Below are 57,387 nucleotides of genomic sequence, written 5' to 3'. Positions count from 1 at the left end.
CTGGTCACCCACGACCTGACGCTGGCCGGGTCCTGCGCGACCCGCACCGTGGAACTCGTCGACGGGCGCATCGCCCGGGACGTGCCGGCGGTGACCCGGTGAGCGGGCCGGAACCGCGCCCGTACGGCGCGCTGGGGCGGGTGGTGCGGGCCGGCGTCGGACGGCGGCGCGTCCAGACCGCGGTGATCGTCCTGACGGTGCTGTTCTCGGTGGCCTCCTCGGTGCTGGCCCTCGGCCTGCTGGTGGTCTCCGCCGCGCCCTTCGACCGGGCCTTCGCCCGGCAGAACGGCGCGCACCTGACCGTACGGTTCGACGGCACGGCGACCACGGCGGCCCAGCTGGAGGCCACATCCCGGCTGCCCGGAGTCCAGGCCGCGTCGGGACCGTTCCCCGTGGTCTCGGCACGCTTCACCACTTCACTCACGACACCGCCCGGCTTCGAACCGCCCCCGCTGACGGTGGCCGGGCGTACCGCGGCCGAAGGCCCGGTGGACCGGGTCGGCCTGGTGGATGGGCGTTGGGCCGTCGCCCCCGGCGAAATCGTCGTGGAGGCGGCCTCCCGGCAGCCCGGGACCGGGCCCGGTACCCGCCTGACCACCGGCGGCACCACCCTCACGGTGGTCGGCATCGCCGGCTCGGTGGGACGCAGTGCCGACGCCTGGGTCGTCCCCGGCCAGCTGACCGCCCTGGCCGGCGGACACCCCGACCGGCAGATGCTCTACCGGCTCACCGAGGCCACGACCGCGGCACAGGTGACCGCCGCCCGCGACCGCATCGCCGCCGCCCTGCCGGAACGGGCGGTCGACGGCATCCAGTCCCACCTCGACGTCCGGCAGGCCGCCCAGGAGGACACCGCGGCCTTCATCCCCTTCGTCACCGCCTTCGCCCTGCTGGGCCTGGCCATGTCCGTCCTCGTGACCGGCCTCGTGGTCAGCGGCGCCGTGGGCGCCGCGACCCGCAGGATCGGCATCCTCAAGTCCCTCGGCTTCACCCCGGCACAGGTGGGCCGCGCGTACGTCGCCCAGGCACTGGTGCCGGCTTCGGCGGGCGCCGTACTCGGCGCGCTCCTGGGCAACCTGTTCGCCGTGCCCCTGATGGCCGAGGTCGCCGAGGCGTACGGGACGGCCGCGGTGCTGATCCCCGTCTGGGTGGACCTGGCGGTGCCCGCGGGCGCCTTGGCGCTGGTGGCCGCCACGGCCTTCGGACCGGCGCTCCGGGCCGCCCGGATGCCCACCGCGCAGGTGATCGGCATGGCCGGCCGGGCCGCCGGGAGCGCACGCGGACACCGGATACGGGTCCTGCTGGGCCGACTGCCCGTGCCGCGTCCGGTCAGCCTCGGCCTGGCCGACCCGTTCGCCCGTCCGGCCCGTTCGGCGACCACGGCGGCGGCGGTCGCTTTCGGAGCGCTGGCGGTGACCTTCGCGGTGGGCCTGGGCAGCACGCTGGTTGCCGTCAGGACCGACGGCGACCCGGACCGCGGCGGGCACGTCACCGTACGCACCCTGCCCCGGCCGGGGCAGGGTCCGGACGGGGCAGGCCTCCGCCGCGAGCCCGCCGACCCGGCGGCGGTGGCCGCGGCGATCGCGGCCCGCCCGGACACGGCTTCCTCCTACCGGACCGCCACCACCCGGGTGGCGGTGGCGGGCCTCACGGGCAGCGCTCACCTGGTCGTCTACGAGGGGGACGCCTCGGGCGCCCCGCACACCATGGTCTCCGGCCGCTGGTTCGGCGAACGCGGCGAGGCGGTGGCCCCCACCCGTTTCCTGCGGGCCGCCGGTGTCCGGGTGGGCGACACGGTCACCCTGTCCGAACAGGGGCGCACCGTCCGGCTGACGATCGTCGGCGAGATCTTCGACCTCGGTGACAAGGGCATGACCCTGCGGACCGGCCTGTCCTCCGTGGCCGCGCTGAACGCCCGCTTCCTGCCGAGTGACTTCAGCGTGCGGCTCACCTCCGGCACGGACCCGGCCGGTTACGCCGCCGCACTGAATCCGGCCCTGGAGCCGCTCGGCGCCCACGCGGCGGCCACCGAGGGCGGCAAGTCCAGCGTGATCCGGGCGATGCAGGCGCTCACCGGCATGCTCACCCTGATGCTGGTCACGGTGGCCGGCCTGGGCGTGCTCAACACGGTGGTGCTGGACACTCGTGACCGAGTCCGCGACATCGGGGTGTTCAAGGCCCTGGGCATGACACCACGGCAGACCGTCACCCAGGTCCTCACCGCCGTGACCGTCACCGGGCTGGCCGCGGGCGCGATCGGCGTACCGCTGGGGGTGGCCCTGCACGGCCGGGTGATGCCCGCCATGGGCCGCGCGGTCGGCACCACGATCCCGCCCGCGGACATCGACGTGTACGCCCCCGCCCTGCTCGCCCTGCTGGCCCCGGCGGGCGTTCTGATCGCCCTGGCGGGCGCCCTTCTCCCGGCGACCTGGGCCGCCCGAACTCCCTCCGCCCGAGCCCTGCGCGCGGAGTGACCCGGACGCCGAGCCGGCCCCTGCCGCCGTGTGGGCGGTCGTGCCGCACGGCGACGGCGGTCCTCCCCTGGCTCCGCCGGGGGGTCCCCCGGCGGAGCCAGGGCGGCCTAGAGCGGAGGCTGCTCCGGGCGGTCGCGGTCCGCCGGCCCCCGCCCCGACAGGACCTCGCCGTACGCCTGCATCAGGTCCGGCAGCCGCAGCGTCGCCAGGTCCTCCCGGGACGGCGTCCCGGGACAGCCGGCCAGCCGCAGGTCCCGGTACGCGCAGCTCTTCTCGTACAGCGTGCGCAGGAACCGGCCGTTGCCCAGCTCGTCGATCCAGCCCTGTTCCACCACGTGGGCGCTGATGCTCCGGAGTTCCTCCAGCGCCTCCTCGTCCCAGCCGTCGCCGTTCGCCCCGGCCAGCACCCCGCCGATCGAGGTCAGCTCCGCCGGACGGTAGCTGGGGAAGTCCACCCGGGTGGTGAAGCGCGAGGACAGCCCGGGGTTGGCCGCGAGCAGCCGGTCCATCCCCGCCGGGTACCCCGCCAGGATCACCACCAGGTGGTCCCGGTTGTCCTCCGCCCGCTTCAGCAGGACCTGCAGCGCCTCGTCCCCGTACGCGTCGCCCTTGCTGTAGCCCGAGTTCGACAGGCTGTACGCCTCGTCCACGAACAGCACCCCGCCGATCGCCGAGTCGATCAGCTCGTTCGCCTTGACCGCCGTCTGCCCCAGGAACTCGCCCACGAGGTCCGCCCGCTGGGCCTCCACCAGATGGTCCCCGCCCAGCAGCCCCAGCGCGTAGAACACCCGGCCCAGGATCCGCGCCACGGTGGTCTTGCCCGTCCCCGAAGGCCCGGAGAACACGAAATGCCGCTTCGGGGGCTGCACGGGTAACCCCTGCCCGGCCCGCAGCCGGGCCATGTGCAGCTGCGCCGACAGCGCCTTCACCTGCCGCTTCACCGGCTCCAGGCCCACCATCCGCTCCAGCTCGCCCAGTGCCTGCGCCAGCAGCTCCGGATCCGGCGGACCGGCCGGCAGCCCCGCCGGCACGGGCTGCGGCGGCACCGGAGCCTTCCGCCGTACGCCGTCCGGCCGGCCCGGGGCCGGCGGCGGCACGACCGCACCGCCGGATCCGGCCGGGCCCGCGCCCGGGTACCGGGGTTCGAGCGGCTCCCCGCCCAGCAGGGCGTCGGGATCGGCCGAGGGGCCGTCCAGGGCAGCCCCGCCGCCCAGCGACACCGCCGCGAAGTCACCCCCGACCGGGGACAGGTCGTACCCCTCCAGCCCGTCGGACTCGGCGATCGCCGTCAGCCGGGCCGCCGTGTCCATGAACGCCGGATCCACCCGGTGCACGGCCCGGTACAGCGGCAGCGCGGCCGCGCTGCGCCCCGTACCCTCGTGCGCACGCGCCAGCCAGTAGCGCAACTCCTTGCGCTGCGGCTGCTCGCTGCGGCACCGCATCAGCGCCGTGGACAGCATCGGCTCCGCCTGCCCGTACATCTCCAGCCGCACCCGGGCCATCCCGCCGAACAGGCCGGCCTCGATGCCCAGCAGCGGATCGTCCACCAGCGGCTCGGTGTGCCGGACCAACTGCTCCCAGTCCTTGACCAGATACGCCCGGCAGGCGTGCAGGAACCGGACCTGGGGATCGGTGTCCACCGGCGGCAGTTCCGCCAACGCCTGGTCCAGCTCCGGCACATGACGGCCGTCCAGCCAGTGCGAGGCGTGCGCCAGCAGCAGATCGCGCCGGCTCTCCAGCACCGGCTGCACCCACCAGCCCAGCCAGTACCAGGAGTTCAGGGTCCGCCGGTGGCGGGCCCGCTGCTCCCCGAACCGGTCCCGGTGGGTGTACATCCGCAGCAGCGCGTTGGTGGTGTCCGCCCGCAGCGCGTGCAGTCCCAGCCAGGCGTCCGCCATCGCGGGATCGATCCGTACGGCCGTCCGGAACTCGTCCTCGGCCTGCGGGTAGGCGCCCATCGTGCAGGCGTCCACCCCTCGCAGCCAGGCGAGTTCGGCCGGGGCGTGCGCGCGGCCGCTGCCCTGCGTGCCGAAGTCCATCACGTCCCCCACAAGCCTGCCCCCGTGGCACGCGGGAACGACCGCCTCGTACAAGCGAGTTGCTCCGGCGTGGATGAATTCAGGGTCGCATCGTACCTGCGGGCGTCGGCCTTACGCAGTGCACTGCGCGCACTGATCGACCGGGCCGTACGGGGAGCGTGGTGACGCAGGGTGAAGGAGGGGGAGGGGGTGAGGGCAGAACGAAGCCCCCGATCACGGGGGAACAACCGGGGGCTTCGTGTCCGCTGCGGCCGTGTGAGACCGCGCATTGAGAACGTAAGGCCGGTGCGGGCCCCAGGTCAAGCGGGTGCGGACAGGCCCGCGGAGGCGGAATTCCGGGGTGGCTCAGGCCCGGGGGAGGCTGTCACCGTCAGTGACGGAACCGGGGGTTCCTGCCGTCCCCCCCTCCCCGGAAGTCCACTCGTATCCCGTGTCGCACTGGCGTACCAGGGTGTCGGCGAAGGGGCGCGAAGGATCATCCGCGAAGTGCGCGAGTTCCGCGCGCTCCCATCCGTCCCAGAAGCTCGTGAGTGCGCTCCCGTCCCGCGCGCGGCCGCGCCCCCAGGAGTGCTCGCGCGGCGTCTCCATCCACAGCAGCCGGGACAGGTGCGGGCGCAGCGCGCGCCGGCCGGCGCCGACGCCCTCGATCAGCACCAGCGGCGCGGGCTCCAGCACCCGGGCCGGACCGAAGCGGCGCTCCACCCAGTCGTACGGCTCCCAGCGCGCGGGCCGCCCGGCGGCGAGCGGTTCCAGCACCTGCTGCCGCAGTCGACCGGTCCAGGCGAAGAGCTCGTCGTGCGTGGCGATGTCGTCGAGGTGCAGCACGGGAACGCCCCCGCCGAGCGCCTCGGCCAGCCGCCCGGTGAACGTGCTCTTGCCGGAGCCGGCGTGCCCGTCGATCCCGATCAGCCGCACCGGCCCCACCGAGGGCGCGACCGCCCCCAGCTCCCGCGCCAGCCTCTCCAGCCCCTGCCCACTCACCACGCCCCCACGATACGCACCCCGCGGCGCGCGGCCGCCGGGCGCCCGTCGCGCGACACGCGACGTGGGGGCCTGGCCCAAGGGCCCCGTGAGCTGGGACGCTGGCCGGAGCCGCCGCTCGACCCACCAGGGGGTACCGATGACCGACCTCACCCCGCGCCGCACCCTGCTGGCCGCCGCCCTGGCCGCGGCCGCCGGTTCCGGCAGCGCCGCCTCGGCCGCCGAGCGCCCGGACCGGCCGGCGCGGCCGGAGCACCCGGAGCGACCGGAGGGTCCGGAGCGCACAGAACCGGCGGACGCCGAATCGGCGGCGACGACCCCCACCGTCGACAACCTCTTCTGGCACAGCCACGCCCACTGGACCGCCGGCACCCACCGCAGCACCGTCGCCGACCCCTCCCGCTCCGGCCTCACCTTCCTCACCCCCCACGGCCGCACCGAGTACGCCGACCCCCACACCGGCCGCAAGAGCACCTGGGAGTACGCGACCTGGACCTCCCCCGTGCACCGCTCCACCGTCCCCGCGACCGAGGTCATCGCCTCCTGGAACGCCGGCACCCCCGCCGGCACCTGGCTCCGCGTGGAGCTGCGCGGCACCTACACCGACGGCACCCGCACCCCCTGGTACGTGATGGGCTGCTGGGCCGCCGGCGACACCGACATCCGCCGCACCTCCGTCGACGGCCAGACCGACGGCCGGTCCACCGTCTGGACCGACACCCTCACCGTCGACGACCCGCAGAAGGCCGGCGGCCTCCGCCTGCGCGACTGGCAGCTCCGCCTGACCCTCCACCGCCGCCCGGGCTCCACCGCCTCGCCCCTGGTCCGGCTCGCCGGAGCCATGGCCTCCGATGTGCCCGACCGGTTCACCGTCCCCGCGTCCACGCCCGGCCCGGCCCGCGAGCTGAACGTCCCGCGCTACTCCCAGGAGGTCCACGCCGGCCGGTACCCCCAGTACGACAACGGCGGCGAGGCATGGTGCAGCCCCACCTCCTCCCAGATGATCATCGAGTACTGGGGTCGCAAGCCCGCCCCCGCCGACCTCGCCTGGGTCGACCGCTCCTACTCCGACCCGCAGGTCTGCCAGGCGGCCAGGTCGACGTACGACCACGCCTACAAGGGCTGCGGCAACTGGCCGTTCAACGCCGCCTACGCCGGCACCTACCCCGGCCTGGCCGGCGTGGTCACCCGGCTGACCTCCCTCACCGAGCTGGAGGCCCTGATCCGGGCCGGCATCCCGGTCATCACCTCCCAGTCCTTCAAAACCGGGGAGCTGACCGGGGCGGGGTACGGCACCGCCGGGCACCTGATGACCGTGATCGGCTTCACCGACGCAGGGGACGTGATCGCCAACGACCCGAACTCGGCCGACAACGCCGCCGTCCGCCGCGTCTACCGGCGGCGCGAGTTCGAGAACGTCTGGCTCCGCACCAAGCGCCACAACGCCTCCGGCAAGGTCGCCTCCGGCACCGGCGGGATCTGCTACCTCTACGCCCCGACCCACCTGGACCCCGTCCGGATCGCCGCGCTGCGGGCCGTCCGCGTGCTGTGACTTCGGGCATGACCAGGCCCAACCCGGCACGGGCGGGCGCAACCAGGCACGGTCTCAGGTATGACCAGGCATGCAAGCGGGCATAAAGCAGACATAAAGGGCAGCGAACACGTCTCTAGGAGGCGGCCCGCAATGACCACCCAACCCAGAATCGAACACCACCCCGACCTGGCCGAGATGCGCTCCCGGTTCGAGCGGGTGACCAGCACCCCCCGTGCGCAGGCCGTGGAGACACTGGCCCTGATCACGGGCCTGTACCTGGCGGCCTCGCCGTGGATCGCCGGGTTCAGCGGCCTCGGCCCGCTGGCCGTCAACAACCTGATCGCGGGTCTCGCGTTCTGCGTCTGCATGAGCGGCCTCGGCTCCGCCTACGAGCGCACCCACGCGATGGCCTGGACGGCGGTCGCCCTGGGCGCCTGGACCATCATCGCGCCGTGGGCGATCGCGGGTGAGATGGACACGACCCGCACCGTGATCAGCAATGTGATCACCGGCGCCGTCGCCCTCTGCCTCGGCCTGGCCATGGTGGCCATGGCGGGAAGGGAGCGCGCCGGCTGACCGGCCCGCACCCGGCCCGACCGGGTCCGGCGCGGGCCGAACCGGTCCGATCCGCTCCCGGCACCGGCCCCATCGGGAGAAAGGGGCCCCGGCGGCAGTGACCAACGTCTCTACCGCCGGGGCCCCTGCCGCTGGCACATTGGAAGGGCGTCCGGGGGGAGCGACCGTCCACCTGCCCGCCGAACCCGATGCGAGACCGCCCATGACTGCGAACAGCGCCGCCCTGTCCCGAGCCCGCGACCGTGCCCGTACCGGTGGCCCCGAGGGCGACTCCAAGTGGCTGGAGAACATCTGCGGCTGGGCGCTCGTGGTCGTCGTGGCCATGTTCGTCACCCAGGTCGGCTGGTTCTAGCCCTCCGCCGACGTCCGAACCGGCCCGCCGACGTCCGAACCGGCCCGCCGGCGACCGAACCGGCCCGCCGTCCGAACCGGCCCGCCGACGTCCGACCCGGTCCGCCCCGTCCGACCCGGTCCACCCCGTCTGTTCCGGTCCGTCCCGGCCCTTCCGGTCCGTCCCGCACCGCCCTGCCCCCGCACCCCGTACGCGCCGTTCCCGGCGTGTCCGGGGTGCGATACTTTCGGGCATCTTTTTGGCGGTTCGAGGCTAGGTCCGAATTTGAACAATAGTCAACAACGGGGAACAACCGTGCGCTCGCAGGTCCGCAGAGCCGAACTCATAGCGCTCGGACGCAAGTTGTTCGCCGACACCGCCTACGATGCGGTCTCCGTGGACGACGTCGCCAAGCAGGCCGGTGTCGCCAAGGGGTTGATCTACTACTACTTCACCAGCAAGCGCGGCTACTACCTGGCCATCGTCGAGGACTCGCTCGCCGGGCTGGTCGCCCGCGCCGGCGGGGACACCGACCTGCCGGGCGCCGAACGGGTCCGCCGCACCATCGACGGGTACCTGCGCTACGCCGAGCAGCACCAGGCCGCCTACCGGACCATCGTCGCCGGCGGGGTCGGCTCGGACGCGGAGGTGCTGGCCATCCGCGACACCGTGCGCGAGGAGCTGATCGCCACCATCGCGGAGGGCGCGTACGGGCACCGCGAGGTGCCCGCGCTGGCCCGGCTCGGCCTGATCGGCTGGATGGCCGGGGTGGAGGCGGCCACGCTCGACTGGATCGGCCCTCCCGACCGGGTCCGCCCGGGCCCGCCCGGCCCCGGGTCACTGCCCGGCCCCGGAGCGCCGCCCGCACTCGAACCGCCGGCCGGGGGCCCGCACGCCCCGCACCGTCCGGACCGCCCCGACCCGGCGGTGCTCACCGCCATGCTCGTACGGCAGCTGAGGGCCGTCCTGACGGTCATCGCCGAGTTCGTCCCCGAATGTCCGGCGCCGCCTCCCGCGCCGGAACCGCTGGCGGACTCCGTCCCCTTCTCCCTCCCGGCCGCGGAGTAGTCCGCCCGGCCACGGCACCGCCCTCGACCGCCGCTCGACGGGCGGTCCGTCGCCGGTCCCGGCCGGTCCGGGACGGCCCCCGCCGCTCCGGGACGCTGCCGACCGCTACCGACCGCTACCGACCGCTGTCGGCCGCTGTCGGCCGCTCCCGGCCGGTTTCCGCCGGTCACCGTACGGTCTCCGTAGATCGCGACCCCGTGACGCGAAGCCCCTGATCGTGCATACTCGACCCGCCGCAGCCACTCGTCAGCCCCTACCGTGATCCGGGAGGGGCAGCATGGGCTGTCGCGAGCACCGAACCCGGCGTCGCGTCCCACACCCGACGCGCCGCCGCCGTGCCCGATCAGGGAGGAGAGTGTCGCCATGACCGACCGCGCCCCGCAGCCGGTGGACCGTCAGCTGCCCACCGAGGAGTCCCGGGACCTCCTCGCACTCGTGCGGGAGATCGCCGCACGGGAGATCCGCCCGTCGGCCGCCGAGCAGGAGGAGGCCGGCCACTTCCCGCGCGAGGTCTTCCGGCTCCTGTCCGACTCGGGCCTGCTGGGCCTCCCCTACGCCGGTGAGTTCGGCGGGGGCGAGCAGCCGTACGAGGTCTACCTCCAGGTCCTGGAGGAGCTGGCCGCGGCCCGTCTCACCGTCGGCCTCGGCGTCAGCGTCCACTCGCTCGCCTGCCACGGGCTGGCCGGCTTCGGCACCAAGGAGCAGCGGGCCGCGCACCTGCCCGCGATGCTGGGCGGCGGCCTGCTCGGCGCCTACTGCCTCTCCGAGCCCTCCTCCGGGTCCGACGCGGCCTCCCTGACCACCAAGGCGGTGCGCGACGGCGACGACTGGGTGATCACCGGAACCAAGGCGTGGATCACCCACGGAGGCATCGCCGACTTCTACACCGTGCTCGCCCGCACCGGCGGCGAGGGCCCGAAGGGCATCACGGCCTTCCTGGTCCCCGGGGACGCGGAGGGCCTCTCGGCGGCCGCCCCCGAGAAGAAGATGGGCATGAAGGGCTCGCCCACCGCCCAGCTGCACTTCGACGGGGTGCGCGTGCCGGACTCCCGGCGGCTCGGCGAGGAGGGGCAGGGCTTCTCGATCGCGCTGGCCGCCCTGGACGCGGGCCGCCTCGGCATCGCGGCCTGTGCGATCGGTGTCGCCCAGGCGGCCCTGGACGAGGCGCTCGGCTACGCCCTGGACCGCAAGCAGTTCGGCCACCCCATCGCCGACTTCCAGGGCCTGCGCTTCATGCTGGCCGACATGGCCACCAAGATCGAGGCCGGACGGGCGCTCTACCTGGCGGCGGCCCGGCTGCGGGACGCGGGCAAGCCGTTCTCCCGCCAGGCGGCGATGGCCAAGCTGTTCTGCACCGACGCGGCCATGGCGGTGACCACGGACGCCGTCCAGGTCCTCGGCGGCTACGGCTACACCCAGGACTTCCCGGTCGAGCGGCTGATGCGCGAGGCCAAGGTCCTGCAGATCGTCGAGGGCACGAACCAGATCCAGCGGATGGTCATCGCCCGCCACCTGGCCGGCCCCGAATCCCGCTGACCCGGCCGGTCCCGCCGGCCCGGCCGGCCCCGCTGACCCCGCCGCCGACGGCGGGTGACGCGGCCCGCGCCGTCCCGTCCGGCTCGGGCCGGACCGGCCCGCGGTGCCGGACGCCGTGGGCCCGGCACGATCCGGAACGCACGGCCTAGTCGTCGAACAGCGGGCCGCTGGGCCAGACCGGGGCGGTGGCGACGCGTACCCACTCCGGGTCCCGCTGCCCCGGCACCGTCCGCCCCTCGCCGGCCCAGCGGTCGACCAGGTCCCGGTAGATGGGAGGGTCGGCCGCCGGCTGTGCGGCCGACAGCGGCGCCGCGGTCGACGGCAAAGCGGGCGCCACGGCCGCGGACTGCGTGCCCCGGCCGGCCGCGCCCTTCGCGGAGAAGGTTTGCTGAACCGATTCTTCGTACGGCAGGGGCGTCCCGCGCCGCCGTCTGCCCGTTGAAGCGTCAAGCAAGGTCATGCCAGGGCCAACGCGGGGCGCGCGCCGGAGGTCACCGGGCGCATCAGTTCGGTGCCTCCCCACAGCCGGCGCCCGCGGGCGGGCGGGCCGCCGGCGGGCAGGCCGCGGCTGCCCGTCCGGCAGGAGCGCCGTGGCGCCGTTCGCACCGCACGGGTCTGCCGGCGCGGGCGTAAGGCGCGCTTGGTGCCGCACCGCACGGCGGCGCACCGCACCGCTCCGCTCCGCGCTCCGCGCGGTGTCGTGCGCCCGCGCGCCCGTGACGCGGTGTGCCGAAGTGTCAGCAAGTGACACGAGTCTGGCCGCGCACACGGTTTCTGACGTACCGTCATATCGCCGAGCCGCCCCCGCGCCCAGGAGGTTTGCCATGCCCGCGGACCGCCCCATCGCCCTGGACGAATACCCCGTCCACCAGGCACCGCTCTCGATGAAGCACGTCGTCACCGGCGACCGCAACGCCTACGACCGCTGCATCTTCCACGTCTTCGACCACGCCGGACGGGCCGTCCTCATCCTCGGCCTCGGCGTCTACCCCAACACCGGGGTGATCGACGCCTACGCCACCCTCCGGACCGGCGACGACCTCCTCGCCGTCCGCACGTCGGACGCGCTCACCGACGACCGGATGAACCTCTCCGTCGGCCCGATCGGGATCACCGTCGACACCCCGCTCCGGCAGCTCACCCTGCACTGCGACCCCGACCCCGCCGATCCCGACGGCCTCTCCTTCGACATCACCTGGACCGCCGAGTTCCCCGCCGTCTGGGAGCCCCACCACATCCAGCGGCGCGGCGACCGCCTGATGCTGGAGGGCCGCAGGTTCGTCCAGGCCGGACACGTGACGGGCACCATCCGGGCCCGCGGCGAGGAGTTCCGGCTGACCCCGGGGGAGTGGACCGGCACCCGCGACCGCAGCTGGGGCGTGCGCCCCATCCCCGGCGAGGACGGCGGCCGCGCCGCCGAGGAACACCGCACCGAGGGGTTCCACTGGCTCTGGATCCCCGTCCGCTTCGAGGACCGCTTCCTCATGGTCATCGCCCAGGAGGACGCCGACGGCCACCGCACGCTCAACGAAGCCCTCCAGGTCTTCCCCGAGAGCGCCGGCCGCCGCGACGTCCAACTCGGCTGGCCGCACGCCGACATCGCCTACCGCAGCGGCACCCGCCACCCGGAGCGCGCCGTCATCCACCTCACCGACCCGGTCTCCCGCAAGCCCCTCGAACTCGGCGTGGAGATCCTCAACTCCTCGCCGCTCGCCGTCGGCGCGGGCTACCCGCCGGCCGACGACTGGCAGCACGGAAGCTGGCAGGGCCGGGGCTGGACCGACCGCCGCGTCTACGACCTCTCCGACCCGGCCGCGCACCCGATGGCCGCGTACGGGGTGACCGACCACTCCGCCCGCTTCACCCTCGAAGGGCGGACCGGCCACGGCATCTTCGAGCACGGCAGCTTCGGCCGCCACGACCCGAGCGGGTTCGCCGACTTCGGCTCCGTCGCCCCCTGAGCGGCGCACCCGCTCCCCGTCGGACCCCGCACCCTGTCGCGCACCCCGCACCCCGCACCCCGCACACCGCCTCCCGCGCCGCAACCCCCCCAGCGAACCCAGAGATAGGGGCAGCATGGCAACGGCACCACGACCCCGCACCTCCACCCGGGACCCCGAAGAACTCGGCCGCCGCCTCACCGCCTGGCTGGACGGCAGGCTGCCCGGAGCGAGGGTCGACGGAATCTCCGTCCCCGGCTCCAACGGCATGTCCAGCGAGACCCTGCTCTTCGACATCGAGCACCCCGGCGCCCCGGTCCGCGCCTGCGCGCTGCGGCTGGCCGCGGACCCCGCCGCGTACACCGTCTTCCCCACCTACGACATGCCCCGCCAGCACCGGCTGATGGGCCTGGTCGCCCGGCACACGGACGTCCCCGTGCCGCGCGTGCAATGGCTGGAGGAGGACCCCGCCCCGCTCGGCGCGCCCTTCTTCGTGATGGCCAGGGCCGAGGGGCGGGTCCCGCCGGACGTCATGCCCTACACCTACGAGGGCAACTGGCTGCACTCCGCCACCGACGCCCAGCGCGCCGAGCTCCAGGAGGAGAGCATCTCGCTGCTGGCCCGACTGCACGGCCAGTTCCCGCCGAAGGAGGCCGAGTTCCTCCTGCCCGACGGCACCGGAAGCCCGCTCCGCCGGCACGTCGACGGCGCCCGCGCCTACTACGAGTGGGTGGTCCGCGACCTCGCCCGCTCACCGCTCCTGGAGGCCGCCTTCGAGCGGCTGGAGGAGCTCTGGCCCGCCGACGAGGGAGACCCCGTCCTCAACTGGGGGGACGCCCGCATCGGCAACGTCATCTACGAGAACGACGGATTCCGGCCGGTCGCCGTCCTGGACTGGGAGATGGCCGGCTTCGCCCCGCGCGAGGTCGACCTCGGCTGGACGGTCTACCTCCACCGCTTCTTCCAGGACCTCACCGTCGGCTTCGGCCAGCCCGGCCTCCCCGGCTTCCTGCGCCGCGAGGACCTGGAGCGCAGGTACGCCGAACTGACCGGGCACACCCCGCGCGACATGGAGTTCCACACCCTCTACGCGGCCCTGCGGCACGGCATCGTGATGCTGCGGATCGCCTACCGGCAGGCCCACTTCGGCGAGGTCGAGGTGCCGGCGGACCCGGACGGCCTGATCCTGCACCACGGCAGCCTGGCCGCCATGGTGCAGGGGACGTACTGGTAGGGACCGGACAGCCCCGAAGGGTGGGGACAGGATGGCCCCGAGGGGTGGGGACCGGACGGCCCCGGAGGGCCGTCAGGCGGCCTGGGCGTGCGCCTGGCGCACCTGCGGCGCCGGCGCCGCCACCAGCCGCACCGGACGCGAGCCGGGACCGCCCACGTGCGAGAACGGCTGCGTCCGCCAGTCCAGCCCCTGGGGCAGCGCCAGCACGGTGACGGGCGCGGGCTCCGGGGACTCCACAGGCTCCGGCGCACCGATCGCCGGCAGGGCCTCCGCGACCGCACGGCCCGTACCGGCGCAGACGGTCAGCCCGAACGGGTTCCACGGGCTCAGGCACAGCGCGTGCTGCGGCAGGTGCTCCTCGTCGGCGACGAGGGCGATCGACTGGCCGCAGTCCGGGCACGTCGCGTGGTGGATCTCGAACGGCTCGGCATCGTCGAGGTAGTCGTCGTCCTCGGCGTCGAGCGGCTCGAATGGTTCCGGCTCGCCCCGGCCGGTGCGCTTGGTGTTCGGCATGGTTCTTACTCCCCCTTGGGTGGGCCGGGCGGCAGTTCGGCCTCGGCCACGGCAAACACTTCCCGCCATGCCGCACGAGTAACCACTTCACCCCGGCATAGCGGTGCATACCCCTGTGGCATTCGTCACATGCCCGCCGCAGGTGCCACTTGCGGTGAGACGGTACTGGGCTTGGACCGCCTGCGGGCCTTAGGTTGTGCCCCTATGAGCGCAATGGAGGAGTTGGACCGCCAGATCGTGGATCTGCTCGTGCGGGACGGGCGGATGAGCTACACGGACCTGGGCAAGGCCACGGGCCTGTCCACGTCGGCGGTCCACCAGCGAGTACGCCGCCTGGAGCAGCGCGGCGTCATCCGCGGCTACGCGGCAGTCGTCGACCCCGAGGCCGTCGGGCTGCCCCTGACCGCCTTCATCTCGGTCAAACCGTTCGACCCCTCGGCCCCGGACGACATCGCGGAGCGCCTGGCCGGCGTCCCGGAGATCGAGGCCTGCCACAGCGTCGCCGGCGACGAGAACTACATCCTCAAGGTCCGCGTGGCCACCCCGCTGGAACTGGAAGACCTGCTGGGCCGCCTGCGCGCCCTCGCCGGCGTCTCGACCCGCACCACCGTCGTCCTGTCCACCCCGTACGAGTCCCGCCCGCCGAAGATCTGAGGGCACCGCCCCGAGCCGCCACCCACGGGGGACCGGCCGCAACGGCGGCGGCCGGCTCAGCGGAGCTGCTTCAGCAGCTGGGCGAACGAGACGGTGGTGATGCCGCTGCCCATCTCCACCAGGTCCAGCCGGTCCTCGGGCTCGGGATCCCAGGCGATCCTGCCCGCGGCGTCCATCGGCGAGACGATCACGTTCATGTCCTCGTCCACGTCACTGTTGACGTAGCGGATGGAGAGCACGTGACGCGGCTTCCGCGTCACGTTGAGCAGATTGCTGTTGTAGCGCAGCCGGCCGAGGTTGATCCCGATGTCCCCGCAGCCCGTGCAGTCCACGCGCCCGGTCTCCCGGTCCGGCTCCCAGGACCAGTGGGAGGTGGAGAAGGTGCTGTCGACGGAGCCGCGGTCCTTCCGCATCAGGATCAGCCGGCTGCGCCCCTCCAGGGCGTCGAACGGCGCGTTCCTCGGCAGCCGGACCAGCGTCTGGCGGACGAGCCGGGCCCCGGGGTCGATCCAGCTCCCGGGCTCGTCCAGGGGCCCCCAGTGCACCGGGTTGTACTCGGGCGGGCCTTCGTAGAGCTCGCTCTCGCCGTGGCCCTCGCGCCAGTCCCGGATCACCTCGTCGTCAGGTCGCGCCTGCGACCGCTTGCCGTGCACGGTCACCACGCTGCCGAGCAGCCAGAACGGGACGGTCCCGGTGTTCTCCAGGGTGACGGTCACCGGTACGTGCATCGTCACCGGGTCCCGGGAGGAATCGGCGTACGGCGTCCCGAACGCCACCTGGTAGTTGACCCGCACCTGGGCGGCTGCGGGCTGGTAGACCCCCGAGTACGCCAGGTTCACCAGCGCCAGCAGACCCGAGGCGGTGACTCCCACGGCGAACCTGCGCGGATGGGGCAACCCCCGCCACGGCCTCTCCCGGCACACCCGCCAGGCTGCCCACAGGGACCAGAACCACAGCGCGAGGTAGGCGAAGAAGTAGGGGAAGAGCTCCTTCTCCTGCAGCCACAGGGCCAGCAGCAGACTGCACACGACCAGGGCGATCACCACCCCGACCAGGGCCACCGCCCCCGAGTACTTCCATCCGCGCTTCCCCCAGTGGTCCGGCACCGCGGCCGCCGCCACGACCTGGAGGAAGCCGCCCGCGATGAACATGCACCCCGTCACCCGCCCCGCGAAGGTCAGCGCCCCCAGGACGTCCGGGAGACCGATGTCGACCAGCATGAGCGCGGACCCGAGCAGCCCCGCCACCAGCAGCCCCATCGTCGCCCGCCGCCGCAGCGGACGGTCGGGCCATGCCGCCGGACCCGCCCCGTACCAGGCCACGGCCGGGGAGAGGGCCGGATCCGTCTTCGGCGGGAACCCGGCGCGAACCAGGATCCGCCGGAGCTCCCGCATCGACCAGGCCCGCCCGACGGTCACCCCGTCCACCCGCACCTCGCGCAGGCCGCGGACGTCCGGCGGGTCGACCACGGCCCGCTTCGGTTGGTTCATGGCGCCAGGCTCCCCTCCGCGGCACCCGCCCGCACGCCCGGCTACTCCGGCCGACCCCGGACCGGCCGGGTGCACGGCAGGGGGGAGACTGGTCCCCATGACCTCAGGCGCGACCCCGCACAACGACCACGACCCCGCCACCGCCCCGGCCCCGGCCACCCGCACCGTGCTGCTGCGCGGCGGTGACGTCCACAGCCCCGCCGACCCCTTCGCCACCGCGATGGTCGTCGAACGCGGCCACATCGCGTGGGTCGGCTCCGAAGGCGCCGCCGACGCCTTCGCCCAGGGCGTCGACGAGGTCGTCGACCTCGACGGCGCACTCGTCACCCCCGCCTTCACCGACGCGCACGTGCACACCACCTCCGCCGGCCTCGCCCTGACCGGGCTGGACCTCACGCGGGCCGCCTCGCTGGCCGAGGCCCTGGACCTCGTACGGGCCCACGCCGAGCGGCGGCCCGCGGACCGGGTGCTCCTCGGCCACGGCTGGGACGCCGCCCGCTGGCCCGAGCGGCGCGCCCCGCACCGGGAGGAGCTGGACCGGGCGGCCGGAGGCCGCCCCCTGTACCTGAGCCGGATCGACGTGCACTCCGCCGTGGTCACCACCGCCCTGCTCGACCGGGTCGCCGGGATCCGCGGGACCGCCGGCTTCGCCGAGGGCGAGCCGCTGACCCGGGACGCCCACCACGCCGTCCGCGCGGCGGCCTTCGCCGCGATCACCCCCGCACAGCGGGAGGAGGCGCAGCGCACCGCGCTCCTGCACGCCGCCTCCCTGGGCATCGGGTCCGTCCACGAGTGCGGCGGGCCGGAGATCTCCTCCCCGGAGGACTTCGCCGGGCTGCTGGCGCTCGCCGCGGCGGAGCCGGGGCCGCGGGTGTTCGGCTACTGGGCCGACCGCGACCTGGAGCTGGCCCGCGAGCTCGGCGCCGTCGGCGCCGCCGGGGACCTGTTCGTGGACGGCGCCCTCGGATCGCACACCGCCTGTCTGCACGCCCCGTACGCCGACGCCGCCCACACCGGCACCGGGTACCTGGACGCGGCGGCCGTCGCCGAGCACGTCGCGGCCTGCACCGAGGCCGGGCTGCAGGCCGGTTTCCACGCCATCGGGGACGCCGCGATCGGGGCGGTCGCCGACGGGGTCCGGGCCGCCGCCGACAAGGTGGGCCTGGCCCGGATCCGTGCGGCCCGGCACCGGGTCGAGCACGCCGAGATGATGACGCCGGAGACCATCGCGGCCTTCGCCGAGCTGGGGCTCACCGCCTCCGTCCAGCCCGCCTTCGACGCGAACTGGGGCGGCGAGGACGGCATGTACGCCGACCGGCTGGGCGCCGGGCGCGCCCGCACCCTCAACCCGTTCGCCGCCCTGCTCAAGGCCGGGGTGCCGCTGGCCTTCGGCTCGGACGCGCCGGTCACCGACCTCGACCCCTGGGGCACGGTCCGGGCCGCCGCCTTCCACCGGACCCCCGAGCACCGGATCTCCGTCCGGGCCGCCTTCACCGCGCACACGCGGGGCGGCTGGCGGGCCCTCGGGCGGGACGACGCCGGCGTGCTGGTGCCGGGCGCACCCGCCGACTATGCGGTGTGGCGCACCTCCGAGCTGGTGGTCCAGGCCCCGGACGACCGGGTGGCCCGCTGGTCCACCGACCCCCGCTCGGGCACCCCGGGCCTGCCCGACCTGACCCCGGGGGAGGACCTTCCGGTGTGCCTGGCGACGGTGGTCGGCGGCCGCGAGGTCTTCGTGCGCGACCGGGACTGAGCGGGGTCCGAACCCGGTCCCGGACCCGGGACCGGGGCGGGGTGTCCGGCGGATCCGTCCCGGATCGGCCGGACACCCCTTTAGAGTGGGTACGGCAGGACGCACGAGGTACGTAAGGGGAATCAGTGAGCGACGGCGGGGAGCGGCGGTACGGACCGCTCGGCACGGCTCTGGTGATCATTCCGACCTACAACGAGGCGGAGAACATCGGGCCGATCGTCTCCCGGGTGCGTGCGGCGGTGCCGGACGCGCACGTGCTGGTCGCCGACGACAACAGTCCGGACGGCACCGGCAAGCTGGCCGACGAGCTGGCGGCGGACGACGACCACGTCCACGTGCTGCACCGGAAGGGCAAGGAAGGGCTGGGCGCGGCCTACCTGGCCGGCTTCGCCTGGGGCCTGGAGCGCGACTACGGCGTGCTGGTGGAGATGGACGCCGACGGCTCCCACCAGCCCGAGGAGCTGCCCCGGCTGCTGACCGCGCTGAAGGGCGCGGACCTGGTGTTGGGCTCCCGCTGGGTGCCGGGCGGCCGGGTCGTGAACTGGCCCCGCCACCGCGAGATCCTCTCGCGCGGCGGGTCGACGTACTCCCGGCTGATGCTCGACGTGCCGATCCGCGACGTGACCGGCGGCTACCGGGCCTTCCGGCGGGAGACCCTGGAAGGGCTGGGCCTGGACGAGGTCGCCTCGGCCGGGTACTGCTTCCAGGTCGACCTGGCCCGGCGGGCCGTGCAGAAGGGCTTCCACGTGGTGGAGGTGCCGATCACGTTCGTCGAGCGTGAGTTCGGCGACAGCAAGATGAGCAAGGACATCGTGGTCGAGGCCCTGTGGCGGGTCACGACCTGGGGCCTGGCCGGCCGCGCCGCCAAGCTCGGCATCCCGGGGACGGGGCCGCGCGGGGGCCGGGGCTGAACGCCCCGGGCCGGAGCCGAGCCCACCGGGGCCGGAGCCGACCCACCGCGGCCTGATCCCCGGCGGCCGGACCCGCAGGCGGCCGGACCCGTAGGGGTCGGGCCGTCCTGCGGGCCGACGTCGGGCTTACGGGGCACTTGGCACACTTGGGGGTATGACGACCTCCGCTTCGACGGCCCGACGGCGCTCGCCGCGCCCCCGCACCTTCATCCCGCTCGCCATCGCCGCCTGGCTGGTCCTGGAGATCTGGCTGCTCGGGGTGGTGTCCCGCGAGATCGGCGGGCTGGGGGTGCTGGCGCTGCTCGCGGCCGGGCTGGTGCTGGGCGTGGTGGTCATCAAGCGGGCCGGACGACGGGCCTTCCGGAACCTCCAGTCCGCCTTTCGGCAGGACCGGCCCGGCGGTCCGCCCGGGGAGGCCGCAAACCCCCCGGGAAAGGGCTCCGGCAACGGCCTGACCATGCTGGCCGGCCTGCTGCTGATCATGCCGGGCCTGCTGTCCGACGCGGCCGGCCTGCTGCTCTTGCTCCCGCCGGTGCGTTCTGCGGTGGGCCGCCGGTTCGAGCGGATGCTGGAGAAGAAGGTGGCTGCGTCCCCGGCCGGATCCTTCGGTGACGCCTTCCAGCAGGCCCGCATCCACTACCCCGACGGCAAGGTCGTCCAGGGCGAGGTGATCCGCGAGGACCCTCCGACCCCGGACCCCAACCGTCCCCCGCTCACGCCGTAACCCTGAGCCCGGCCCCGCGCGGGCACGCCGAAAGCCCGAGAGGCCCCGCCATCACAGGATGGCGGGGCCTCTCGGGCTATTGCGCTGACGCGCTACGCGGACTTTCGGCTGTCCCGCGGATGCACGGCAATGTTCATGGCCCCGGAGCGCAGGACGGCCAGCCGTTCGGCCAGCACCTCCTCCAGCTCCTCGCGGGTGCGCCGCTCCATGAGCATGTCCCAGTGCGTTCGCGCGGGCTTGCCCTTCTTCTCTTCGGGCCCGTCCCCGTCCACCAGGAGTGCCTGGGCGCCGCACGCCTTGCACTCCCACTCCGGCGGAATCTCCGCCTCTACCGAGAACGGCATCTCAAATCGATGTCCGTTCTGGCATGCGTACTCCACCGCCTGGCGCGGGGCCAGATCGATGCCGCGGTCCGTCTCGTAGCTGGTAACCACGAGGCGCGTACCGCGGAGAGCTCGCTCACTCATGAATCGTGCCTCCCGGGCTTGTCGCCCACAGGACAGGTGTCGCTGTCGTCGTCATCCGGTCAACGTCCGGTCGGCGGTATAGATTCCCGCTCCGGGTGATGCGTCGCCCGTCGTGCCGCCCCTTGTTGTACCCACCAATGCCCGTTTTGTCACATCTGGCAGCAGATGTCACCCAACGTCTTCACTTCTTCAACACGCAGTAACGGTCCGCCTGGCAGGCCAAAGGCGTACACTACCGCCCTTTTAGTTTGACGTCTAAATCCGTACGTCAGATCCGGGACGGAACGGGATTTCCCGCCGCTTCCACCGCCCGGCGGACCGGGACCCGGGCCAGCAGGACGAAGCCCAGCGCGAAGAAGACCACCAGCGAGATGATCGCGTCACGATAGCTCCCGGTCAGCTGGTAGGTCAGCCCGAACACCAGCGGCCCGATCCAGGAGACCCCGCGGTCGCTGATCTCGTAGGCGGAGAAGTACTCGGCCTCCTTCCCCCGCGGCACCAGGTGCGAGAACAGCGAGCGGGACAGGGCCTGGCTGCCGCCCAGGACCAGCCCGATCGCCGAGGCCAGCACGAAGAACCACACCGGGGTCCGGGCCGGCAGGAAGTACCCGGCGGCCAGGGTCAGGGTCCACGCGGCCAGCGACCCGAGGATCGTGCGCTTGGCGCCGTAGCGCAGGGCCAGCCGCCCCATGCCCAGCGCACCGGCCACCGCCAGGACCTGTACCAGCAGCACCGCGACGATCAGCGTGGACTGCTCCAGCTCCAGCTCCTCGGAGCCGTAGACGGACGCCTGGGAGATGACCGTCTGGACGCCGTCGTTGTAGATCAGGTAGGCGAGCAGGAAGGACAGCGTGAGCGGGTGCCGGCGCATGTCCTTGAGCGTGGCCATCAGCTGCTTCCAGCCCGTTCCGACCGCCTTGTCCGCACCGCCCTCGCGCACGACGGCCCGGTCCCGCAGCCGCCGCAGCGGGATGACCGCGAACGCGCCCCACCACACGCCCGCCGAGGCCAGACAGATCCGGACGGCCGTCCCCTCGGACAGCCCGAAGGACTCGTGCCCCTGGAACAGCACCAGGTTCAGGACCAGCACCAGGGCACCCGAGGTGTACCCGAAGGCCCAGCCCCGCGACGAGACCGCGTCCCGCTCGTCCGGCTCCGCGATCTGCGGCAGGTAGGCGTTGTACAGGACCATCGAGACGGCCAGCGAGGCATTGGCCACGATCAGCAGCAGACCGCCCAGCAGATAGCGGTCGCCGCCCAGCAGGAACATCCCGGTGGTCGCCGCGGCCCCCGTGTACGCGGCCGCCGCCAGCAGCGGCTTCTTCCGCCCCGTACGGTCGGCCAGCGCGCCGGCCAGCGGCATCACCAGCACCGCCACGATCACCGACACGGACACCGAGTAGGCGAAGAACGACCCCGCCCGGACCGGGATGCCCAGCGGGTGCACGAACCCCTCGGCGTCCGCGGCCTCCTTGGCCACCGCGGTGAGGTACGGCCCGAGGAACACCGTCAGCACGCTCGTCGAATAGACGGAGCAGGCGAAGTCGTAGAAGTACCAGCCGCGCTGCTCGCGTATGCGCTCGGCTCTGCCGGCCTCGTCGGCCGCCCCTTCGGTGGTCTGCGCGGTCACTGCCGGCCCCCTCGCTGTTCCGTTCGGCCTAGGCCCGGGCCCAGGCCCCGCGCCGGTCGAGGACCGTGCGCAGGATGTCGATCCGGTCGGTCATGATGCCATCGACACCCAGGTCCAGCAGAGCCTCCATGCGTTCCGGTTCGTTCACGGTCCACACGTGGACCTGCAGGCCCCGCTCGTGAGCCGTCCGCACGAACCGCCGGTCCACCACGCGGATGCCGCCCTGGGTCTCCGGGACCTGTGCCGCCACCGCGCCCACGCGCAGCGCGGCCGGGATCGCGTACGAGCGCAACCGCAGGCCGACGACCCCCGCCACGCCGTACGAGGTGGCCAGGCGAGGGCCGGCCAGCCGGTGCGCGCGGGCCACCCGGCGCTCCGAGAACGAGCCCACGCAGACCCGGTCCCACAGGGCGCGGCGGGCGATCAGGTTCACCAGCGGGTGCAGGGCGGACTCGTCCTTGATGTCGATGTTCCAGCGGGCGTCCGGGAACTCGTCGAGGAGGTCCTCGAACAGCGGCAGCGGCTCGCTGCCCCCCACCCTGGCCTCCCGCACCCGGGCCCAGGGCAGCCGGGCGATCCGGCCGGTGCCGTCGGTCACCCGGTCCAGGGTCGCGTCGTGGAACGCCACCAGCTTGCCGTCCTGCGTGGCGTGCACATCGGTCTCGAAGTACCGGTAGCCGGCTCCGGCGGCACGCCGGAACGCGGCGGCGGTGTTCTCCAGACCGTCCGCCGCCCCGCCGCGGTGCGCGAACGGGATCGGGGCCGGGTGGTCCAGGTAGGGGTGGGGGAGGCGTACGTGCGTCACGGCGGCAGTATGCACCCCGCGGGCGGCATCCCCGTGACGCGGCGGGGACCGGCGGAAGAGCAGCGGGCGGCCGGGCGGCTGGTGCGCGCGGACCGGACCGTGCGAGTCTGGTCGCCACAGGACCAATCCAATACCGGCCGGACCGCGGCCGGATGCGGCCAATCCGAGAAGGTGGACCGGACAGCATGGCTCAGTGGACCTCCGCCGTGGGTGCGACCCAGCTCGCCCGGCTGATCACCTCGCAGCAGCCGAGGCCCGCCGTGCCGGGCGCCAGGAAGCCGCCCGCCTACCGCGCGCTGGCCGACGGCATCCGGCTGCTGGTCCTGGAGGGCCGGGTCCCGGTCGCCGCCCGGCTGCCCGCCGAGCGCGAGCTCGCCGTCTCCCTCGGCCTCTCCCGGACCACCGTCGCCGCCGCCTACGAGGCCCTGCGGACCGAGGGCTTCCTGGAGTCCCGGCGCGGCGCCGGGAGCTGGACCTCCGTACCGGCCGGCAATCCGCTGCCCGCGCGCGGTCTGGAACCGCTGCCGCCCGAGGCCCTCGGATCGATGATCGACCTCGGCTGTGCCGCCCTCCCGGCGCCCGAGCCCTGGCTGACCCGCGCGGTCCAGGGCGCCCTGGAGGAACTCCCGCCGTACGCCCACACGCACGGCGACTACCCGGCCGGGCTGCCGGCGCTGCGGCGGATGCTCGCGGACCGCTACACCGAGCGCGGCATACCGACCATGCCGGAACAGATCATGGTCACCACGGGCGCGATGGGCGCGATCGACGCGATCTGCCACCTCTTCGCGGGGCGCGGCGAACGCATCGCCGTCGAGTCCCCCTCGTACGCCAACATCCTCCAGCTGATGCGGGAGGCCGGGGTCCGGCTGGTGCCGGTCGCCATGGCCGACGGACTGGCCGGCTGGGACCTGCCCACCTGGCGGCAGGTCCTCCGGGACGCCGCCCCGCGCCTGGCCTACGTGGTCGCCGACTTCCACAACCCGACGGGCGCGCTGGCGACGGACGAGCAGCGCCGGGCCATGGTCGAGGCGGCGAAGTCCGCGGGCACGGTCCTGGTCGCCGACGAGACCATGGCGGAACTCCGGCTCGACCCGGACGTGCACATGCCGCGGCCGATGTGCTCCTTCGACCGGGCCGGCAGCACGGTGATCACGGTCGGCTCGGCCAGCAAGGCGTTCTGGGCGGGCATGCGGATCGGCTGGGTCCGGGCCGCGCCGGACGTCATCCGCAGCCTGGTCGCGGCGCGCGCGTACGCCGACCTGGGCACGCCGGTGCTGGAGCAGCTGGCGGTGAACTGGCTGATGCGGACCGGCGGCTGGACGGACGCCGTGGCCCTGCGCCGCGCCCAGGCCCGCGACAACCGGGACGCCCTGGTGGCGGCGGTCCGCCGCGAACTCCCCGACTGGGAGTTCGCGGTCCCGCAGGGCGGCCTCACCCTGTGGGCCCGGGCGGGCGGCCTCTCCGGCTCCCGGCTGGCCGAAGCCGGCGAACGCGTCGGAGTCCGCGTCCCCTCCGGGCCGCGCTTCGGCGTGGACGGCGCCTTCGAGGGCTACGTCCGGCTGCCGTTCACCGTGGGCGGCCCGGTGGCCGACGAAGCCGCCGCCCGCCTCGCCGCCGCCGCCCGCCTCGTCGCCACCGGCGCCCCCACCGGCACGCTCGAACCCTCCCGCGCCTTCGTCGCCTGACGGGCCTTACCCGCCGCCGTGTGTGCGCCGGCCGTTGCCTCGGCCGTGCCGGGCTTGGCAGCAGCGATGCCGCCGCCGTGTGGGCCGACGCTGGCCTCGGCTGGGCAGCCGCGACTCCGCCGCCGTGTGGGCAGGCGTGCCGCAGGGCGATGGGGGTCCCCTGCCCGGGCCCGGGGCCGGCTTCGGCGGAGCCGTGGGGCTACGGCGCTTCGGCCGGGGCGTCCGCGGTCGGCTGGGCCTGGGCCGGCGGGCCCGCCAGGGACTTGGCGAGGGCGCCACCGCCGGGGCACCGCTCCGGGAGGAGGCCGAGCACCGCCTCCCGGGCCACCTCCGCGACCCCGTCGTCGTACGGGTCCGGAGTCATCGGCACCTGGAGCCGGTGCACCGGCCCCGCCCCCAGCCGGGCGTACCCGCGCCCCGCCGGCACCTCCACCGTCGGCGTCGTGTGCGGCGGCAGCCCCAGCACCCCGGCGATCTGCGGGACCGACGCCGAGCCCAGCACCACCCGCGCCCGGGTGTGCGCCCACACCGCCTCGCTCAGCAGCTCCAGCTGGTCGAAGTGCTCGGCCACCACCACCGTGACGTTCACCGACCGCCCGTGCCGCAACGGCACCTGCAGCAGCGCGAAGGGATCACCCCGCCCGTCCCCCTCCGCCGCGGAGGCCGCCGCCAGGTGCCCCAGCACGCTCGGCCGGTCCAGCAGCACCCACAGCGGCCGCCGGGTGTCCTCCGGCGCCGGCCGCCCCGCCTGCCGCGCCCGGTTGGTGGCGATCAGCCGCCGCTCGGTCTCGTGCGCGACCCACTCCAGCGTCGCCCGCGCCCCGCCCAGCCCGCACTCCACCGCCAGGACGCCCGCCCGGCCGGTCAGGCAGGTGTACTCCCCGCCGCCCCCGCCCTCCACGATCAGTACGCCCGCCCCGTGGTGCAGCGCCTGGAGCGCGATCGACCGCAGCAGGGTCGACGTACCGCTGCCCGGCTGGCCCACGGCCAGCAGGTGCGGTTCGGTCGCCCGCGGACCCGTACGCCAGATCACCGGCGGCACGTCCCGCGTCTCCGCCCCGTCCCGCACCGGCAGCGTCCGCTGCACACCGCCCGTCTGCACTCCGCCGGCATCGGTGAAGCCGAGCACGGTCTCCCCGGGGGAGGTGACGAAGCGCTGGGCCGCGATCCCGTCCGGCAGCGGCGGCAGCACGCTCAGGTCGAGGGTGTTGCCCTCCTCGTCCCAGTCGAAGAGGTACTCGCGGCCGCGCCCCGACTTGGCGTGCAGCAGGGCCTCGATCCGGGCCCGGGAGTCGGGCTCGCCGTCGGTGAAGTACGCCGGATAGCGGATCCGCAGCCGGGTGATCCGCCCCGCGGAGTCGAAGGCGTACTCGCTGAAGGCCTTGTCCCAGCCGCCGCCGTGGGCGAACAGCGGAGCCGGGTCCTCCGGGATGGAGAAGTACGGGACCAGGGCCTCGTAGAGCGACCCGAGCCGTTCCGCCTCGGCCTCGCCCGGACCCGTGCTGACCGGGGTGCGGTCGCGCCCGTGCCAGGCGGCCGCCGCCATCACCCCGATCAGCGCGAGCACCGGCCCGTACGGCATGAGCGCCACCGCCAGCACGCAGGCCGCGCCGAAGAACAGCGCGGGACCGCGCTTGTCCTTGGGGGTGTCGGCCCACTTGCGCCGCCCGGTGGCGGCCAGGACGCGCAGCCCGCGCCCGATGACCATCAGCGGATGGAGGACGTCCGTGGCGCTGTCGGCGGCGGTTCTCGCGAGATCGCGGCCCCGGGCCAGCGACGCGTTGCCGCGCTCGAGGATGCGGGGAAGTGGGCGCCTGGCCACGGGCGTCTCCTGGAGTTGTGGATACGGCGAGGGGCGGGGCCGGTCAGAGCTTGATGCCGCCGAGCAGGCTGGCGAGGCTCGCCGTACTCGCGGTGATGCTCGGCGCGATCGCGGAGCCCGCGAGGAAGAAGCCGAAGAGGGAGCAGACGAAGGCGTGGGTCAGCTTCATCCCGTCCTTCTTGAAGAAGAGGAAGCAGATGATGCCGAGCAGGACGACGCCCGAGATGGAAAGGACCATGGCAGGTTCTCCCGATGAGTGGGGACGGTGGGGACAGTCACCATCAGTTCTCCCTACCTCACAGGAAGTATCAATGCGACAACAGGTGCATCCGGGTGAATTGCCGGATTTTTCACTTGCGCGGACGAACCGGAACGGCACTTCGGGGCCGGACCCCACACGGGTGGTTACGGCCAGTAAGCTGTCGCATCATCCGAACGGAAGACGCAGGTGAAAGGCGGTACGGCACCGTGAGCGAGAACCCCCAGGACGTCCCGGACGCCCCGGACGAGGACGTCATCGAACTGGCGACCAAGATCTTCGACCTGGCCCGGCAGGGTGACACCGCCACCCTCGTCGCCTACCTCGACGCGGGCGCCCCGGCGAACCTGACCAACGACCGCGGCGACACCCTCGTCATGCTCGCCGCCTACCACGGCCACGCCGAGACCGTGACCGCCCTCATCGAGCGCGGCGCCGAGGCCGACCGGGCCAACGACCGGGGCCAGACCCCGCTCGCCGGAGCCGTCTTCAAGGGGCAGGAGGCCGTCATCAAGGCCCTGCTCGACGCGGGCGCCGACCCCGCCGCCGGCACCCCTTCCGCCGTCGACACGGCGCGCATGTTCGGCAAGACGGACCTGCTCGAACTCTTCGGAGCGCAGTAGTCCGTTTCCGTGGGGGGAAATGCGGGGGGTGACGGGCCGGTAACGGCCCGGTGATGGCCCGTTCCGGGCTCCGCCCTGATCGCGACTTGATCCCGGGTTGGTCACGGCGGCCGTAAATGTGGTCGCGGCACACAAACCGCCTGGGTCATCATGGCGTCGGATCAGGAGAGAGCCCCGAGATACGGGGTACGGGGGGAGCTCCGGTCACCGACGAAAGAGAGAAGACAATGGTCTACATCGAGCGGAACAAGACGGCGGACGCCCTCACATGCTGTTACGCGGCTCTGTGAATCCCGATTCCCGGTTGCGTCCCCAGCTTGATTTGAGGCCATTCCCATGTTCGAACCAGTCATAGCTCCGAGCGGTACCCTGCTCGGGCTCCTCCAGCGGGGCCGCGGCGACGGCACGCTGCACGCGCTCGCCGCCCCCCGGACGGAAGCCCTCACGGCGCTGAACCAGTGCGTGCTGCACGATCCGCGCCAGGACTGGCAGGTCGAGAACCGCTCGCTGTACTACGCCAGGCTCTACCTGGACCTCGACGGCCCGCTCGGCGACATCGAGAACCACCTCTTCTGTGCCGACGACGTCTTCGACGACGGCCTGCCGCAGGAGCAGACCGAGGCCCGCACCGGGCTCGCCCTGTCCGTGCTGGGCCACCTCGCCTCGTACGGCCGCGACGACGCGCTGATGCTGCTGCGCCGCTACGCCGCCCACGGCGCGAACTGGGCCTGGGCCCTGGACGAGCTCGCCCTGCGCGACGACGACGCCGGCCTGCGCGCCCTCGCCGGACCGGTGCTGGCCCGTTTCCCCGCCACGCCCGAGGGCGAGGCGCGGCTGGCCGCCGCCGTCCGCGACGCGTACGAACCGCGTCCGTGGAGCCTGTGGGAAGCGCTGCCCGAGTACGCGTCCCGGCTGCGCGCCGCCCGCGAGCAGGGCTCCTTCTCGCGCTGGCAGCGCCAGATGACCGCGAACGGCCCGCGCCCCGGCTGGAGCGTGCAGGCCGTGTTCGACTGGGCCTCCGACGGCCTGCGCCGCGGCACCCCGCTGCACGTCCCGGCCGCCCGCTGCCTGGCCGCCGTGGCCGTGCCCGAGGACCGCGCCCGCATCCTCGCCGCGGCCGCCGGCGCCGCCGGCGAGGCCGCCCGTGCCACCGCACTGCACCACCTGGTGCTGGACGAACCGGAGAACCCGGCCGTCCTCGACCTCATCGAAGCCGCCGACGACGAACCCGCCGTAGCCGCCTACCGGCGCATGTGCGGCCCCTCCGCCGTGGCCCGGGCCCGCACCTGGGCCGTCAGGCCCGACGCCCTGGGCGCCGCCGCCGCGGCCCTGCTCGCCGGGCACGGCACCACGGAGGACGCACCCCTGGTCCTCTCTGCGCTCCGCGCCACGGTCCGCTCCGAGGGACCGGACGCCCAGGCCCTGTTCGCCCTGGTCGACGGCACCGGCCGGCTGGCGATCGGCTGCGCGGCCCCGGTGCTGCGCCACATCTACCGCGAGACCTCCTCGTCCCACCTGCGAGGGCGCGCGGCCCGCGCCCTGGCGGCCACGGACCCCACCTTCGCGGCGGGCTTCGCCGTCGAGTGCCTGTGGGACTGCGAGGAGTCCACCCGCGAGGTCGCCGCCCACCACGCCGAAACGGCCGACTCCCGCGTTGCCGACCGCCTCCGCCGCCTCGCCGCCGACCCGGCCGAGGAAGAGGACGTCCAGTCCGCGGTCCGAGACCGCATGGCCCGCGGCGCGGAACCGGCGGTCTGACGCAGAGCCCGACCCAGAGCCTGACGCGGCTCCGGCAGAGATCCTGCCGACGCACCGGCCCGCGGCCCCGCCCCAACCGGGCGGGGCCGCGGGCCGGGTGCTTCTGGGGGTTGGGGGGCTACGGCGCTACGGTCGCGCCCCGCTCCGCCCCCCGAGCCCTGCCGGGGCGGGGGTTGCCCACCCGCGCATCCACCCGCGCATCCACCCCCGCAATCACCCGCCCCTACACCACCCGGAATCGCACCGCCGCCCCCGGCCGGGCCTGAGCCACGCTCGGGAGGGCTGATGTCGGGACGACGCCCAGGACCGGGTAGCCGCCCGTGACCGGGTGGTCCGCCAGGAAGACCACCGGCAGGCCGTTCGGGGGTACCTGGACCGCGCCCAGGACCATGCCCTCGCTGGCCAGTTCGCCAGGGCGGGAGCGGACCAGCGGGGGTCCGGACTCCACCCGCAGACCGATGCGGTTCGCAGCCGATGAGACCCGGTACGTCGCGCGTGTCAGCGCCGTCACCGACTCCTGCGTGAACCAGTCGTCCCGCGGGCCCGGCCGTACCGGCAGCACCAGCTCGTCCGGTGGTGCGGGAAGCGGCAGTACGTCCGTGGCCGCCGTGAGCGGGCCCGCCGCGCAGCCGACCGGGAGGACCGTCCCTGTGGACAGGACCGCCGGACCCAGACCGGACAGCAGGTCCGTCGCGCGGCTTCCCAGCACCCGGGGCACTGCGAGGCCGCCCCGGACCGCGACGTAGCTGCGCACGCCGTGGGTCGCGGCGCCCACCTCCAGCAACGCGCCGGCGGGTACCCGTACCGGCTCGCCCCACGGCGCCGGGTGCCCGGCCACCCGCACCGGGCACGGTGCGCCGGTGACGGCGACCATCACCGGCGCACCGTGGGCGCGCAGGGTCACGCCGTCCAGGGTGGTCTCCAGGGCGGCCGCTTCCCTCTCGTTGCCCAGCAGGCGGTTGGCAAGGGCGTGGGCCGGGGCGTCCAGTGCGCCCGAGCGGGGGACGCCCAGGTGGGCGTGACCGGGACGGCCGAGGTCCTGGACGGTGGTGAGTGCCCCGGGGCGGACCACCTCCAGGGTGCGAAGAGCCGGATTCGGCTTCTTGGGTTCGTTCGGTGACCGATCGGCCCGGTTCGCTGCTCGACCGGTCACGTCCGTTGCCCCACCTGTCTCGCCCGCCACCTCGCCGGTGCCGTGCGTCACCCGGCCCGCCTCGCCCGTCACCCGGTCACCTCCTCGAAGCGCACCCGTACCCCCGGCGCGAACAGCGCCGCCGGATCCCGGTCCGGGTCCCACAGGACCGCGTCCGCAGTCCCGATCAGCTGCCAGCCGCCGGGGGAGGAGCGCGGGTACACCCCGGCGTACTCGCCGGCCAGGGCCAGCGACCCGGCCGGCACGGCCGTGCGCGGGGTCGACCGGCGGGGGACGCGGTAGCGCTCGGGCAGGCCGGTCAGGTAGCCGAAGCCGGGTGCGAAGCCGCAGAACGCCACCCGGAAGGCGGTTGTGCACACGACCCGGGGGACCTGCTCGGTTGCCATGCCCCACATCTCGGCGACCTCCGCCAGGTCGGGGCCGTCGAAGCGCACCGGGACGGTCACCTCGGGGCCCTCCCGTTCGGTCAGCTCCGGGATCGTCCAGGAGGTGATCCGGGCCGTCGCGGCGGGGTCCACCCCGTCCAGGAGGATCGTCCGGGCCGCCGGGACGATGTCCGTCACCCCGCCGAGCTCCTCGCGGCGGCGCAGCAGCTCCGCGTGGACGGCGGCCACCTCCGCCGCCGAATCCAGTTCGAGGAGCACGGCTGTGGCCCCCATCGGCAGGATCCTCACGCCGACGCCTCCGCGAACGGCTCCACCCGGATCCCGTCCGCCTCCAGCGCCCGCCGGACGCGCAGCGAGAGCGCGGCGGCTCCGGGTGTGTCCCCGTGCAGGCAGAGGGAGCGCCCCGCGCCCGCCCGGACCAGCCTCAGGGCCTGCTCCACGACCGCGTCCGGGTCGTGCAGGACCGCGCCGGGTTCGCTGCGCGGCACCAGGGTGCCCCCGGGGGTGTAGGCGCGGTCCGCGAACGCCTCCGGGACCGCGGGCAGGCCCGCCTCCTCGGCGGCCGCCAGCAGCAGGGAACCGGGCAGGCCCAGGACCGGCAGGACCGCGTCCGGGCCGGTCGCGAGCCGTACGCCCGCCACGACCGCGGCGGCCTGCGCGGCGTCGTGGACCGTCCGGTTGTAGAGCGCGCCGTGCGGCTTCACGTACGACACCCGGGACCCGGCGGCGCGGGCGAAGACGTCCAGGGCGCCGATCTGGTAGGCGATCTCGGCGGCCAGCTCGTCCGGGGGGACGTCCATGGAGCGGCGGCCGAAGCCGGCCAGGTCGCGGTAGGAGACCTGGGCGCCGATGCGTACGTTCCGCTCGGCGGCCAGTTCGCAGACCCGGCGCATGATGGACGGGTCGCCCGCATGGAAGCCGCAGGCCACGTTCGCGCTGGTGACCACGGACAGGAGGGCCTCGTCGTCGGTGAGCGTCCAGCGTCCGAAGCCCTCACCCAGGTCGGCGTTGAGGTCGACGGGGCCGACTACCGGGGGCGTGGGTGTGATCATGGAAGCCATGCGGTGAGCGTAGCGCCAGGACCGAACCGCGCCGTTTGGGTGGTTGTCGGTGCGACCGCCTAATCTTTCCGTCGTGACGTTTCCTGCCCCGGCGAAGACCCTCCCGTCCCCGGCACCGGGCCCGGCCGCCGACGAGGGCCTGGCGCGGCGGCTCCGGGCGCTCGCGTGCACGGCCCCGCTGCACGACCTGGACGCCCGCAAGGCCAATCTGGCCGGCGAGTACGGGGTCTACGCCATGGCCGAGGTGGCCCTCGCCGCCATCGACCTCGTCACGCTGAACATGGACTTCGACACCGGAGCCGACCACGACCAGATAGTGGCCAGGCTGCTGCCGCGCATCGCCGCGCAGGCCCCGCGGCGCCCGGCCGCCGAGCACGAGCGGGTGGCCCGCTGGGTCCTGGAGAACCTGATCAACGTCGGCAGCGTGGACCGGGGCTTCCGCGCGGTCTACGGCACCTTCGGGGCCGATGGTGTCTATGTTCGCCGCGACTACGACTTCAAGCTGATCGAGGAGGTCCCGGGGTACGGCGGCGCCGTCTACCTCCGGACCACCGACGAGGCCGTCAACGTGCTGGTCGGCGCCCTGGACACGGACGTCACCAGCGCCCAGATCGCCGCCGAGGTCAAGCTGGAGGTGCTGATCAGCCGCGGCCGGCTGGCGGACGCCCAGCTCGCCGCCGAGCAGGCCCGCTACCGGACGGTGCAGTACGCCGAGACCCTGCGCCGCACCCTGGAGGCCACCCGGCGCAACGTCCGCGCGGTGGACTGGTTGCAGGCCGTGCCGGACATGATCGCCGAGGCGCTGGACCACGTCGCCGACCGGTACCGCCACGAGAACGCGATCCTGACCAACATCCGCAAGGCCCGCGACGAGGCGGAGGACCCGGACAACAAGCGGCGGGCCGCCGAGCTGGTCGACATCGTCAAGGACTGCATCCGCCGCCACACCCAGCTGCAGTCGCGGCTGCTGGAGGCCGGCCCGCTGTTCCGTGCCGAGCAGGACCGCCAGGCGTTCGCCCCGGCCGCGCCGCGCTCCGGCATCGACCTGTACGGGCAGCTGGTCGCGCCGGTACTGCCCCTGCCGCTGGAGGAGGCCACCCGGGTCACCGACGCCTTCTTCGCGGCCGGCACCGGCCTGCGCACCCCCGTCTCCGTCCGGGTCGCCGACCTCGTCGAGATACTGCTCACCCCGCCGCTGGAGCGGGAGCACCTCGGTGCCGAGATGCCCGAGCCCGACCTCATCGCCACCCCGGACGACAGCCGGTTCAGCGAGGAGCAGCTCGCCTCCGCCATGGAGCTGCTCGACCTGCCCCACGACGCCCCGCGCCGCCTCTCCGGCCTGCTCGCCGAGGCCCGGCTGCGGGACCCGGACCTCCCGTACCTGGTCGCGCTGCTCGCCGTACACGCGGCGAGCCCGGCCGTCGGCACCGCGTACCGGCAGGGCGAGGAGCGGCTGCTGTTCGCGGTGGACGACGGCACGGTGCTGGAGGACCCCGAGTTCGGCGGCGCCGACCTGATCGTGGGCACAGCCCTGCTCGATGCCGCGGGCATGGCCGCGGACCGCACGGAGGCGGCATGACCGCCCGCCGCACCGGCCCGACCGACACCGGCCCGCGCCCCGCAGCCCTCCCGATTTCCCGCGCGCCGCACCGGCGCACCGCACAGCCCACCACCGCCAAGGAGCCCCAGCCGTGAGCGAGACCCACGCCGAGTACCCCGCGTGGAGCGAGCCCGACGTGCCGTCGGCCCCCGCCCCGGACCGGGCGGCGGCCCCGGCCGGCGCCCACGTGACTCCCGCCGACGCCGCGGACGCGGCCCGGCTGGTGGCGTACGGCCTGCAGCCCAAGCTGCTCCCGGCCCGCGACGCCGAATACGCCGAGCTCCTGCGCCGCTACCGCGAGGCCCCCGCCTTCGCCCGCCTGGCCGACGCCGTGGCCACCGGGCTCGGCCTGGTCGTGCTGGAGGTCTCCCCGAGGGCCGGCATGGCCGTCGCCGCCGGTGAGGACTCCGTGTTCGCCGTCCGGATGGGCGACTACGCCCGCCGCACCTCCGCCGACGGCGGCGACCGCTTCCTGCACGGCCTCGCCCACCTCGCCGTCGCCGCCCTCGCCTTCCCCCGCCCCGAGGACCTCGCCGACGACGGCTACATCGGCCGGATCACCGTCAACGGGGTCGACGCCTTCGTCCGGCAGGCGTGCCGCCGCCTGGAGGAGCGCGCCGAGGAACTCGGCGAGAACACCGACCCGGAGACCGGCACCCCCGGCCTGGAGGCCGCCTGGCGGGTCTACGCCCGCCGCAGCGCGACCGGCGCCACCAAGGACGCCCGCCGCCTGGCCGGCTCCACCACCGGCATCGTCGGCAAGGCCGTCGCCTTCCTCACCGACTCGGGCTTCCTGCAGCGCACCGGGGACGACGCCGGCGGCACCTACCGCACCACCCCCCGCTACCAGCTGCAGGTCCGCGACATGGCAGGCAGCGCCGCGATGGCCGAGCTCCTCGAACTCGGCGTGGTGGCCGTCAGCGACGGCTCCGCGAGCCTGCTGCCGCCGCCCGAGGGCGAGGACCTGGACCTGGTGGCCGACGCCGGCCTCCCGTTCCACGCCTGACCCGCACCCGCACCCGCACACGCACGAACCCCAACGAGAGCCCGCCGCCATGTACGAGCTGTCCCGGATCCGCCTCTACTCCATCGGTCCCGCCGGTGCGCGCTACGCCGACACCGTGCTCGACCTGCGCGGGGTCGGCCGGCCGGTGCCCCATCCGGCACCCACCCAGGCGGAGTTCTTCGAGGAGGAGCCCACCGGGCCGCCGCGCCGCCCGGCCCCCGCCGGCGTGCTGTTCCTGGAGAACGGCGGCGGCAAGTCCGTCCTCCTCAAGCTGATCTTCTCGGTGATGCTGCCCGGCCACCGCAACACCCTCGGCGGCGCCAGCTCCGGTGTGCTCCGCAAGTTCCTGCTGGCCGAGGACTGCGGTCACGTGGCCCTGGAGTGGCAGCACACCCAGACCGGCGAGTGCGTCGTGGTCGGCAAGGTCAGCGAGTGGCGCGGCCGCCAGGTCTCCAACGACCCCCGCAAGTTCGCCGAGGCCTGGTACTCCTTCCGCCCCGGCCCCGGTCTGAGCCTGGACAACCTCCCCGTCGCCGAGTCCACCGCCGTCCGGCCGCCCGTCGAGGGCTCCTCCGGCGCCCAGGGCCGGCGCCGCACCATGAAGGGCTTCCGCGACGCGATCACCGAGGCGGGCAAGGCGTACCCGCACCTGGAGGTCTGCTGGGAGGAGATCCACGACCGCTGGAACGAGCACCTCGGCGAGCTCGGCCTGGACCCCGAGCTCTTCCGCTACCAGCGGGAGATGAACGCCGACGAGGGCGAGGCGGCCGGCCTGTTCGCCGTGAAGAAGGACTCCGACTTCACCGACCTGCTGCTGCGCGCCGTCACCGACACCCGCGACACCGACGGCCTCGCCGACCTCGTCCACGGCTTCGGCAACAAGCTGGGCCGCCGCGCCGAGCTGATGGCCGAACGGGACTTCACGGCCGGCTCGGTGGACCTGCTGACCCGCATCGTGGAGGCGGCACAGGGCCGCGCCCGCGCCCGCGACGTGCACGCCGGTGCCGAACGCCGGACCCGTACCCTCGCCCGCCGGCTGTCCGCCCGCGCCGGCGAGGAGCGGGCCCGCGCCGCGGACCTCGCCCAGCGGGTGACCACCGCCGCCCACGAGGTCACCGCGGCCGAGGCGGCCCGTGACCGCAGCGCCGCCATCGCCGCCGAACTCGCCTACCGGCACGCCTCGCTGGCGCTGACGGTGGCGGAGAAGGCGGCCGCGGCGCAGCGCCGCGAGCTGCTGGAGGCCCGCACCCTGCACTCGGCCTGGCAGGCCGCCGAGTCCGTGCTCCGGCACCGGGCCGCCGCCGACCGCTCGGCCCGGGTCGCCGCCGCCATCCGCGAGGCCGAACGGGACGCCGCCCCCGCGCTGGCCGCCCGCGCCGGTGCCGCCGCCGCACTCGTACGGGCCCTGCACACGGCCGCCGAGAACGGCGAACGCCTCGCCAACGAGGAGGAGGAGCGCTCCGCCGCCCTCCAGGACACCGCCGAGACCGCGCACCGCGACGCCACCGCCGCCGCGACCGCAGCCCAGCGCGCCCGCAGCGAGTCCGAGCACCTGCGGGCCCGGCTCGCCGAGGTCGAGCAGGAGACCGCCGAGGCCGTCCGGGCCGGCTGGCTGGACGACTCCGCCCCCGACGCCGACCCGGCCCGGGCCGCGCTCGCCGCGAGCGACGCCGAGAAGACCGCCGTCGCCGCCTGGGACGAGGCCCGCGAGGCCGCCCGTACGGCCGCCGAGGCCGCCCGCGGGGCAGCCGCCGCGGAGGCCCGCGCCGAGCTGACCGCGGCCCGCGCCGCCGATGCGGCCGCCGCCGCGGAGAACGCGCACGCGACGGAGCTCCGTACGGCCGCCTCCCTCGCGGAGTCCCCGCGCCTGGCCGACCTGCTCGGCCTGCCCGGGGCCCCGGCATCCTCCGCCGTACCGCGCCCCCGTACGGCCGCGGACGCGCACGGAACGGACGGGGCCGGGCCGGACGCGCCCGGGGCGGACGACGGGACGGCCGCCGCCGGCGGACTCACCGCCGAGGACCTCGACCGGAACGCCGAGGACCTGCGCACCCTGCTGAACGACCGGGTCGCCGCCGCCGAGAGCCGGCTGTTCGACCTGCGCACGGCCGCCGCCGACGACGCCCGGATCCTCGGCGCGCTCGGCGACGGCGGGCTGCTGCCGCCCGGCCCGGACGTGCTCGCCACCGTCGAGTACCTCGCCGAGCACGGCATCCCCGCCCTGCCCGGCTGGCGCTACCTCGCCCAGTCCGTCGCGCCCGCCGACCACGCGGCCGTGCTCGCCGCACGCCCCGAGCTCGTCGACGGCGTGGTCATCACCGACCCCGACACCCACGCACGCGCCCGCGAGGTCCTCGGCGCCGCCGCCCTGCTGCCCCGCTCCGCCGTGGCCGTCGGCACCGCCGCCGCGCTGCTGGCCCCCGTACCGCCGGCCGGACCGGAATCCGACACCGGGGTCTTCCTGGTGCCGCCGAACCCGGCCATGCACGACGAGCACGCCGCCGACGAGGAGCGCCAGGCGCTGCGCACCCGGGCCGGGGAACGCGACACCGAGATCCGCGAGCTCGCCGCCCGCCTCGCCGGCGACCGCGAGCTCGCCGCCCGGCTGACCTCCTGGCGCACCGGCTGCCCGGCCGGCCGGCTCACCGAGCTCGCCGAACACGCGGCGGCCGCCCACGCGTTCGCCGAGGAGTCCGAGGCAGAGCTCGCGGAGGCCCGTACGGTCCGCGCCGAGGCCGAGGAGGCCGCCGCCGACGCCACCCGGGTCCGCGACGAGCGCCAGGAAACCGCCCAGCGCGCCCGCCGGGCCGCCGACGCCCTCGCCGGGCTCGCGTTCCGGCTCCGCGAGCGGGCCGGCTGGCAGGTCAAGGTCCGCGAACTCGCCGACGACGCCGCCGAGTCCGAGGCCCGGGCCGAGGTCTGCCTGGAGCGCGCCCGGGCCGCCGACGAGGACCGCCGCGCCGCCCAGCGGGCCGCCGACGACGCCCGCCGCACCGCCCGCGCCCTGCGGGCCGAGCGGGCCGAGATCGCCGGTGCCCCCGAGAGCCTGCCGGACGAGGCGGAGGGCGCCGCCAGGACCCCGCTGCCCGACCTCCGCGAGGCCTACCGGGCCGCCTCCCAGCTGTACGAGAAGGTGGGCGTCGGCGCCGACCTGCGCGCCGAACAGGCCCGCGCGGAGAGCGACGAGAGCGCCGCCCTCGCCGAACTCGACCGCCTCACCAACAAGGTGCGCACCCGCGCCGCCCAGCTCCTGGAGAGCACCGACGGAGCCGACGGCCCGTCCCGGCAGGCCGCCGCGGCCCGCGCCGAGTCCCTGGTCCAGATGCTGGAGTCCCGCGCCAACACGGCCAGCGAGCAGCTGGGCCGGCTGCGCGGCGAAGCGGAGCGCCATGCTCCGGCGGACGGCGAGGCCCACGCGGAACTCCCCGAAGAGCTGGTCCCCGAGGACGTCGAGCGGGCCCAGGCCCTGCTGCGTTCCTCCACCGCCCAGCTCGCCGCCCACACCGCCGCCGTGGAGACGGCCCGCGCCGCCCACGGCGAGCTGCTGCGCGCCCACCGCGCCGCCGAGGACGGCGCCGCAGGCTTCGACGAGACCGCGGCCCTGCTCCGCGACCTGCTCCGGGACAACACCCCGCACGAGGACGACGACCAGGACCACACCCCGTACCCGGGGGCCCTGGAGGAGGCCCGGCAGTCCGCCGCCGAGGCCCGCCGGTCCCTGCGCGGCTGCTCCGGAGACCTGTCCGCCGCCGAGTCCGCGGTGCGCGAGGCGAGCGACGTCCTCGTCCGGCACGCCAACGCGACCCGGTACGAGGCGGTGCGCACCCCGGCGCGCCAGCAGATCCGGGAGCTGCCCGCCTCGGCCCTGCCCGAGCACGCGGCCGCCTGGGCCGCGGCGTTCGCGCCCCGGCTGCGCGTCCTCACCGACGAACTGGCGCAGCTGGAGCGCAACCGGGACAGCATCGTGGACCGGCTCCGCGGCCTGGTGGAGTCCGCGCTGGCCACCCTGCGCTCCGCCCAGCGGCTCTCCCGGCTGCCGGAGGGGCTGGGGGAGTGGTCGGGGCAGGAGTTCCTCCGGATCCGCTTCGAGGAGCCGGACCAGGCCACCCTCACCGAGCGGCTCGGCGAGGTCATCGACGAGGCCACCCGCGCCGCGGTGAAGCGGAACGCCTCGTTCGGCGAGGGGCGCCGGGACGGCATGTCCCTGCTCCTGCGCGGGGTCCAGGCGGCCCTGGAGCCGCGCGGCATCTCCGTGGAGATCCTCAAGCCGGACGCCGTACTGCGCGCCGAGCGGGTCCCCGTGGGCCAGATGGGCGACGTGTTCTCCGGCGGCCAGCTGCTCACCGCGGCGATCGCCCTGTACTGCACGATGGCGGCGCTGCGCAGCAACGACCGCGGCCGCGACCGGCACCGCCACGCGGGCACGCTGTTCCTCGACAACCCGATCGGCCGCGCCAACGCCACGTACCTGCTGGAACTCCAGCGTGCGGTGTCCGACGCGCTGGGCGTGCAGCTGCTCTACACCACGGGTCTGTTCGACACCACGGCCCTGGCGGAGTTCCCGCTCGTCATCCGGCTCCGCAACGACGCGGACCTGCGGGCGGGCCTGAAGTACATCAGCGTGGAGGAGCACCTGCGGCCGGGTCTGCCGCAGCCGGCGGCCGAGGGCGAGAGCATCCACGGCGAGATCACCGCCACCCGCATGTTCCGCCGCAGCCAGCCCGCACCCGCGGAGGCCTGACCCCGCGGCCCGGAAGCCCGGGCGGCTCACCGTCCCGGCCGGCTGCACCGGGCTCCGGCCCGGGCATGCGCGGTGCGCCCGCGCCGGCCGGCTTCCGCCCCCAGGGGCGTCCTCCGGCTCGCCGGCGGACCGGTGGCCGGCCCCGGTGAACGCGGAACGATCGCGGCGTCCGCGTCATGAGCTCGGACGCCGAGCCTCCGGGCGCCACAGGCCGGGGAACCGGGCCCCGGCCCGACCACGCGGCCCGATCACGAGGCCCGATCACGCGACCCGGCCGCTCAGGCCCGCCGCAGCGGCCTCGGCTGCCCGGTCCCGGCCCCCTGGGCCGTCCGCGGCCCCGTGCCGGACTCCCGGGTCGCCCGCTGTCCGGGTACGGACGCAGGCGCGGACGGAGGCACGGGCGCGGACGGAGGCGCGGGGACGGGTCCCCGCGCGGCCGCGCGCCCCGCCGCGGTCTCCCGCTCCGGCCCGCGCCCCCGCGCCGTGCTGCTCGGCTGCGAGACCACCCCGTGCCGCTGCCGCCACGCCTGCCGGGTGATCCACACGTCGAGCACCCCCCAGGTCGACACGATCACCCCGGCCACCGAGCACAGCATGACGGGGAAGGCGAGCCACGACCCGGTCAGCGTCAGATAGAAGGTGATCGTGGACAGCGTCAGCGTCACGGACGCGATGATCACCGCCCGCACGGCCGCCGTCCGCACGGGATCCGGCATCCGGTACCGCCGTGCCGGCTCCTCCACCCACAGGCCCCGCCTGATCGGCTCTCCGGGGTATTCGCTGCCCATGCTCCGCTCACTCCCCACCACGACCTCGCGGCCCCGCTACGACCCTTCCCACCGCCGGTCACCGTCAAAGACGCACGAAAGGCCCGAAGGATTCCCGAAGTGCCGCCCGGACTTCTCCCGGACGGCCCGCCGGCCCGCCCCGCCCCTCGCGGAACGAATAATTCCAGCCATCCATCAGGGTACGGGATCTGACGCCCCACCAAGTGTCATGTGCCACATATCGGGCCGCAGGAGACGGGAACTATGGGACAACTCGTGATCTTCGTGCGGTGGCCCGGCCGAAAACGTCCGGACGCGCCTTCGAAGGCGCCCGGCGGCAGTAGTAGGCTCACGCCGTTTGATTGACGGAACACCGACCCCCAGCAGCGGGGTTGAGCTCGGGGGAGGCTGTGGGGCCCATGCGCTTTCGCGGGAAGTCCATCCGCCGGAAGATCGTGGCGCTGCTCCTCGTGCCGCTCATCTCGCTGACCGCACTGTGGGGCTTCGCCACCGTGCTGACCGGCCGTCAGGCCGTCCAGCTGCTGGGCGTCGCCGAGGTCATCAACAAGGTCGGCTACCCCGCCGAGGACGTCGTCCGGGTCGTGCAGAAGGAGCGCCGCCAGAGCCTCATCCTGCTCGGCGACCCGCGCGCCTCCTCCGCCGCCGTGGAACTCGCCGACCGGCGGACCGCCACCGACGAGGCCGTCCGCCGGTTCACCGCGAACGCCGCCGACCCCGACATCTCCGAGGAACTCAGCCCGACCACCAAGCGCCACCTCGACTCCATCGTCGAGGCGTTCGCCGGGCTCTCCACCCTCCGCGCCAACGTCGACCGCACCGCCCTCGACCCCGACCAGGCCCTGGAGCTCTACAACCGGATCGTCGACCCCTGCTACGACTTCCTGATGAACCTCCACACCCTGGAGGACGTCGAGATGGACAAGCAGGGCCGCGCCCTCGTCGGCATCACCCGCGCCCGGGAGGCCCTCTCCCGCGAGGACGCCGTCATCGCCTCCGCGTTCGCCGCCAAGCGGTTCACCGCCGAGGACTCCCGCGCCGTCTCCGACGAGATCGCCCGCCGCAACCTGCTCTACGAGTTCAACCTCGCCATCCTCCCCGCCGCCGAGCGCGACCGCTTCGAGCGCTACTGGGGCGGCACCGAGACCAGTGCGCTGCGCGTGGCCGAGTCCCGCATCGTGGCCAACGGCGCGGTCAAGAACCCGCGCACGCCCACCGCCGCCGAGTGGGACCAGGCGTCGACCCGGGCGCTGGACATCCTCGCCACCATGGGCACCGCCGCGGGCGACCGCTACAAGGAGCGCGTCGAACCCGTCGCCATGGAGGTGCTCGTCAAGGCCGCCGTCGCCGGCATCCTCGGCTTCGTCGCCCTGATCGTCTCCCTGGTGCTCTCCATCCGAATCGGCCGCGACCTGATCCGCGACCTCTCCCGGCTCCGCAAGGAGGCCCACGAGGCGTCCGGCGTCCGGCTGCCCAGCGTGATGCGGCGCCTCGCCGCCGGCGAGCCGGTCGACGTCGAGACCGAGGCCCCGCGCCTGGAGTACGAGAAGGACGAGGTCGGCCAGGTCGGCCAGGCCCTCAACACCCTCCAGCGCGCCGCCGTCGAGGCCGCCGTCCGGCAGGCGGAGCTGCGCCGCGGGGTGTCCGAGGTGTTCGTCAACCTCGCCCGCCGCAACCAGGTCCTGCTGCACCGCCAGCTCACCCTGCTCGACACCATGGAACGGCGCACCGAGGACACCGAGGAGCTCGCCGACCTCTTCCGCCTCGACCACATGACCACCCGCATGCGCCGGCACGCCGAGGGCCTGGTGATCCTCTCCGGCGCGGCCCCGTCCCGGCAGTGGCGCAAGCCGGTCCAGCTCATGGACGTCGTACGGGCGGCCGTCGCCGAGGTCGAGGACTACGAGCGGATCGAGGTCCGGCGGCTGGCCCGGCTCGGCATCTCCGGCCCCGCCGTCGCCGACGTCACCCACCTCATCGCCGAACTCCTGGAGAACGCGACGGTGTTCTCGCCCCCGCACACCGCGGTCGCGGTGCACGGCGAGCGGGTCGCCAACGGCTTCACCCTGGAGATCCACGACCGCGGCCTCGGCATGACCCCGGAGGCCCTGCTCGACGCCAACCTCCGGATCGCCGAGTCCCCCGAGTTCGACCTCTCCGACACCGACCGGCTCGGCCTGTTCGTGGTCAGCCGGCTCGCCCGGAGGCACAACGTCAAGGTCTCCCTGCAGCCCAGCCCGTACGGCGGCACCACCGCGGTGGTCTTCCTGCCGGCCGCGCTGCTCACCGACGCGCCGGAGACCAACGGCACCGGCCTCCGGCTGGAGCGCCCCGCGAAGGCCGCGATCACGGGCGGCCCGGCGGGCGGCACCGGCCGCGGCGCCGGCCGCGGAAACGATACGTCCGCCCGGCGCGCGATCCCGGCCGCCGTCCTGGACGGTCCCGTGGAGCTGGAGCCCCCGCTCAGCGTGCTCGGCCTGGACGAGGCCGGTGCGCTCGACGAGATCCCCGGCAGGGTCCCCGCCCACCCTGCCATCGCCACCCTGGACGACGAGACCCCCCCGAGCGGCCTCCCGCGCAGCACCCTGCTCGGCCACCGGCCGCCGGAACGCTCCCTGCAGCCCGCCCCCTCCCGCGGCACCGAGCGCGAACAGCTCCCGCCCACCGGTCCGGTCCGGCTGGAGAGCGCCCGGCTGGAGGCCGCCCATCTCGACGCGCCGCGCAGCGCCTCCGGGGCCGTACCGCTGCCGCGGCGGCGCCGTACGCCGACCCTGGTCGCCGAACACGGCCGCCGGGTCGACGGCCGGCCGGCCGTGTCGGTGGTCAAGCAGTCCGGCTCCCCGGTGGACGCCGGACAGGCCGCGGGGAGGCCCGTGACGGCTCCGGCCGCGGTTCCGGCGGCAGGCCCGTCGGCGGCTCCCGGAACGGCCGCCGGGAAGACGCCCGGTTCGGCTCCCGGTGCCCTGCCCCGCCGCGTCCGCCAGGCCAGCCTGGCGCCCCAGCTGAAGAACGCGCCGACGGCGGAGCGGACCGCCGGACCGGCCGGGACGGCCGCGGACGCGCTCGCCGACCGCGACGCCGAGGACGTACGCAACCGGATGGCCGCACTCCAGCGAGGCTGGACGGCGGGCCGCAACAAGCACGCACAGCAGCAGTCCGAGACCGCGAACGGCACCGCAGCCGCAGCCGCGACCGGTCCCGAGAACGAGAACGAGGGGGACGACCGATGACCGCATCGCAGACCGCAGGCCAGGACAGCCGGGGCCGGGGCCCCGGTCACCTGAACTGGCTCCTGGACGAACTGGTCGACCGGGTCGGCAGCATCCGCAAGGCGGTGGTCCTCTCCGGCGACGGGCTGCCCACCGGCAGCTCCAAGGAGCTGACCCGCGAGGACAGCGAGCACCTGGCCGCCGTCGCCTCCGGCTTCCACAGCCTGGCCAAGGGCGTCGGCCGCCACTTCGAGTCCGGCAGCGTCCGCCAGACCATGGTCGAGCTCGACGAGGCGTTCCTCTTCGTGATGGCCGCCGGTGACGGCAGCTGCCTGGCCGTGCTGGCCGACGCCGACTCCGACGTGGGCCAGGTCGCCTACGAGATGACCCTGATGGTCAAGCGCGTGGGTGACCACCTGGCGACCGCCCCGCGCTCCGGGCAGGCATCGGCAGGGTGAAACCGGACGGCATGAGCGATGCGAGCCGGAGGCCCGCCCACGGCCCGGACGGGGTGGCCGAGGGCACGGCGGCCGAAGCCCTCCCGGCGGAAGCCGCCGTGCCCGGGGTCGCCGCCGAGCCCGATGCCGCCGTCGCGGTGGACGACAGTCCCGCCGGGCACGCCCACTGGTTCGACGACGACGCCGGCCCGGTGGTGCGCCCGTACGCGATGACCCGGGGCCGGACCAGCCACGCGGAGCAGCACCGGCTGGACCTCATCGCCCTCGTCGTCGCCGAACCCGCGGCCGACGACCCCGCCTGGGACCTCACCCTGTCCCCGGAGCACGCCCACATCCTCGAACTGTGCCGCGAGCGGCCCCAGTCGGTCGCCGAACTCGCGGCGGAGCTCGACCTGCCCATCGGGGTGGTCAGGGTGCTGATCGGTGATCTCGTCGACGACGAGCTGGTCCACGTGACCCGGCCGGTCCCGCCCGCCGAACTCCCGGACGAATCCATTCTGCGTGAGGTGATCGATGGCCTTCGGGCGCTCTAGCCGCACCAACGGCATGTACGCGGTGCCGCCGGTCGAGCCGCTGACCCTGAAGATCCTCGTCGCGGGCGGATTCGGCGTGGGCAAGACCACGCTGGTCAGCGCCGTCAGCGAGATCAGACCGCTGCGCACGGAGGAAGTCCTCTCCGAGCCGGGCCGGGACATCGACGACACCGCGGGGGTGGAAGCCAAGAACACCACCACGGTGGCCATGGACTTCGGCCGCATCACCCTGCGCGAGGACCTGGTCCTGTACCTGTTCGGGACGCCCGGCCAGGACCGTTTCTGGTTCCTGTGGGACGAGCTCGCCCAGGGCGCGCTCGGCTCGGTGGTGCTCGCCGACACGCGCCGGCTGGAGGACTGCTTCGCGGCGGTCGACTACTTCGAGCGGCGCGACATCCCCTTCCTGGTCGCGGTCAACTGCTTCGACGGCGCCGACCACTACTCGGCCGACAGCATCCGGGAGGCGCTGGACCTGGACCCGGACGTCCCGGTGCTGCTCTGCGACGCCCGCGACCGCGAGTCGGTCAAGGAGATCCTGGTCGGGGTGGTCCAGCACGCCAGGTCCGTGGCCCGAGACCGCCGCCGGCCGGCCCACACGTAGGCGGCCGCGAGCCGCGTGGAGGCGGCCCGTACCCCCGCCGACTGGGGTACGGGCCGCAGCTCTCGTGGGGGACTGTGGAGGCAGTGTGAACCTGCCGTCCGGGCGCGTCAAGCATCCGGACAGCACCGCCTGTTCAGGCCGTACGGGACTTCCGGCCGCCGCTCACCGGACCGCGATCACGGCCGAACCGTGCCCGAACAGCCCCTGGTTGGCGGTGATCCCGGCACGCGCCCCCGGAACCTGCCGCTCCCCGGCCGTCCCGCGCAGCTGCCAGGTCAGCTCGCACACCTGGGCGATGGCCTGCGCCGGCACCGCCTCGCCGAACGAGGCCAGTCCGCCGCTGGCGTTGACGGGGATCCGGCCGCCGAGCGCCGTCGCCCCCTCCCGCACCAGCTTGGCGCCCTCACCCGCACCGCACAGCCCGATGTCCTCGTACCACTCCAGCTCCAGCGCGGTGGACAGGTCGTACACCTCGGCGAGCGACAGGTCCTCCGGACCGAGTCCGGCCTCCTCGTACGCGGCACGCGCGATCGACGCCCGGTGCGAACCGCCGGCCGGGGCGACCGCCACGGCCGAGTCCGTCGCGATGTCCGGAAGGTCCGGCACCGTCCGCGGGTACGTCGGCGTCACCGTGGACACCGCCCGGATCCGCACCGGATCGGACACCCCGCGCGAGCGCGCGAAGTCCAGGCTGCACAGCACCAGCGCGGCCGCCCCGTCCGAGGTCGCGCAGATGTCCAGGAGCCGCAGCGGATCGGCGACCACCGCCGAGGCCGCCACCTCCTCGGCGGTCACCGCCTTGCGGTACCGGGCCAGCGGGTTGAGGGCCCCGGCGGCCGCGTTCTTCACCTTCACCAGGGCGAAGTCCTCCTGCGTGTCCCCGTACACCGCCATCCGGCGCCGCGCGAACAGCCCGAAGTACGCCGGGTTGGTGGCCCCCAGCACCCGGAAGCGCAGCCAGTCGGGGTCGTCGGGCCGGTCCCCGCCGGCCGGGGCGAAGAACCCCTTGGGCGCCGCGTCCGCGCCCACCACCAGCACCACGTCGGCCAGCCCGGCCAGGATCTGCGCCCGGGCCGTGCCGATCGCCTGGGCGCCCGAGGCGCAGGCGGCGTACACGCTGGTCACCCGCGCGCCCTGCCAGCCCAGGGCCTGGGCGAAGGTCGCCCCGGCCACGTAGCCCGGATAGCCGGAGCGGACGGTGTCGGCCCCGACGACCGAGCCGACGTCGGTCCACTCCAGACCCGCGTCGGCGAGCGCCGCACGTGCCGCCGCCGTGCCGTAGGTGACGAAGCTCCGGCCCCACTTGCCCCACGGGTGCATGCCCGCGCCGAGCACCGCGACGTCCGTGCCCGCCCCGCTCATGCCTCCACCCCCACGGGCCGGAAGTGCCAGGTCGTCCACACGGTCCCGGTGTCCGCCTCCTCGTTGAGCACCCCGGGGACCACCTCCACCTCCATGCCGACCGCGAGGTCCGCGACCGTCACGCCCGGCACCGCCTGCCCCAGCACCACCATCCGCTCGGCCGCCAGCTCCACCGCGACCAGGGCGTACGGCTCCCAGGGCGCGTCGGGGTCGGAGACGTACGGCGCCGGCGGCCGGTACCGGCCGTCGGTGTAGGACCAGACCCGGCCCCGCCGGGACAGCGGCACCTCGGCCAGGTCGCCGCCCCCGCAGGCGGGGTTCCGGCAGAAGGTGTCCTCCCGGGGGAAGAACACCGAACCACAGGCGGAGCAGCGGGTGCCGAGCAGGCGGAACTCGCCGCCGGGCCCGTCCTCCGTGAACCACCCGCCGACGACGGGTGTGCGCGAGCGTTCCAAAACCCCTCCCGGAAACCGAACCCGAATCTGACGATCAGTCAGATGGCGGTTCCAGTCTGGCACGGGAGGAGCACCCCGGTCACGGGTTGTCGGCGAGCCACTTCTCCGCGATCGCGGCCAGCTCGGCGTCCCGCCCGGCCAGCATCATCCGGATCATCGCCGCGTCCCCGCGCAGCGACCAGGCCGGATGCCCGAAGGTCGCCGGGTTGTTGCCCTCGATGAGGAAGTGCGCCGGCCAGGCCGTCCCGTACCCGAAGAGCGGCAGCGCTGCCAGGTACCGCTTCCGTCCCCGCGCCAGCCCGTACGCCGTGACGGCGAGCCCGGTCAGGGTCCCCGCCAGGTGCACCCAGCGGGTCGCTGCCCGCGAGTGCATCGCGACGTAGTAGGGCCAGAACTCCTCGTACGAACCGAACTCCCGCGTCGTCATGCGGGGCACGCTACTCAGGGCCGTCCGGCAGCGGAACACGCACGGCACCGGAACGCACCGGGAAGTCGAAGTACCGCTCCGGATACGGTTCGTCCGACAGGCGGAAGTGCCACCACTCCTCGGGCAGGCTCTCGAACCCCTCCGCCTCCAGGGCCGTCCGCAACAGCCGCCGCCGCTCCCGGGCCGCCCCGCCGATCCCCGGAGCATCGGTGTGCGACAGCGGATCGAAGAAGTCGAACGGCGTCCCCAGGTCCAGGGCACGCCCGTCGAGCCGGGTCAGCGTCACGTCCACCGCACTCCCGCGCGAGTGCCCGGACCGCGCGGCGATGTACCCCTCCGCCACCAGCCGGCCCTTCTCGACCCGGGGATGGTGGCGGGCGCGCAGCACCGGATCCGCCGGCTCCGACGTCCACTCCACGAACCGGTCCACCGCCCGCTGCGGCCGGTAACAGTCGTACACCCTCAGCGAATGGCCGCGCCGCAGCAGGCCGCGCTGCGCCCGCCGCAGGGCCTCGGCCGCCGGCCGGGTCAGCAGGCACACCGGCTCCTCGTAGCCGGGCACCACCGCACCGGTGAAGTTCCGCTCCGAGGCGTACCGCATGTCCTGCCGGATGCTCGGATCCACCTCCCGCAGCGCCACGAACCCGCCCCGCGGCGCCACGAATCCGCCCTGCGGCACCACGAATCCGCCCCGCGGCGCCACCGGTTCCGCCGGGAGCCATCCCGTGACCGCCGCCAACACCACCCACACCAGGACCGACTTCACCCCCCTCACCTACCATGGCGCCATGCCCACACCGGTGAAGGACTCACACTGCTCCTCCTGCGGAAACCCGTTCGGCACCGCGGACTGGCCCCGCACCTGTGCCGCCTGCGGCACCACGGCCTACCGCAACCCCCTCCCCGTCGCGATCACCCTCCTCCCGGTCGAGGACAGCGCGGGCACCGGCCTGGTCGTCATCACCCGCACCATCGAACCCGCCCTCGGCGGCACCGCCCTCCCCGGCGGCTTCATCGACTTCAGCGAGGACTGGCGCGACGCCGTGGTCCGCGAACTCCGCGAGGAAACCGGCATCGAGGCCGAAGCCTCCGAGGTCGCCCTGGCCGACGTCCTCAGCTCCCCGGGCGGCCACCTCTGCCTCTTCGGCCTCCTCCCCACCCGCCGCGCGGAGGCCATGCCCGCATCCACCCCCACCGACGAAACCACCGGCTGGCACCTCCTGCGCAGCCCGGAGGAACTCGCCTTCCCCCTCCACACCCAGGCCGCCACGTCCTGGTTCAAGGGCCGCTACGCCTGACCCGCGGGCGACCCTAGGGTGAGGGGTCCGCCCATCGGGCCGTCCTCAGCGGGCCCGCTCCTCCACCGGCACCGCCCGCACCGCCGCACCCAGCCCGGCGAAGTCGGTGACCACCGGATCCAGCGCCAACAGCGGGGCCAGGCCGATCGTCTTCTGGGCCGGCTTGTGCTCGTCCAGCACCCGGGTCGGCAACACGTGGAAGGTCCACTGCGACAGGTCCAGCGGGTCCAGCGTCGCCTTGTCGCGGTGGCCCAGCAGACAGAAGACGTAGACGTCCGCCCGGCGCAGCCGCCGGGGATCGACCTCCCCGGTGACCGCGTCCCAGCCCTCGGCCGGCGCGATCGAGAAGGAGATCGGCGAGGGGGCGGACTGCGCCCACTCCTGGAGGTAGGCGGCCGACTTGACCTCGACCCGGGGCCCGTCCGGCAGGCGCAGGTCGACGGCGTCCCACTCGACCCGGGTCCCGTCGGCCACGCCCAGCGCGAGCGCGACGATGTATTCGGCGAGCGCCCCGCGCAGCGTGTTGCCCACCAGGCCCGAGTAGGCCCATCCCCAGAACCCGCGCACGGTCCCGTGCTCGGCGCCGTACAGGTGCAGGGGCTCGTCACCCGTACGTCGAGCGGCGGGCAGATGTCCCGGAAGGTCGGTCATGGCACGACATTCTGCCGACGGTCCGTCACCCTTCCCACACCGGGCCCGGCCGGTTCAGGCCACCGCAGCGGACCGCCCCTGCGGCCCTAGAGCCCCCGCACCGTCACCCCCGCCTGCACCGGCGTGCCGTCCTCCAGGGCGACCCGCAGCACGTCCCCCTCCCACCGCACCGTGAACCGCTCGGTCTCCCCGCCGTCCGAGATCCGCACCCCGCCCCCCGTACGCCCCCGCGCCGGCGCCCACACCTCCAGACCCCCCACGACCGGCACCACCGCCCCCGCCCGCGCCAGCACCGGCACCCGCCCGAGCGGCGCGTCCAGCAGCACCTGCCCCGGCCCCTCGTACGCCGCCCCCGTCGCCGTGTCGTACCACCGGCCCCGCGGAAGCCGCACCGCCCGCCGGTCCGCGCCCGGCTCCAGCACCGGCGCCACCAGCAGCGCGTCCCCCAGCAGGAACGCGTCCTCGCAGTCCCGCAGCGCACGCTCCTCCGGCGCCCCCCACCACACCGGCCGCACGTACGGCGCCCCCGTACGCCGCGCCAGATGCGCCAGCGTCACGAAGTAGGGGCGCAGCCGCTCCCGTTCCGCCAGCGCGCCCCGCGCCGCCTCCAGCACCTCCGGCCCGAACTCCCACGGCTCCCGCCGCCCCGCCCAGATCGCCGCGTGCGTACGGAAGAGCGGCAGCCACGCCCCCAGCTGGAACCAGCGCGCGAACAGCTCCGGCGACGGCGAACCGCCGAAACCCCCCACGTCCGGCCCCGAGTACGGCACCCCGCACAGCCCCAGCCCCAACACCAGCGCCAGCGACGCCCGCAGCCCGTCCCAGCTGCTCTCCACGTCCCCCGACCAGGTGCCCCCGTACCGCTGCATCCCCGCCCACCCCGACCGGGAGAACAGGAACGGCCGCTCCTCCGGCCGCAGCCGTACGAGGCCCTCCCAGCCCGCCTGCGCCATGCCCAGCGCGTACACGTTGTGCGCCGCCCGGTGGTCCCCGCCCGCCCCGTCCAGCACGTGCCGTGCCGACCTCGGCAGCGTCGCGTCCCCGAACGGGGCGAAGGACACCGGCTCGTTCATGTCGTGCCAGAACCCGGAGAAGCCGTTCTTCAGCCGCTCCTCGTACAGCCCGCCCCACCACTCCCGCACCCGCGGATCGGTGAAGTCCGGGTACACGCACTCACCGGGCCACACCTCACCCCGCACCTCCTCACCGGCCGGGTCCCGTACGAACGCCCCCGCCGGGCCCACCTCACGCCCCGCCTCGTACACCGAACCGGGCACCCCGGACTCCGCCTTGACGGCCGGATCCACGATCGACACCAGCCGGATCCCGTCCGCGGCCAGCTCCCGCGCCAGCCCCGGCAGGTCCGGGAAGGACTCCCGGTCCACCGTGAACACCCGGTGCCCGTCGTAGTGGTCGATGTCCAGGTGCACGGCCGCCAGCGGCAACCCCCGCTCCCGGTACCCGCCCACGATGCGGCGCACCTCCGCGGCGCTCCCGAACCCCCACCGCGCGTGCTGGTGGCCCAGCGCCCACGCGGGCGGCACCGCAGCCCCGCCGGTCAGCCCCGACCAGCCCTGCAGCACCCGGGACGGCGTCCCCACCAGCACCCAGCAGCGCAGCGGTCCGCCCGTCATGCGCAGTTCGCTCACCCCCGGCCGGTCCGGGCCCGAGCCCGCGCCCTCCTCGCCCTCGCGCAGCACCACCCGGCCGTCCCACGGGTCGTCGTAGAACACCAGGTGCGTTCCGGCGTCCGCCACCACCAGCTGGACCGGCATGGTGATGTACAGCGGATCGTCACCCGGCCCGAACCCGCCGTGCGGATCGGTGTTCCACAGCCGGTACTCCCCGTCGCGCAGCCGGGGCCCCGCCGCCCGCCCGCCCAGCCCGAAGAACCGCGCATCGGCCGGGACCTCGGACCGGAGCAGCCAACGCGCGCCCGGGCTCCGTCCGGCCCCGCCCTGTTCGGCCCCGTTCTGCACCGTGCCGCTCGCCACCGTCCCGGTCGGTGCCTCGCCGCCCGCAGCCCCTGCTTCCCCGGCCACGTCCGCGATGCCCGCGTCCCCGGCACCCGAGCCCGCGGCGCTCCCCGACCGGCCCCCCTCCGACCGGCCGCCCCCCGACGGCCCGCCCTCGGACCGGCCCCTCTCCGACCCGCCGCCGCCCGGAGCCCGATCACCGCCCGCCGCCGGAACCGACGGCTCCCACCACCGCGGCGGCAGCTCCCGCCGCAGCACCGTGCCCCCCGGCGTGCGCACCTCCACCGCGCCGTGCCGGGACACCGCCACCGTCACCCGCTCCGACACCACCCGCCAGCCGCCGCCGGTGTCCGGTTCCAGCACCGCCCGCCCGTCCGGCTCCGGCCCGGTCCCCTGGACGGCGTACGAGGGCAGCGGCCCCGCCCCGTCCCAGCCCCAGAACACCGCACCGCCCGTCGTCACCCGCACCAGCAGCTCCGAGCGGGCGAACCGCAGCACGCCCCCGCCGGGCAGCGGCTCCGCCCCCACCAGCGTCCCCGGCACCCGCGCCCGCTCCGGCCCGCGCGGCGGGAACGCGGCCGCGTCCGCCCGACGGTGCCGCAGCGCGGCCCGCCACGCCCGCCGGCCCCGCGCCGTACCGATGTCCTTCACCGCCCGCACCAGATCCCGGCGCAGATCCTCGTACAGCTCCCGGCGCAGTTCCCGGCGCGGCTCCCGCCCCGGTTCACGACCCATGTCACGACCCCGACCGTCCATGCGCACACCCTGCCACCGGCCCTCCGCCGAGCGGGCGCCGTTCAACCTCCGTTCACCCGGAAAAGGATCAAGCGCGCCCACCCCCGACCGCTCTGGTGCGCAAGTCGATCACGTGGCATCGTCCCTGTGGGCCCCGCGCACCCACCCACCGCGCGACGGCCCACGCAGCAGTAGCCACGCCCACGACGCCACGCACACGAAGCGCGCAGCCGCACACCCGGGAGCCGACCCATGACCGCAGCCAGTCCGTCCGCCGAGTCCGCCCCCCTCTGGACCCCGGGCCCCGAACGGATCGCGAGCGCCCGGATCACCGCCTTCCAGGCCTGGGCCGCCGAACACCACGGCGCCCCCGCCGACGGCGGCTACGCCGCCCTGCACCGCTGGTCCGTGGACGAGCTCCCCGCCTTCTGGCAGGCCGTCGCCGAGTGGTTCGACGTACGCTTCGCCACCCCGCCCACCCAGGTCCTCGCCGACCGTTCCATGCCCGGTGCCCAGTGGTTCCCCGGCGCCACCCTCAACTACGCGGAGCACGCCCTGCGCGCCGCCGGAGACCCCGCCCGCGCCGGCACCCCCGCCCTGCTCCACGTCGACGAGACCCACGACCCGGTGCCCGTCACCTGGGCCGAGCTCCGCCGACAGGTCGGCTCCCTCGCCGCCGAACTGCGCGCCCTCGGCGTCCGCCCCGGCGACCGGATCAGCGGCTACCTCCCCAACATCCCCGAGGCAGTCGTCGCCCTCCTCGCCACCGCCGCCGTCGGCGGAGTGTGGACCTCCTGCGCCCCCGACTTCGGCGCCCGCAGCGTCCTCGACCGCTTCCAGCAGGTCGAACCCGTCGTCCTGTTCACCGTCGACGGCTACCGCTACGGCGGCAAGGAACACGACCGCCGCGACACCGTCGCCGAGCTCCGCAGCGAGCTCCCCACCCTGCGCGCCGTCGTGCACATCCCGCTGCTCGGCACGCCCGCCCCCGAAGGCACCCTGGAGTGGTCCGCCCTGACCTCATCCGACACCGAGCCGGTGTTCGAGCAGGTCCCCTTCGACCACCCGCTGTGGGTCCTGTACTCCTCCGGCACCACCGGGCTGCCCAAGGCCATCGTCCAGTCCCAGGGCGGCATCCTGCTGGAGCACCTCAAGCAGATCGGCCTGCACTGCGACCTCGGCCCCGAGGACCGCTTCTTCTGGTACACCTCCACCGGCTGGATGATGTGGAACTTCCTCGTCTCCGGCCTGCTCACCGGCACCACCGTGGTCCTCTACGACGGCAGCCCCGGCTACCCCGACACCGCCGCCCAGTGGCGCATCGCCGAGCGCACCCGCGCCACCCTCTACGGCACCTCCGCCGCGTACGTCATGGCCTGCAAGAAGGCCGAGGTGCACCCCGGCCGGGACTTCGACCTCTCCGCCGTGAAGTGCGTGGCCACCACCGGCTCCCCGCTCCCGCCCGACGGGTTCCGCTGGCTGCACGACGCGTTCGCAGAAGGCGCGATGGACCTCTGGATCGCCTCCGTCAGCGGCGGCACCGACGTCTGCAGCTGCTTCGCCGGCGCCGTCCCCACCCTCCCGGTGCACATCGGTGAACTCCAGGCCGCCTGCCTCGGCACGGACCTCCAGTCCTGGGACCCCTCCGGCAAGCCCCTCACCGGCGAGGTCGGCGAGCTGATCGTCACCAACCCCATGCCCTCGATGCCGATCCGCTTCTGGAACGACCCCGACGGCAGCCGCTACCGCGACAGCTACTTCGAGATGTTCCCCGGAGCCTGGCGGCACGGGGACTGGATCACCATCACCGACCACGGCTCCGTGATCATCCACGGCCGCTCCGACTCCACCCTGAACCGGCAGGGCGTCCGCATGGGCTCCGCCGACATCTACGAGGCCGTCGAGCGCCTGCCGGAGATCAAGGAGTCCCTGGTCATCGGCCTGGAGGAGCCGAACGGCGGCTACTGGATGCCGCTCTTCGTGCACCTCGCGCCCGGCGCCACCCTGGACGACGCCCTGCGTGACCGGATCAAGTCGACGATCCGTGCCGAGCTCTCCCCGAGGCACGTGCCCGACGAGGTCATCGAGGTGCCGGGCATCCCGCACACCCTCACCGGCAAGCGCATCGAGGTCCCGGTCAAGCGGCTGCTCCAGGGCACCCCGCTGGAGAAGGCGGTCAACCCGGGTTCCGTCGACAACCTCGACCTGCTGCGCTTCTACGCCGAACTGGCCCGCACCCGACGGGCCTGACACCGCCGGGGCGGTCACTGTCAGTGGTCATGGTTACGGTGGGTGAGCAAGAGTCGGGCGTACTCGCGCCCCACGCCACTCAGGGGGGACCATGTCCAAGAACCGGACCCGCACCGGCACCGCCACCCGCATCCGGGCCCGCATCCGGACCGAGGCGGGAGTCCGCCGCGGCCTGCGCCGCGAAGCACCCAGCACGGTCGGCCTGCTCGCCGACCCCGAGGACTTCGCGGCCATGCGCGGCTACCGCAGCTTCGCCTTCGAGGACCACCGGGAATACCTCGGCCATGTCGACGCACTCCTGAAATCCCTCGCCGCCGAAGGCATCCACACCACCGTCACCCTCTTCGACCCCGAGGAATACGCCCACTACTGCGCGGAAACGGGCCTCGACCCGGACACCCCCGAGGCCCGCACCCGCTTCACCGCCGAACCGGCCGGCGCCGGCGCGGGCCTCCCGTACGCCGGACAGCCCATCGGCGAACTGATCCCGCTCCTCGTCGAGGAAGCGGTCCGCCAGGCCACCTGGGAGTACGCCACCCTCCTCCTGGCCGGCCTCGGCCGGTGCGCCGAATGCGGCGAGGACATCGGCCGGGCCTGCTTCGAACAGGCCGGCCGCGTCCTCCGGCAGCTCCTGGCCGGCGCCGGGCCCGGCCACCACCACCTCGTCTGCAGCGTCCCGGCCGAGGAGGAACACCTGGTCGCCGTGCTTCACGCCGACACCGGCGACGCCCAGGCGCCACCCGGCTCACCGCCACGCCTCCACGACCGGGACGGCGCCGACTTCCGGACCGTGCTCGCCGCCGGACTCGCCCCGGGCACCACCGGGGGACTGGTCCTCCGCAGCAGCGGCGGGGGACTCCCCGACCGGGTGCACGGCTGGCGCCTGGCCCACGGCACGCTCGTCCCGCTCTCCGCCGCCGAGGTGTTCAACGCCTACTGCACCGACGCCGACACCGGCGAGCCCGTGGCCCCCGAACCGGACGTCGAATACTGCCCGGGCTACCGGATCGACATCCCCCACCCGCACCACTGACCACCACAGCCCGGCCCCGTCCCACCGACACGGAACGGCCGAGGGGCCCCCGCCACCGGCGAAGGCCCCTCGACCCGACGAACCCCGAATCCGGGGAAACCGGCTACTCGCCGGACAGCACCGCCTGCGCGGCCAGCCGCGCCTCCTCGGCGGAATCCGCCGCACGCGCCGCCGCAGCGGCCCGCTCGCACTGCGCCAGCGTGTGCTTCGAGAGCGCCGCCCGCACATAGGGAATGGACGCGGCACCCATCGACAGAGAGGTGACACCCAGACCGGTCAGCACACACGCCAGCAGCGGATCCGAGGCCGCCTCACCACAGACACCGCAGCTCTTGCCCTCCGCCCGGGCGGCCTCGGCCGACAGGGCGATCAGGTCGAGCAGCGCCGGCTGCCACGGATCCTGCAGCCGTGACACCGCACCCACCTGACGGTCGGCGGCGAAGGTGTACTGGGCCAGGTCGTTCGTGCCCAGCGACAGGAACTCGACCTCCTGGAGGATCGACCGCGCCCGCAGCGCGGCCGACGGGATCTCCACCATCGCGCCGAACTTCGCCTGCAGACCCGCCTCCCGGCACGCGTCCGCGAACGCCCGCGCGTCGATCCGGTCGGCCACCATCGGGGCCATCACCTCCAGGTGGACCGGAAGCCCCTCGGCCGCCTTCGCCAGCGCGGTCAGCTGCGTCCGCAGCACCTCCGGGTGGTCCAGCAGCGTGCGCAGACCGCGCACGCCCAGCGCCGGGTTCGGCTCGTCGCCCGGGGTCAGGAAGTCCAGCGGCTTGTCCGCACCCGCATCCAGCACCCGTACGACGACCCGGCCCTCGGGGAAGGCTTCCAGCACCTTGCGGTACGACTCGATCTGCTTCTCCTCGGACGGCGCCTTCTTGCTGTCGTCCAGGAACAGGAACTCGGTACGGAACAGGCCCACGCCCTCGGCACCGGCCTCCACCGCCGCCGGCACGTCGGCCGGCCCGCCGACGTTCGCCAGCAGCGGCACCTTGTGGCCGTCGGAGGTTGCACCCGGACCGGAAGATGCCGCCAGCGCCGCCCTCCGCTCCGCCGCGGCCGCCCTGAGCTCGGCCTTCTTCTCCTCACCGGGCTCGACGAAGATCTCACCGGTGGAACCGTCCACCGCAATGACCGTGCCCTCCGCCAGCTCACCGGCACCCGGCAGAGCCACCACGGCCGGCACGCCCAGCGCCCGCGCGAGGATCGCGCTGTGACTGGTCGGCCCGCCCTCCTCGGTCACGAAACCGAGCACCAGCGCCGGGTCCAGCAGAGCCGTGTCGGCCGGCGCCAGGTCCCGCGCGATCAGCACGTACGGCTCGTCACTGTCCGGCACACCCGGCATCGGCACGCCCAGCAGCCGCGCCACGATCCGGTTCCGCACGTCGTCCAGGTCCGCGACCCGGCCCGCCATGTACTCCCCGGCCCCGGCGAGCAGCTCCCGGTACGCGGCGAACGCGTCGTAGATGCCCCGCTCGGCGGTGCTGCCGACGGCGATCCGCCGGTCCACGTCCGCCATCAGCTCGGGATCCTCGGCGATCATGGCCTGGGCCTCCAGCACGTGCTGGGCCTCACCACCCGCCAGCTGGCCCCGCGCGATCAGGTCGGCGGCCACGGCCTTCACCGCCTGACGGGCGCGCCCCTGCTCGCGCTCCGCCTCCTCCGCGGCGATCTGCTTGGCCGGCGGCTCCAGCACCGCCGTCCCCATGTGCCGCACCTCGCCGATCGCGACACCGTGGCTGACGCCGACGCCCCGCAGCGTTGTCTCCATTTCACCTGTCTCCGCTAGAGCGGCGGACGCCTCCCGCCGCGATGGATGTACGAACCGCCGGCGCGCCCCGGCGGCAGAGCGCTACTGCCAGCCGAAGAGTTCGTCGCCGGCCTTCACGTCGCCGTCCTCCCGGACGCCGCCGAGGGAGTCGGCCGTGGCCTCCAGCGCGATGACGGGGGAGACCGGGGACTTGCCGGCCTCTTCGACCGCGGCGGGGTTCCAGCGGATGACCGCCTGGCCACGGGTCACGGTGTCGCCCTTGTTCACGAGCAGCTCGAAGCCCTCGCCGTTGAGCTGGACGGTGTCGATGCCGAGGTGGGTGAGGACACCGTGGCCCTCGCCGGTCACGACGACGAAGGCGTGCGGGTGGAGGGAGACCACCACGCCGTCGACGGGGGACACCGCCTCGGAGGGCTCGCGCACGGGGTCGATGGCAGTGCCCGGTCCCACCATGGCGCCGGAGAACACCGGATCCGGCACCGCCGCGAGTCCGATGGCACGCCCGGCAAGAGGGGACGTCACAGTGGTCATTGGGGCCTCCCAGGGGGTGGGGCTGCTGGTGTCGCCGTCACTGCGTGTCGCGAACGGCGTACTCGTCAGAAGGATATGGCAAGGGATGTACCGGTTAGCCCGGTTCTGGACCCGGTCCGGACCAGCTCTTCTCCGTCCTTCGCGGCGTCCTGCGGTGCCGTTCGGCATCCTTCGGCATCCTTCGGGACGGAGACTAGTGGACTAGACCGGTGGACTAGACCATACGCCCTCAGTCGATTTGCCTGCCCCCAACCCGGGGTGTAAACTCGTGAGTCCTGCCTGACCCCGTCATGTGAATCACGCATGAACATCGGTCGGCGGGCATCCCAACTTCTTCAGTTGATCTTGATCCTTTTCGATCGCCTCCGCATCTCCGCGGCCGGTGGTCAGGGAGACGGAAAAACACTGATAGAGTCGGAAACGCCGAAAGGGAAAAGCGCGAAAGCGCCGGAACCGAAAAGCGCCGAGGAAATCGGGTCCGAAAAGATCTGATAGAGTCGGAAACGCAAGAACGAAGGAAGCGCCCGGAGGAAAGCCCGAGAGGGTAAGTAC

48 protein-coding genes and 1 pseudogene (1 of these 49 only partly in view) are annotated in these 57,387 nt (G+C 74.4%); 26 read left to right on the top strand and 23 right to left on the bottom strand.

The window, feature by feature from the left end:
- Positions 1-102: the 3' end of an ABC transporter ATP-binding protein gene (locus AB0O36_RS23580; RefSeq protein ID WP_365113694.1), read on the top strand. 603 nt of this gene lie to the left of the window's left edge; 102 of the gene's 705 nt are visible here — the last part of the coding sequence; its start codon lies beyond the left edge, outside the window; the stop codon is at positions 100-102.
- Positions 99-2,474 (top strand): FtsX-like permease family protein, encoded by a 2,376-nt coding sequence (locus AB0O36_RS23575; protein ID WP_365113692.1) that lies wholly within the window; start codon positions 99-101, stop codon positions 2,472-2,474. Before AB0O36_RS23580 ends, AB0O36_RS23575 begins: the two co-directional genes overlap by 4 nt.
- A gap of 107 nt (positions 2,475-2,581) precedes the next feature.
- Here the strand turns inward: AB0O36_RS23575 and AB0O36_RS23570 are convergent, their stop codons facing one another.
- On the bottom strand, positions 2,582-4,513 hold the full coding sequence (locus AB0O36_RS23570; RefSeq protein WP_365113690.1) for an AAA family ATPase: 1,932 nt from the start codon (positions 4,511-4,513) through the stop codon (positions 2,582-2,584).
- Positions 4,514-4,858: 345 nt separating this feature from the next.
- Positions 4,859-5,497 (bottom strand): hypothetical protein, encoded by a 639-nt coding sequence (locus AB0O36_RS23565; RefSeq protein WP_365113688.1) that lies wholly within the window; start codon positions 5,495-5,497, stop codon positions 4,859-4,861.
- A gap of 136 nt (positions 5,498-5,633) precedes the next feature.
- Between AB0O36_RS23565 and AB0O36_RS23560 the strand changes: the two genes are divergently transcribed.
- From AB0O36_RS23560 to AB0O36_RS23540, 5 genes and pseudogenes are all read left to right on the top strand, one after another.
- Positions 5,634-7,046, top strand: coding sequence for a C39 family peptidase (locus AB0O36_RS23560; protein WP_365113686.1), 1,413 nt, complete (start codon positions 5,634-5,636; stop codon positions 7,044-7,046).
- A 132-nt stretch (positions 7,047-7,178) separates the two neighbouring features.
- A complete protein-coding gene (locus tag AB0O36_RS23555) occupies positions 7,179-7,604 on the top strand; it encodes an SPW repeat protein (RefSeq protein WP_365113684.1) in 426 nt (141 codons plus the stop codon).
- Between the two features lie 202 nt (positions 7,605-7,806).
- A complete protein-coding gene (locus AB0O36_RS23550) occupies positions 7,807-7,956 on the top strand; it encodes an SCO1431 family membrane protein (protein WP_365113682.1) in 150 nt (49 codons plus the stop codon).
- A 264-nt stretch (positions 7,957-8,220) separates the two neighbouring features.
- Positions 8,221-8,730 (top strand): annotated as a pseudogene (locus AB0O36_RS23545) (TetR/AcrR family transcriptional regulator); the annotation flags it as partial.
- 636 nt (positions 8,731-9,366) lie between these two features.
- Entirely contained in the window at positions 9,367-10,539 is a 1,173-nt protein-coding gene (locus AB0O36_RS23540; RefSeq protein ID WP_365113680.1) for an acyl-CoA dehydrogenase family protein, read from the top strand.
- 145 nt (positions 10,540-10,684) lie between these two features.
- Here the strand turns inward: AB0O36_RS23540 and AB0O36_RS23535 are convergent, their stop codons facing one another.
- Complete coding sequence (locus AB0O36_RS23535; RefSeq protein WP_365113679.1) at positions 10,685-10,864, bottom strand: hypothetical protein; 180 nt, start codon at positions 10,862-10,864, stop codon at positions 10,685-10,687.
- 499 nt (positions 10,865-11,363) lie between these two features.
- Between AB0O36_RS23535 and AB0O36_RS23530 the strand changes: the two genes are divergently transcribed.
- Both AB0O36_RS23530 and AB0O36_RS23525 read left to right on the top strand, forming a co-directional pair.
- Positions 11,364-12,500 carry a hypothetical protein gene (locus tag AB0O36_RS23530; protein ID WP_365113677.1) on the top strand — a complete coding sequence of 379 codons (1,137 nt, stop codon included), beginning with the start codon at positions 11,364-11,366 and terminating at the stop codon, positions 12,498-12,500.
- A 115-nt stretch (positions 12,501-12,615) separates the two neighbouring features.
- Positions 12,616-13,713, top strand: coding sequence for a phosphotransferase family protein (locus AB0O36_RS23525; protein WP_365113675.1), 1,098 nt, complete (start codon positions 12,616-12,618; stop codon positions 13,711-13,713).
- Positions 13,714-13,785: 72 nt separating this feature from the next.
- Here the strand turns inward: AB0O36_RS23525 and AB0O36_RS23520 are convergent, their stop codons facing one another.
- Entirely contained in the window at positions 13,786-14,226 is a 441-nt protein-coding gene (locus AB0O36_RS23520; protein WP_365113673.1) for a hypothetical protein, read from the bottom strand.
- Between the two features lie 213 nt (positions 14,227-14,439).
- Between AB0O36_RS23520 and AB0O36_RS23515 the strand changes: the two genes are divergently transcribed.
- The gene (locus tag AB0O36_RS23515; protein ID WP_365113839.1) at positions 14,440-14,880 is read left to right on the top strand and encodes an Lrp/AsnC family transcriptional regulator; all 441 of its coding nucleotides are present in this window, start codon (positions 14,440-14,442) and stop codon (positions 14,878-14,880) included.
- 56 nt (positions 14,881-14,936) lie between these two features.
- On the opposite strand, the gene AB0O36_RS23510 is transcribed toward AB0O36_RS23515, so the two are convergent.
- A complete protein-coding gene (locus tag AB0O36_RS23510; protein ID WP_365113671.1) occupies positions 14,937-16,370 on the bottom strand; it encodes a Yip1 family protein in 1,434 nt (477 codons plus the stop codon).
- A 97-nt stretch (positions 16,371-16,467) separates the two neighbouring features.
- Between AB0O36_RS23510 and AB0O36_RS23505 the strand changes: the two genes are divergently transcribed.
- The 3 genes from AB0O36_RS23505 (at position 16,468) to fxsA (ending at position 19,758) form a co-directional block, all read left to right on the top strand.
- Positions 16,468-18,123, top strand: a complete 1,656-nt coding sequence (locus AB0O36_RS23505; RefSeq protein ID WP_365113669.1) for an amidohydrolase — start codon at positions 16,468-16,470, stop codon at positions 18,121-18,123.
- A 125-nt stretch (positions 18,124-18,248) separates the two neighbouring features.
- Positions 18,249-19,034, top strand: coding sequence for a polyprenol monophosphomannose synthase (locus tag AB0O36_RS23500; RefSeq protein WP_365113667.1), 786 nt, complete (start codon positions 18,249-18,251; stop codon positions 19,032-19,034).
- A 154-nt stretch (positions 19,035-19,188) separates the two neighbouring features.
- The gene (fxsA, locus tag AB0O36_RS23495) at positions 19,189-19,758 is read left to right on the top strand and encodes an FxsA family membrane protein (protein WP_365113665.1); all 570 of its coding nucleotides are present in this window, start codon (positions 19,189-19,191) and stop codon (positions 19,756-19,758) included.
- 92 nt (positions 19,759-19,850) lie between these two features.
- On the opposite strand, the gene AB0O36_RS23490 is transcribed toward fxsA, so the two are convergent.
- From AB0O36_RS23490 to AB0O36_RS23480, 3 genes are all read right to left on the bottom strand, one after another.
- Positions 19,851-20,225, bottom strand: coding sequence for an RNA polymerase-binding protein RbpA (locus tag AB0O36_RS23490; RefSeq protein ID WP_003959706.1), 375 nt, complete (start codon positions 20,223-20,225; stop codon positions 19,851-19,853).
- 268 nt (positions 20,226-20,493) lie between these two features.
- Entirely contained in the window at positions 20,494-21,855 is a 1,362-nt protein-coding gene (locus AB0O36_RS23485; protein WP_365113662.1) for an MFS transporter, read from the bottom strand.
- A gap of 28 nt (positions 21,856-21,883) precedes the next feature.
- Positions 21,884-22,660 (bottom strand): glycerophosphodiester phosphodiesterase, encoded by a 777-nt coding sequence (locus tag AB0O36_RS23480; RefSeq protein ID WP_365113660.1) that lies wholly within the window; start codon positions 22,658-22,660, stop codon positions 21,884-21,886.
- Positions 22,661-22,845: 185 nt separating this feature from the next.
- Here AB0O36_RS23480 and AB0O36_RS23475 point away from each other — a divergent pair, with 185 nt between their 5' ends.
- Positions 22,846-24,348 (top strand): PLP-dependent aminotransferase family protein, encoded by a 1,503-nt coding sequence (locus AB0O36_RS23475; protein ID WP_365113658.1) that lies wholly within the window; start codon positions 22,846-22,848, stop codon positions 24,346-24,348.
- A gap of 199 nt (positions 24,349-24,547) precedes the next feature.
- Here the strand turns inward: AB0O36_RS23475 and AB0O36_RS23470 are convergent, their stop codons facing one another.
- A complete protein-coding gene (locus AB0O36_RS23470; RefSeq protein WP_365113656.1) occupies positions 24,548-26,170 on the bottom strand; it encodes a hypothetical protein in 1,623 nt (540 codons plus the stop codon).
- Positions 26,171-26,213: 43 nt separating this feature from the next.
- A complete protein-coding gene (locus tag AB0O36_RS23465; protein WP_030031218.1) occupies positions 26,214-26,408 on the bottom strand; it encodes a hypothetical protein in 195 nt (64 codons plus the stop codon).
- A 230-nt stretch (positions 26,409-26,638) separates the two neighbouring features.
- Between AB0O36_RS23465 and AB0O36_RS23460 the strand changes: the two genes are divergently transcribed.
- The gene (locus AB0O36_RS23460) at positions 26,639-27,052 is read left to right on the top strand and encodes an ankyrin repeat domain-containing protein (RefSeq protein WP_365113654.1); all 414 of its coding nucleotides are present in this window, start codon (positions 26,639-26,641) and stop codon (positions 27,050-27,052) included.
- Between the two features lie 336 nt (positions 27,053-27,388).
- Entirely contained in the window at positions 27,389-28,810 is a 1,422-nt protein-coding gene (locus tag AB0O36_RS23455; RefSeq protein WP_365113652.1) for a HEAT repeat domain-containing protein, read from the top strand.
- Between the two features lie 223 nt (positions 28,811-29,033).
- Here the strand turns inward: AB0O36_RS23455 and AB0O36_RS23450 are convergent, their stop codons facing one another.
- The 3 genes from AB0O36_RS23450 to AB0O36_RS23440 all read right to left on the bottom strand — a co-directional run bounded on the left by AB0O36_RS23450 (position 29,034) and on the right by AB0O36_RS23440 (position 31,410).
- Entirely contained in the window at positions 29,034-29,888 is an 855-nt protein-coding gene (locus AB0O36_RS23450; RefSeq protein ID WP_365113837.1) for a biotin-dependent carboxyltransferase family protein, read from the bottom strand.
- Positions 29,889-30,031: 143 nt separating this feature from the next.
- A complete protein-coding gene (locus tag AB0O36_RS23445) occupies positions 30,032-30,622 on the bottom strand; it encodes an allophanate hydrolase subunit 1 (protein ID WP_365113651.1) in 591 nt (196 codons plus the stop codon).
- 11 nt (positions 30,623-30,633) lie between these two features.
- Positions 30,634-31,410 (bottom strand): 5-oxoprolinase subunit PxpA, encoded by a 777-nt coding sequence (locus AB0O36_RS23440; RefSeq protein ID WP_365113649.1) that lies wholly within the window; start codon positions 31,408-31,410, stop codon positions 30,634-30,636.
- 73 nt (positions 31,411-31,483) lie between these two features.
- Between AB0O36_RS23440 and AB0O36_RS23435 the strand changes: the two genes are divergently transcribed.
- The 3 genes from AB0O36_RS23435 (at position 31,484) to AB0O36_RS23425 (ending at position 38,757) form a co-directional block, all read left to right on the top strand.
- Entirely contained in the window at positions 31,484-32,989 is a 1,506-nt protein-coding gene (locus AB0O36_RS23435; RefSeq protein WP_365113647.1) for a hypothetical protein, read from the top strand.
- Positions 32,990-33,101: 112 nt separating this feature from the next.
- Positions 33,102-34,016: a hypothetical protein gene (locus AB0O36_RS23430; protein WP_365113645.1), complete on the top strand. Its 915-nt coding sequence runs from the start codon at positions 33,102-33,104 to the stop codon at positions 34,014-34,016.
- A gap of 49 nt (positions 34,017-34,065) precedes the next feature.
- Positions 34,066-38,757 (top strand): hypothetical protein, encoded by a 4,692-nt coding sequence (locus AB0O36_RS23425; RefSeq protein ID WP_365113644.1) that lies wholly within the window; start codon positions 34,066-34,068, stop codon positions 38,755-38,757.
- Between the two features lie 278 nt (positions 38,758-39,035).
- Here the strand turns inward: AB0O36_RS23425 and AB0O36_RS23420 are convergent, their stop codons facing one another.
- Entirely contained in the window at positions 39,036-39,545 is a 510-nt protein-coding gene (locus AB0O36_RS23420) for a hypothetical protein (protein ID WP_365113642.1), read from the bottom strand.
- A 398-nt stretch (positions 39,546-39,943) separates the two neighbouring features.
- Between AB0O36_RS23420 and AB0O36_RS23415 the strand changes: the two genes are divergently transcribed.
- From AB0O36_RS23415 to AB0O36_RS23400, 4 genes are all read left to right on the top strand, one after another.
- Positions 39,944-42,772 carry a nitrate- and nitrite sensing domain-containing protein gene (locus AB0O36_RS23415; RefSeq protein WP_365113640.1) on the top strand — a complete coding sequence of 943 codons (2,829 nt, stop codon included), beginning with the start codon at positions 39,944-39,946 and terminating at the stop codon, positions 42,770-42,772.
- On the top strand, positions 42,769-43,209 hold the full coding sequence (locus AB0O36_RS23410) for a roadblock/LC7 domain-containing protein (RefSeq protein WP_365113639.1): 441 nt from the start codon (positions 42,769-42,771) through the stop codon (positions 43,207-43,209). Before AB0O36_RS23415 ends, AB0O36_RS23410 begins: the two co-directional genes overlap by 4 nt.
- Positions 43,210-43,346: 137 nt before the next feature.
- A complete protein-coding gene (locus tag AB0O36_RS23405; RefSeq protein WP_365113835.1) occupies positions 43,347-43,742 on the top strand; it encodes a DUF742 domain-containing protein in 396 nt (131 codons plus the stop codon).
- Positions 43,723-44,343, top strand: a complete 621-nt coding sequence (locus AB0O36_RS23400) for an ATP/GTP-binding protein (protein ID WP_365113637.1) — start codon at positions 43,723-43,725, stop codon at positions 44,341-44,343. Before AB0O36_RS23405 ends, AB0O36_RS23400 begins: the two co-directional genes overlap by 20 nt.
- Before the next feature lie 162 nt (positions 44,344-44,505).
- Here the strand turns inward: AB0O36_RS23400 and AB0O36_RS23395 are convergent, their stop codons facing one another.
- The 4 genes from AB0O36_RS23395 to AB0O36_RS23380 form a co-directional block, all read right to left on the bottom strand.
- Positions 44,506-45,705, bottom strand: coding sequence for a lipid-transfer protein (locus AB0O36_RS23395; protein ID WP_365113635.1), 1,200 nt, complete (start codon positions 45,703-45,705; stop codon positions 44,506-44,508).
- Positions 45,702-46,160, bottom strand: a complete 459-nt coding sequence (locus tag AB0O36_RS23390) for a zinc ribbon domain-containing protein (protein WP_365113633.1) — start codon at positions 46,158-46,160, stop codon at positions 45,702-45,704. The genes AB0O36_RS23395 and AB0O36_RS23390 overlap by 4 nt, the downstream gene beginning before the upstream one ends.
- A 79-nt stretch (positions 46,161-46,239) precedes the next feature.
- Positions 46,240-46,587, bottom strand: coding sequence for a DUF962 domain-containing protein (locus AB0O36_RS23385; RefSeq protein WP_365113631.1), 348 nt, complete (start codon positions 46,585-46,587; stop codon positions 46,240-46,242).
- Between the two features lie 10 nt (positions 46,588-46,597).
- Complete coding sequence (locus AB0O36_RS23380; RefSeq protein WP_365113833.1) at positions 46,598-47,290, bottom strand: M15 family metallopeptidase; 693 nt, start codon at positions 47,288-47,290, stop codon at positions 46,598-46,600.
- An 85-nt stretch (positions 47,291-47,375) separates the two neighbouring features.
- Between AB0O36_RS23380 and AB0O36_RS23375 the strand changes: the two genes are divergently transcribed.
- Entirely contained in the window at positions 47,376-47,885 is a 510-nt protein-coding gene (locus AB0O36_RS23375) for an NUDIX domain-containing protein (RefSeq protein WP_365113629.1), read from the top strand.
- 45 nt (positions 47,886-47,930) lie between these two features.
- Here AB0O36_RS23375 and AB0O36_RS23370 read toward each other — a convergent pair whose 3' ends face one another.
- Together AB0O36_RS23370 and AB0O36_RS23365 are read right to left on the bottom strand one after the other, a co-directional pair.
- On the bottom strand, positions 47,931-48,536 hold the full coding sequence (locus AB0O36_RS23370) for a hypothetical protein (protein ID WP_365113627.1): 606 nt from the start codon (positions 48,534-48,536) through the stop codon (positions 47,931-47,933).
- An 86-nt stretch (positions 48,537-48,622) separates the two neighbouring features.
- Positions 48,623-51,247 (bottom strand): glycoside hydrolase family 31 protein, encoded by a 2,625-nt coding sequence (locus AB0O36_RS23365; RefSeq protein WP_365113626.1) that lies wholly within the window; start codon positions 51,245-51,247, stop codon positions 48,623-48,625.
- A gap of 252 nt (positions 51,248-51,499) precedes the next feature.
- Between AB0O36_RS23365 and AB0O36_RS23360 the strand changes: the two genes are divergently transcribed.
- On the top strand, positions 51,500-53,497 hold the full coding sequence (locus AB0O36_RS23360) for an acetoacetate--CoA ligase (protein WP_365113624.1): 1,998 nt from the start codon (positions 51,500-51,502) through the stop codon (positions 53,495-53,497).
- A gap of 91 nt (positions 53,498-53,588) precedes the next feature.
- Positions 53,589-54,530 (top strand): hypothetical protein, encoded by a 942-nt coding sequence (locus tag AB0O36_RS23355; RefSeq protein WP_365113622.1) that lies wholly within the window; start codon positions 53,589-53,591, stop codon positions 54,528-54,530.
- Positions 54,531-54,633: 103 nt separating this feature from the next.
- Here AB0O36_RS23355 and ptsP read toward each other — a convergent pair whose 3' ends face one another.
- The 3 genes from ptsP to AB0O36_RS23340 all read right to left on the bottom strand — a co-directional run.
- Positions 54,634-56,304, bottom strand: a complete 1,671-nt coding sequence (gene ptsP / locus AB0O36_RS23350; protein ID WP_365113620.1) for a phosphoenolpyruvate--protein phosphotransferase — start codon at positions 56,302-56,304, stop codon at positions 54,634-54,636.
- A gap of 81 nt (positions 56,305-56,385) precedes the next feature.
- Positions 56,386-56,835: a PTS glucose transporter subunit IIA gene (locus tag AB0O36_RS23345; RefSeq protein WP_365113618.1), complete on the bottom strand. Its 450-nt coding sequence runs from the start codon at positions 56,833-56,835 to the stop codon at positions 56,386-56,388.
- 297 nt (positions 56,836-57,132) lie between these two features.
- Positions 57,133-57,387 (bottom strand): hypothetical protein (locus AB0O36_RS23340; protein WP_365113616.1); only part of this gene is annotated, 255 nt, incomplete at its 5' end.

The organism is Streptomyces sp. NPDC089799 (assembly GCF_040684755.1).
Lineage (GTDB): Bacteria > Actinomycetota > Actinomycetes > Streptomycetales > Streptomycetaceae > Streptomyces.
Note: the sequence above shows the minus strand (reverse complement) of the source record. Positions and strands in the feature narration are given on the sequence as shown.

What these genes read in the sequence shown, in the direction of transcription:
- AB0O36_RS23570 (WP_365113690.1), bottom strand. Translation starts at nt 4,513, where the DNA reads ATGGACTTCGGCACGCAGGGCAGCGGCCGCGCGCACGCCCCGGCCGAA.
- AB0O36_RS23560 (WP_365113686.1), top strand. Translation starts at nt 5,634, where the DNA reads ATGACCGACCTCACCCCGCGCCGCACCCTGCTGGCCGCCGCCCTGGCC.
- AB0O36_RS23555 (WP_365113684.1), top strand. Translation starts at nt 7,179, where the DNA reads ATGACCACCCAACCCAGAATCGAACACCACCCCGACCTGGCCGAGATG.
- AB0O36_RS23550 (WP_365113682.1), top strand. Translation starts at nt 7,807, where the DNA reads ATGACTGCGAACAGCGCCGCCCTGTCCCGAGCCCGCGACCGTGCCCGT.
- AB0O36_RS23540 (WP_365113680.1), top strand. Translation starts at nt 9,367, where the DNA reads ATGACCGACCGCGCCCCGCAGCCGGTGGACCGTCAGCTGCCCACCGAG.
- AB0O36_RS23530 (WP_365113677.1), top strand. Translation starts at nt 11,364, where the DNA reads ATGCCCGCGGACCGCCCCATCGCCCTGGACGAATACCCCGTCCACCAG.
- AB0O36_RS23525 (WP_365113675.1), top strand. Translation starts at nt 12,616, where the DNA reads ATGGCAACGGCACCACGACCCCGCACCTCCACCCGGGACCCCGAAGAA.
- AB0O36_RS23520 (WP_365113673.1), bottom strand. Translation starts at nt 14,226, where the DNA reads ATGCCGAACACCAAGCGCACCGGCCGGGGCGAGCCGGAACCATTCGAG.
- AB0O36_RS23515 (WP_365113839.1), top strand. Translation starts at nt 14,440, where the DNA reads ATGGAGGAGTTGGACCGCCAGATCGTGGATCTGCTCGTGCGGGACGGG.
- AB0O36_RS23510 (WP_365113671.1), bottom strand. Translation starts at nt 16,370, where the DNA reads ATGAACCAACCGAAGCGGGCCGTGGTCGACCCGCCGGACGTCCGCGGC.
- AB0O36_RS23505 (WP_365113669.1), top strand. Translation starts at nt 16,468, where the DNA reads ATGACCTCAGGCGCGACCCCGCACAACGACCACGACCCCGCCACCGCC.
- fxsA (WP_365113665.1), top strand. Translation starts at nt 19,189, where the DNA reads ATGACGACCTCCGCTTCGACGGCCCGACGGCGCTCGCCGCGCCCCCGC.
- AB0O36_RS23490 (WP_003959706.1), bottom strand. Translation starts at nt 20,225, where the DNA reads ATGAGTGAGCGAGCTCTCCGCGGTACGCGCCTCGTGGTTACCAGCTAC.
- AB0O36_RS23475 (WP_365113658.1), top strand. Translation starts at nt 22,846, where the DNA reads ATGGCTCAGTGGACCTCCGCCGTGGGTGCGACCCAGCTCGCCCGGCTG.
- AB0O36_RS23465 (WP_030031218.1), bottom strand. Translation starts at nt 26,408, where the DNA reads ATGGTCCTTTCCATCTCGGGCGTCGTCCTGCTCGGCATCATCTGCTTC.
- AB0O36_RS23455 (WP_365113652.1), top strand. Translation starts at nt 27,389, where the DNA reads ATGTTCGAACCAGTCATAGCTCCGAGCGGTACCCTGCTCGGGCTCCTC.
- AB0O36_RS23445 (WP_365113651.1), bottom strand. Translation starts at nt 30,622, where the DNA reads ATGGGGGCCACAGCCGTGCTCCTCGAACTGGATTCGGCGGCGGAGGTG.
- AB0O36_RS23440 (WP_365113649.1), bottom strand. Translation starts at nt 31,410, where the DNA reads ATGGCTTCCATGATCACACCCACGCCCCCGGTAGTCGGCCCCGTCGAC.
- AB0O36_RS23425 (WP_365113644.1), top strand. Translation starts at nt 34,066, where the DNA reads ATGTACGAGCTGTCCCGGATCCGCCTCTACTCCATCGGTCCCGCCGGT.
- AB0O36_RS23420 (WP_365113642.1), bottom strand. Translation starts at nt 39,545, where the DNA reads ATGGGCAGCGAATACCCCGGAGAGCCGATCAGGCGGGGCCTGTGGGTG.
- AB0O36_RS23415 (WP_365113640.1), top strand. Translation starts at nt 39,944, where the DNA reads ATGCGCTTTCGCGGGAAGTCCATCCGCCGGAAGATCGTGGCGCTGCTC.
- AB0O36_RS23410 (WP_365113639.1), top strand. Translation starts at nt 42,769, where the DNA reads ATGACCGCATCGCAGACCGCAGGCCAGGACAGCCGGGGCCGGGGCCCC.
- AB0O36_RS23400 (WP_365113637.1), top strand. Translation starts at nt 43,723, where the DNA reads ATGGCCTTCGGGCGCTCTAGCCGCACCAACGGCATGTACGCGGTGCCG.
- AB0O36_RS23395 (WP_365113635.1), bottom strand. Translation starts at nt 45,705, where the DNA reads ATGAGCGGGGCGGGCACGGACGTCGCGGTGCTCGGCGCGGGCATGCAC.
- AB0O36_RS23385 (WP_365113631.1), bottom strand. Translation starts at nt 46,587, where the DNA reads ATGACGACGCGGGAGTTCGGTTCGTACGAGGAGTTCTGGCCCTACTAC.
- AB0O36_RS23375 (WP_365113629.1), top strand. Translation starts at nt 47,376, where the DNA reads ATGCCCACACCGGTGAAGGACTCACACTGCTCCTCCTGCGGAAACCCG.
- AB0O36_RS23370 (WP_365113627.1), bottom strand. Translation starts at nt 48,536, where the DNA reads ATGACCGACCTTCCGGGACATCTGCCCGCCGCTCGACGTACGGGTGAC.
- AB0O36_RS23365 (WP_365113626.1), bottom strand. Translation starts at nt 51,247, where the DNA reads ATGGGTCGTGAACCGGGGCGGGAGCCGCGCCGGGAACTGCGCCGGGAG.
- AB0O36_RS23360 (WP_365113624.1), top strand. Translation starts at nt 51,500, where the DNA reads ATGACCGCAGCCAGTCCGTCCGCCGAGTCCGCCCCCCTCTGGACCCCG.
- AB0O36_RS23355 (WP_365113622.1), top strand. Translation starts at nt 53,589, where the DNA reads ATGTCCAAGAACCGGACCCGCACCGGCACCGCCACCCGCATCCGGGCC.
- ptsP (WP_365113620.1), bottom strand. Translation starts at nt 56,304, where the DNA reads ATGGAGACAACGCTGCGGGGCGTCGGCGTCAGCCACGGTGTCGCGATC.
- AB0O36_RS23345 (WP_365113618.1), bottom strand. Translation starts at nt 56,835, where the DNA reads ATGACCACTGTGACGTCCCCTCTTGCCGGGCGTGCCATCGGACTCGCG.